This window comes from Micromonospora peucetia (assembly GCF_900091625.1).
In the GTDB taxonomy this organism is placed as follows: Bacteria; Actinomycetota; Actinomycetes; order Mycobacteriales; family Micromonosporaceae; genus Micromonospora; species Micromonospora peucetia.
Map to the genome: position 1 here is coordinate 3932532 of NZ_FMIC01000002.1, position 57671 is coordinate 3990202.

Here is a 57671-nt window from a genome sequence, read left to right on the forward strand (position 1 = left end):
TCGGGTGAGCAGGCCCGCCACGGCGGAGGCGCCGAACGCCCAGGTGCACAGCGACAGCGTGTCCCGGCGCGCCGTGCCGTGGGCGCCCAACACGTAGTAGACGGCGAGGAAGACCGCGGCGCCGAGGCCGGCGAGCACGCCGAGGCCGTCCAGCTTCAGCTCGCCCCACACCTCGGCCACGCAGCCGAGGCCGACCAGGCTCAACATCAGGCCGGCCCAGAGCCGCGGGCGTACCCGGTGGCGCTGGCCGAACCGGGCCCAGAGGGCGACCAGCAGCGGGGCGGTGTACTCGAACAGCAGCCCGATCCCGACCGGCAGCCGGGAGATGGCGACGAAGTAGAGCATCGGCACGGCGAAGAACCCGGCCAGCCCGTACCCGATCAGCAGCGGCAGTTGGCCGGGGGTGACCCGGAGCCGGCGGGCCCCCGGGCGCAGCACCAGGCTCAGGACCAGCAGCCCGGTGAAGGCGCCGGCGGCGCGCAGCAGGGTGAGCTGTGGGACGTCCAGGCCGGCGCGGAGCACCAGCTTGGAGACCGTGCCGTTGACGGCGAAGAGCACGGCCGAGGCGAGCACCATGGCGACCCCGAGGGTGGGGCGTGGGGTTGTCACGAGCGGAGGCTACCGCCGCCCAGGTCAGGGGCTGAAGGCACACCAGTCGTTACGCCGGCTGGTACGTCGACCGACGTCCGCGCCACACGTTGCGTTTTCGTCGGGGGGAGGGTGTACTGTCAGCAGAAGTTAGAACGGGTGTTCGATTGCCTCGAACGCCCGTTCCAACAGCCCCGGGGTGGTGTTTCGCGGCGCCGACTCCGGGCAGTGCGGCTTCGCGGGCCGCACCTGGGTTCCGGGCAGTCGCGAGTCCGGGCCCGTCAGGCAGGAGCGTCGCCCGCCGCCCACGACCCCCGGGCGGCGGGCGACGAACCCGCCGGTAACGCCGGCCGGGTGTGGTGTGGGGAAGCGTCCATACCCGGCCGGCCACCCCACCGGTGCGTCTTCCTCCGCACCACTCGACCCGGCGTCCCGCCGGCGGCCCAGGGCCGTCTCCGGGGCGGCCTCGGCCACGTGGAGGAGACAGTCCCATGCCGACCAACCCGGCTCAGGCACCGATGGTGCCGGCGCACGTGCTGCCGCACCGCACCCCCGCCCAGCTTCTTGCGGTGGCCCGGCATGGGCTGGCCGAGGCCGCCCAGACCCGTCCCGACGGCCTTCGTTACGCGGCCGCCCACCTGGCCGCGCTCCGGGCAGCGGCGGCCGTGCTCGCCGCCCGGGCGCGTCCCGCCCCCACCCGCCGCAACCGGGTCACCAGCGTCTGGATCCTGCTCTCCGGCGTCGCCCCCGAGCTCGACGAGTGGGCCCGGTTCTTTGCCCTCGGCGCCGGCAAGCGGGCTGCCGCCGAGGCCGGCATCCCACGGGTCGTGACCGCCAGGGAGGCCGACGACCTGCTGCGTTCCGCCGAGCAGTTCGTCACGGTGGTGGAGACCGCACTCGGTGTGGTTCACCAACCGGCGCTCGACGGCCTTGCGGCCTGACCCGGTGCCGTCGCCCAGCCAGGTGGTGCCCGGGCGCCACGCGCACGTCTGATCCGACAGCACGACAGGGGGTAGGTCCGATGGCGGGCCGGATGGTGGTCGGCTCCGCCGCGCTGGCCGGTCTGGTGCGCCTGGCGAGCGCGCCGGATCCGGCGGGTGGTCACCGGGTGTTGCCGGTGGCCCCGGAGCTGACCGGGCTGCTGCCCAGCCGAGGGCTGCGGCGGGGCAGCACGATCGCGGTCGCCACCGGCCAACCCCGGCGCAACGGCGGCACCTCGCTGGTCCTGGCGCTGCTCGCCGAGGCGTCCCGGGCCGGCTCGTGGTGCGCCGTGGTCGGGGTCCCGACGTTCGGGGCGGGCGCTGCCGCCGAGTCGGGCATCGCCCTGGACCGGCTCGCCCTGGTGCCCCACCCGGGCCCGGAGTGGGCCACCGTCATCGCCGCGCTGATCGACGGGGTGGACGTCGTGGTCACCGCCGTGCCGACGGCGGTCTCCGCCTCGGTCGCCAACCGGCTGGCCGCCCGGGCCCGGCAGCGGGGCAGCGTCCTCGTCCCCTACGGGCGGTGGGATGGCGCGGACGTGACCCTCCAGGTGGTCCGGGGTGCCTGGGAAGGGCTCGGGCAGGGGCGGGGCCGGCTGCGCCGCCGCGAGGTCACCGTCTCCGCGCGCGGACGTGGGGCCGCGGCCCGCCCCAAGGAGATCAAGGTCTGGCTGCCCGGGGACGGGCTCACCCGGGTCATTCCCCGCTCCGCTCCCGCCGCCGTCGCCCCCGCATCCCCCGGTCCGTCCCGTCGTGGCGCGCTCACCCTGGTCGGTCCGAGGTGACCGGCGCGCCCGTGCGGACCCTGCTGCTCTGGTGTCCGGACTGGCCGGTCCTCGCAGCGGAGATCGTCGACGGGGTGCCCGCCACCGACCCGGTCGCCGTGCTGCACGCCAACCGGGTGGTCGCCTGCTCCGAGCGGGCCCGCGCCGAGGGGGTGCGTCGAGGGCTGCGCAAACGGGAGGCGCAGGGGCGCTGCCCGCAGCTCACCGCCGTCGAGCACGACCCCGGGCGGGACGCCCGGGCGTTCGAGCCGGTGGTCGCCGCCGTCGAGGAACTGGTCGCCGGCGTCGAGGTGGTACGCCCCGGCGCGTGCGCGGTGGCGGCCCGGGGGCCGAGCCGCTACCTCGGAGGCGAGGAGGCAGCCGCCGAGCGGATCGTCGAACACGTCGCCCAGGCCTGTGCGGTGGAGAGTCAGGTCGGCATCGCCGACGGGGTCTTCGCCGCCGGGCTGGCCGCCCGCGACGGACGGGTCGTTCCGCCCGGCGGGACACCGGGGTTCCTCGCCGACCTACCGGTCGAGGCGCTCGGTCGTCCGGTCCTGACCGACCTGCTGCGCCGGCTCGGCGTACGCACCCTGGGCGACTTCGCCGCGCTGCCCACCGGCGACGTACTGGCCCGGTTCGGCTTCGACGGCGCGCTGGCCCACCGACTGGCCGCCGGGCGGGACCACCGTCCGCTCGCCGTCCGGCAACCCCCGGTCGACCTCGCGGTCACCGCCGACCACGACGAGCCGCTCGACCGGGTCGACGCGGCGGCCTTCGCCGGCCGGGCGCTCGCCGAACGGCTACACGACCGGCTCGCCGCGTACGGGCTGGCCTGCACCCGTCTCGGCATCGAGGCGGTCACCGCGCACGGCCAGGAACTGCACCGGGTCTGGCGGCACGACGGGCTGCTCACCGCCGCGGCCATCGCCGACCGGGTGCGCTGGCAGCTCGACGGCTGGCTGTCCGGCAGCGCCGGCCGGGCCGGCACCCGACCGACCCGACCGACGGCGGGCATCATCCGGCTGCGGCTGGTTCCGGACGGAGTGATCGCGCAGGCCGGCCTGCAACCCGGCCTGTGGGGGGAGACCGGCGAGGAACGGGAGCGGGCGCACCGGGCGTTGAGCCGGGTGCAGGGCATCCTCGGTCCAGAGGCGGTGGTCACCGCGGTGCTCGGCGGCGGGCGCTCGCCGGCCGACCAGGTACGCCTGGTGCCGTGGGGCGACGAACGCCTTCCGGGCCGGCCCGTCCCGCCGCCGTGGCCCGGCCGGCTGCCGCCGCCCGCGCCGGCCGTGGTGCTGCCGGACCCGCTCGCCGCAGCCGTGCACGACGCCGTCGGCGAGCCGGTCGCGGTCAGCGCGCGGCTCCAGGTCAGCGCCGAGCCGGCCCGGCTGACCGTGGGCGCCGCCCGGCCGGTCGAGATCGTCGGCTGGGCCGGTCCGTGGCCGGTCGACGAGCGCTGGTGGGCACCGACCGAGGCCCGTCGTCGGGCCCGGTTCCAGGTCTGCCTGGCCGACGGTACGGCCCTGCTGCTCGCCGTCGAGGCCGGGCGGTGGCTGGTGGAGGCGATCTATGACTGAGCGCGCGGTCACCGGTCAACGCCCGCTCGGTCGGCTCGGTCGGGCCGGTCGGTCCGGTCGGGCCGGGTGGGGCATCGTCCTGCTGGTGGGGGACGAGGCCCGGCTGGTTGGCCGACCGACGCTGTCGAGCTGCCCCATTCACGGGACCACCGGCCACCGGCCCCCGGATCTTGGAGAGTTGCGGCCCCTCCCGGGGCCGAAATCTTCCAAGATCTCTCCGGCTCTCAGCTTGGAAGGGCTCGGATGAGCTTCCACAACCCGGAGCTGCCCTGGTCGGAGTTGGAGCGCGTGCTCTCCGGCCGGAGACCCGGAACCGGTCGATCGGGCACCGGCATGTCGGGCACGGGCACGCCGGGTGCGGGCGTGTCGGGTGCGGGCGTGTCGGAGGTGGGCCGAGCGGGCGCGGGTGTGTCTGGGGAGGGGCGGGGCGGCGGGAAGGGCGGCCGGGTGCGCGACGAGCGGCTCCTGCACGTGGTCGACCCGCTGGCCATGGACGCCGACGGCGGCGACTCTCCCGCCTGGAGCCGCAGGCGGGAGCACTACCGGCCGCCCGAGGTGGCTCGCCCCGATGACCCGGTCCCGTACGCCGAGCTGCACGCGCACACCAACTTCAGCTTCCTCGACGGCGCCAGCCACCCGGAGGAACTGGCCGAGGAGGCGGCCCGGCTGGGCCTCACCGCGCTCGCCGTCACCGACCACGACGGTTTCTACGGGGTGGTGCGCTTCGCCGAGGCGGCCCGCGCGCTGCACCTTCCGACGATCTTCGGCGCCGAGCTCTCCCTGGATCTGCCCGGCCCGCAGAACGGCGAACCCGACCCGCTCGGCCGGCACCTGCTGCTCCTCGCCCACGGCCACGAGGGGTACGCCCGGCTGGCGACGACCATTGCCCGTGCCCAGCTGCGCGGCGGGGAGAAGGGCCGCCCGGTCTACGGCGGGCTGGAGGAGGTCGCCGCCGCACTGCGCGACCACGTGCTGGTGCTCACCGGCTGCCGCAAGGGGCACGTGCCGGGGGCGCTGCTCACCGAGGGGGTGGACGCGGCGTCCCGCGAACTGGATCGGCTGACCGCCCTGTTCGGCGCGGAGACGGTGGCGGTGGAGCTGACCGACCACGGGCACCCGGTCGACGCCGACCGCAACGACGCGCTCGCCGAGCTGGCGGCGACGGCCGGCCTGCCCACGGTGGCCACCAACAACGTGCACTACGCCACCCCGGGCCGGCGGCGGCTGGCCACCACCGTCGCGGCCGTCCGGGCCCGGCGCAGCCTGGACGAGATCGACGGCTGGCTGCCCGCGGCCGGCACCGCCCACCTGCGCGGCGGCGCCGAGATGGCGGCCCGGTTCGCCGCCTACCCCGGGGCGGTGGCCCGGGCCGCCGAGTTCGGCGCCGAACTCGCCTTCGACCTCCAACTGGTCGCGCCCCGGCTGCCGGCGTACCCGGTGCCGCCCGGGCACACCGAGATGAGCTGGCTGCGCCACCTGACCGCGCAGGGGGCACAGGAGCGCTACGGCCCGCCCGAGGCACACCCGAGGGCGTACGCGCAGCTCGACCACGAGCTGAACATGATCGAGGAGTTGGGCTTCCCCGGCTACTTCCTGGTGGTCTACGACATCGTCGCCTTCTGCCGCGAGCAGGACATCTACTGCCAGGGTCGGGGCTCGGCGGCCAACTCGGCGGTCTGCTACGCGCTGCGGATCACCAACGTGGACGCCGTCCGGCACCGGCTGCTCTTCGAGCGCTTCCTCGCTCCGGAGCGCGACGGCCCGCCGGACATCGACGTGGACATCGAGTCCGACCGCCGGGAGGAGGTGATCCAGCACGTCTACACCCGCTACGGCCGGGAGCACGCCGCCCAGGTCGCCAACGTCATCTCGTACCGGCCCCGCTCGGCGGTGCGGGACGTGGCCAGGGCGTTCGGGTTCTCGCCCGGCCAGCAGGACGCCTGGAGCAAGCAGATCGACCGCTGGGGGGCCGTGGCACCCGTCGACGTGGCGGACATCCCCGAGCAGGTGGTCGCGTACGCCAACGAGTTGCAGACCTTTCCCCGGCACCTGGGCATCCACTCCGGCGGCATGGTGATCTGCGACCGGCCGGTGATCGAGGTGTGCCCGGTGGAGTGGGGGCGGATGCCGGGCCGCAGCGTGCTCCAGTGGGACAAGGACGACTGCGCCGCCGTCGGCCTGGTCAAGTTCGACCTGCTCGGGCTCGGCATGCTCTCCGCGCTGCACTACGGCTACGACATGATCGGGACGAGCCTGGACCTCGGCGACATGACGCTGGACGACCCCGAGGTCTACGACATGCTCTGCCGGGCCGACTCGGTCGGGGTGTTCCAGGTGGAGAGCCGCGCCCAGATGGCCACCCTGCCCCGGCTGAAGCCCCGCGAGTTCTACGACCTGGTGGTCGAGGTGGCGCTGATCCGGCCCGGCCCGATCCAGGGCGGCTCGGTGCACCCGTACATCCGGCGCCGCAACGGCCAGGAGCCGGTGACCTACCCGCACCCGCTGATGCGCAACGCGCTGGAGAAGACCCTCGGTGTGCCGCTGTTCCAGGAGCAGCTGATGCAGCTCGCCATCGACCTGGCCGGCTTCGACGCCGCCGGGGCCGACCAGTTGCGCCGGGCGATGGGCGCCAAGCGCTCCGCCGAGCGGATGGCCAGCATCGCCGACCGGCTCTACGCGGGCATGGCCGAGCGGGGCATCACCGGCGAGCTGGCCGACGACGTCTACCACAAGCTCTCCGCGTTCGCCAGCTACGGCTTCCCGGAGAGCCACGCGATGAGCTTCGCCTACCTGGTCTACGCCAGCTCCTGGCTCAAGCGCTACCACCCGGGGCCGTTCCTGGCGGCGTTGCTCAACGCCCAGCCGATGGGCTTCTACTCGCCGCAGACCCTGGTCGACGACGCCCGCCGGCACGGGGTGCGGGTGCGTCGGCCGGACATCAACGCCAGTGGGGCGAAGGCGGTGCTGGAGTCCACCCCGCGGACCCGTTGGGGCAGCGCGCCGGGGGAGCCGCCGCACGCCTGGGGGCTGGACGGGCCGGCCGTGCGGCTCGGGCTCTCCGCCGTGCGTACCCTCGGCGACGGGGTGGCCGAGCGGATCGTGGCGGAACGGGTGGCGCGTGGGCCGTACCGCGACATGCCGGACCTGGCCCGGCGGGTGGGTCTCACCGCCGCGCAGTTGGAGGCGCTGGCCACCGCGGACGCCTTCGCCTGTTTCGGGCTGTCCCGGCGGCAGGCCCTCTGGGCCGCCGGCGCGGCGGCCCAGGACCGGCCGGGCCGACTGCCGGGCACGGTGACCGGCACAGCCGCGCCCACCCTGCCCGGGATGGAGGCGGTGGACCGGCTGGTCGCCGACGTCTGGGCGACCGGGCTGTCGCCGGAGAGCCACCCGGCCCGCTTCATCCGCCCCCGGCTGGATGCCATCGGCGCGGTGCCGATCGCCCGGCTCGGCCGGGTGGAGCCGGGGCAGCGTGTCCGGGTCGGTGGGATCGTCACCCACCGGCAGCGGCCCGCGACCGCCGGCGGGGTCACCTTCCTCAACCTGGAGGACGAGACGGGGATGCTCAATGTCACCTGCTCCCCGGGCCTGTGGCAGCGCTACCGTCGAGTGGCCCGCACCAGCGCCGCACTGGTGGTGCGGGGCCGGTTGCAGCGGCACGAGGGAGTGATCAACCTCACTGCCGACCGGCTGGACGCGATCGAACCGCCGGTCAGCCCGGCCTCGCGCGACTTTCGCTGACGCGAGTGATCCACATTACGGTTTTCCGCGCCCGGCGGAGGGACAATCCAGCTCGCGCAGGCAGAGTGGCCCGCGCGAGCACGAGGGGGACGAACGATCAATGGGTAACAACGAGCACAGCGGCGGGGTGGCGAACTCCCGGCGGACCCGGCTCAACGCCGGTTGGACCCCGAGCCACCACATCGAGCCGCGCGAGTACGAGATCGTCGAGGGCCCGGTGGCCAACGCCCTGCGGTCGCGGGCCGAGGACGACGCCGTCGCTGGCGAGTCCTGACCTCCCACCCGGGCGCGTCCGCGGAGTTGGCCGGGCGTGTCCGCACCTCCCCACCCGGGCGCGTCCGCGCGGAGCCGGCCGGGTCGCCGCAGGTGCGGCTCGGTGGGGCTGGACCGGGTGACTAGGCTCGACCAGGTGGAGCAGACCCCAGGCCGGCTCGCCGGGCCGCCGCTGACCCCCCGTACCGCCGTGATCTGGTCGGTGCTGCGCGCCGAGCTGGAGCGTCGCGCCGGCACCGCGCTGACCGTGCTCGACGTCGGCGGCGGCACAGGCGGCTTCGCCGTGCCGCTCGCCCAGGCCGGGCACCGGGTCACCGTGGTCGACGCCAGTCCCGACGCGCTCGCCGCGCTGACCCGCCGGGCCGCGGAGGCCGGCGTGGCCGAGCGGGTCCGGGCCGTGCAGGGCGACGGCGACGCGCTCGCCGGCCTGGTCGAGCCGGGCAGTGCCGACCTGGTGCTCTGTCATGCCGTGCTGGAGGTTGTCGACGATCCGGCGGCGGTGGTGGCGGCGCTGGTCGCCGCGCTGCGCCCGGGCGGCGCGGCGAGCGTGCTGGTCGCCGGCCGGTCCGCCGCGGTGCTCGGCCGGGCGATGAACGGGCACCTGGACGTCGCCGCCGTGCTGGCGGCCGATCCGGTCGGCGCCGCCGGCGCCCGGGACACACTGCGCCGGCGCTACGACGCCGACGGCGCCGCCGCGCTGCTCGGCGCCGCCGGGCTCGTGGTCGAGGAGATCCACGGCGTACGCGTGCTCGCCGACCTCCTCCCCGCCGCCGTCGCCGACGGCCAGCCGGCCGCCCTGGTCGAGTTGGAGCGGGCGCTCGCCGCGCAGGCGCCCTGGCGGGACCTCGCCGCCCAACTGCACCTCTTCGCCCGCCGCCCGTGACCGACCCGCTGGAGATCGTCGGGCCGCGCTACGGCGACAGCAGTCTCGCCGACATCCTGCCCGCCGCGCTCGCGGTGCTCGGTGTGCCCGGCGCCACCGACGCGCTCGGGCTGGGCGCCGCGCTGCCGGGGGTACGCCGGATCGCGGTGCTGCTCGTCGACGGTCTCGGCTGGCACCAGATCCCGACCGCCGCGCCGTACGCGCCGACCCTGGCGGGGCTCGCCGCGACCGCCGGCCGGCCGCTGACCTCCGGCTTCCCGTCGACCACGCCGACCAGCCTGGTGACGCTGGGCACCGGTGTCGCACCCGGCGTGCACGGCGTGCTCGGTTTCACCGTGCGGGTGCCCGGGACCGACCGGGTGCTCAACCACATCGAGTGGACGGCCGACCCGGCGCCGCTGCGCTGGCAACCGGTCCGTACCCAGCTGGAACGGGCCCGGGCCGCCGGGGTCGCGGTGACGGTGGTGAGTCGACCGGAGTTCGGCGGCAGTGGTCTGACACTGGCCGCCAACCGGGGCGGCGACTACCGCGGCGCGGCCGGCGTCGACGCGCTCGCCGAGCGGATGCTCGCCGCCCTGGCCGCCGGGCCGGGGCCCACGCTGGTCTCCGGCTACCACCCCGACCTGGACCGGCACGGCCACCTCACGGGCGTCGACTCGGCACCCTGGCGGATCGCCGCGGCCGAGGTGGACCGGCTGCTCGCCCGGCTCGTCGACGGGCTGCCACGCGACGCCGCGCTGCTGGTCACCGCCGACCACGGCCAGCTCGACGTGCCGGCCGGGGACCGCTTCGACCTGGACACCGACCCCCGGCTGCGGGCCGGGCTGGAGGTGGTCGCCGGGGAACCCCGGGTCCGCTACCTGCACGTCACCCCGGGCGCCCTGGACGACGTCGTGGCCGCCTGGTCGACGGTGCTCGGGGCGGCGGCCCGGGTCCGTACCCGCGACGAGGTGGTGGCCGCCGGCTGGTTCGGCCCGGTGGCGGAGGAGCATCTGTCGCGCATCGGCGACGTGGTGGTGATCTGCAACGCCACGTACGCGGTGACGGCCTCCCGGTCGGAGCCGCCCGCGGTGTCCCGGCTGGTGGGGTACCACGGGGCGGACACGGCGGCCGAGATGACCATTCCGCTGCTGGTCGTACGCGGCTGACCGGACCGGTGTCCCGCCTGCCGCGCGGGGCGGTCGCTGGCCCGCCGGGCGATCGGGCTCAGCGGTTCGCGGAGCGCGCCGCCGTGCTCACCGGCCGCTCCCGGTGAGCCCCTCGATGGCCTGCACGAGATCGTCGGCGGTGGGGGCGGACCGGGGGTCGAGCACCCACTGGAGCACGGCGCCGTTGATGAGGGCCAGGGCGAGCGAACCGTAGCGTCGCGCCTGATCCTCCGAGACCTCCGCGGGCGCGAGGTCCAGCACCAGCGCGGCGAGTTCCCGCCGGCTGGCGGTGTAGCTGGCCACGAGCTGGTCCCGCACCTCGGGGGCGAACTCCGCCTGAGCGTAGGCCTGCACGCTCGCCACCAGGATGGACCGTTGCTCGTGGGCGACCTCGAGCACGCCGTCGAGGAAGCGCCGGAGGCGGGCCAGTGGCGCGTCCCCGGGCTCGGCGACGACGGCCTCGGCGATCGCGTCGCCCCAGGCGTCGAAGGTTTCCAGGAGGGCGGCGTTCAGCAGGGCGTCCTTGCTGCCGAAGTGGTAGCCGATGGAGCCGAGGTGGGCGCCGGTCGTCGCCACGATGTCCCGGGCCGTGGTGTGGGCGTAGCCCTTTTCCACCAGGCACCGCTTCGCCCCCGCCAGGAGTTCCTCTCGCTGTCCCACGGGAGGAGTCTAGCCGCTCTTGGACAGGCGTCTTGTACATCCGTCTTGTACAAGCGTCTTGTACGTGCGTACATTCGCCGCATGACCACCTCTGTTCCTCTCCGTGCCGGTGGCCGGGAGTGGCTCGGCCTCGTCGCGCTCGTCATTCCCGCCCTGCTCGCCTCCATGGACCTCTCCGTCCTGTTCATGGCCGCGCCCCGGATCAGCGCCGAGCTCGCGCCGAGTGCCGGCCAGTACCTGTGGATCATGGACATCTACGGCTTCGTGATGGCCGGTCTCCTGGTGACCATGGGCAGCCTCGGCGACCGCGTGGGACGCCGCAGGCTCCTGCTCGTCGGGGCTGCCGCGTTCGGTGCGGCATCCCTGCTGGCGGCGTTCGCCACCACCCCGGTGCTGCTCATCGCCGCGCGGGCCCTGCTCGGCATCGGCGGGGCGACCCTCGCGCCCTCGACGCTCTCGCTCATCCGCGGCATGTTCGCCGACGACAACCAGCGTCGTACCGCGATCGGGATCTGGACGGCCGCCTTCACCGGCGGCATCGCGATCGGCCCCATCGTCGGCGGCCTCCTGCTGGAGCGGTTCTGGTGGGGCTCGGTGTTCGTCATCAACGTCCCCGTCATGCTCCTGCTGCTCGTCGTCGGCCCGTTCCTGCTGCGCGAGTCGAAGGACCCGAACCCGGGCCGGTTCGACCCGCTCAGCTCCGTGCTCTCCCTGGCCGCCGTCCTGCCGGTCATCTACGCCGTCAAGCACTTCGCCGAGAAGGGGGCCAACCCGTTGTCGCCGGCCACCCTCCTCGTCGGTCTCGCCGTGGGCGCCCTCTTCGTACGCCGGCAGCGCCGCAGCGAACATCCGATGATCGACGTACGGCTCTTCTCGACGAGTTCCTTCTCCGCCGCCATCGGCGCGAACACGGCCATCACCTTCGCGAGCGCGGGCATGGGCCTGCTCGCGGTCACCTTCATGCAGACGGTGCTCGGCCTCAGCCCGTTCGACGCCGCGCTCTGGATGCTCCCGACCATCGTGGGAAGCGTCATCGGGGTCGCCCTCGCGTCCGCGCTCGCCCCGCGCACCCGGCCGGCCGTCCTCGTCGCCACGGGCCTCGCCCTCGCCGCGGGCGGATTCCTGCTGGTCAGCGCCATGCGGGTCGACGCGCCGGTCTGGTGGCTGATCGCGAGCTACGGGCTGCTCACCCTCGGCGTCGGGATGACCAGCACGCTGGCGACGTCGCTCGTGCTCACCACGGCGCCGCCCGAGCGGGCGGGATCCGCCTCCGCGATCTCCGAGACGAGCACCGAGTTCGGCGGCGCCCTCGGCATCGCCGTGCTGGGCAGCATCTCCGCCGCCACCTACCGGGCGGAGATGGACACCGCGGTACCGGCCGGCCTCGACGACGAACTCGCCCACACCGCCACCGACACCGTCGGCGGCGCCCTCGCCGTGGCTGGCCAGGTCCCGGCCGAGGCGGCCGGCGTACTGCTCGACCGGGCGTTTGCCGCATTCACCGAGGGCTTCACGGTCACCGCCGTCATCGGCGCGGCGATCCTCCTGCTCGGCGCGCTCGTCAGCGCCGTCGCCCTGCGGCGGGTGCCCGCCGCAGGGCCGCCCTCCGGCTCGCACTGACCGCGCGGTCCGCCCGGGAGCGCCCGGACGGGATCTTCGAGCGTGGCCGCGTTCGCGCCGAAGGACGGGGCCGCCCGGGAGCGCCGGGACGGGACTGCCAGGTCGGGATCGCCCTCCCGCGCCGGCCCGTCCGGTGGCCGTCGTCGCCCCGGGCGGCCCCGTCCGGATGGAATGTCGCAGGTCCGGGCTAGCCTGCGGGAATGGGCCGCAGCCAGTCGTTGCCCCGGGGCGACGATCCCCGGTTCGGGCCGGACGCCGACGATTCCGGCTGCCCGATCCTGCACGTCGACATGGACGCCTTCTTCGCCTCGGTCGAGGTCCGCCGCCAGCCGGAGCTGCGCGGTCGGCCCGTCGTGGTCGGCGGGACCGGCCCGCGCGGGGTGGTGAGCTCGGCCAGCTACGAGGCCCGGCGCTACGGCGTGCGTAGCGCCATGCCCACCGCCCGGGCCCGGGCGCTCTGCCCGCACGCGGTCTACCTGCCGCCGGATTTCCCGCAATACTCGGCGGCCTCCCGGGCGGTCATGCAGATCTTCCGGGACGTGACCCCGCTGGTCGAGCCGCTCTCCCTGGACGAGGCGTTCCTCGACGTGGCCGGGGCCCGACGGCTGTTCGGTCCGCCGGCCGCCATCGCCCGGCACATCCGCGAGCGGGTCGTCGGGGAGCAGGGCCTGACCTGTTCGGTCGGGGTCGCCCCGAGCAAGTTCGTGGCCAAGCTCGGCTCGACCCGCGCCAAGCCCGACGGCCTGCTCGTCGTCCCGGCCCCCCGGGTGCTCGACTTCCTGCACCCGCTGCCGGTGTCGGCGCTGTGGGGGGTGGGGGAGCGGTCCACCGAGACGCTGCGGCGCCTCGGCCTGGCCACCATCGGCGACCTCGCCGAGGCGCCGGTCGGCATGCTGCGCAAGGCGCTCGGTGCGGCGTCCGCCGCCGGGCTGCACGAGCTGGCCTGGGGGCGGGACCCGCGCCGGGTCAGTCCCGAGCAGGTGGAGAAGTCGATCGGCGCCGAGGTGACCTTCGACGCCGACGTGGTTGATCCCCTGGAGATCCGCCGGGCGTTGCTCGCCCTCTCCGAGAAGGTCGGCATCCGGTTGCGCCGGGCCGGGCAGGTCGGGCGGACCGTGTCGCTGAAGGTGCGGATGGGCGACTTCCGCACCGTCAGCCGGTCCCGCACCGCGGGCGTGCCGACCGACGTCGCCCGGGAGATCTTCGACACCGTCTGGGCGCTCTACACCGTGCTCGACCCGGGTGAGCCGATCCGACTGGTCGGCGTACGGGTCGAAGGGCTCGCCGCCGCACACGAGACTCCGCGACAGCTCACTCTCGGTGCGCCCGAGCGGGGCTGGCGGGAGGCGGAGGCCGCAGCCGACGCCGCGGCTGCCCGTTTCGGGCGGTCCGTCATAGGTCCGGCCAGTCTGCTGGGGGTCCGCGACGGGCGACGAAATGAAAATCCACCCCGGCCGTAGGTCGTCCCGCTTTCCGACGCGCGAGGGCCCTCGTAGACTTGCGGGTAAGCAGCCGGCTGGCTGCCACGGTCTGTCGGCCCGACCGGGCCGACCAACGTGACCGGGGAGGAGTGCCGTGCCGCTCTCGGAGCACGAGCAGCGGCTGTTCGAGCAGATCGAGCGGTCGCTTGCCGAGGACCCCAAATTCGCCTCGGCCGTGCGCGCCAGCGATCCGCGCTTCCACGCGCGGCGTCGCCTGCTCGTCGCTGCCGGCGTGATGATCGCCGGGCTGGCCCTGTTGGTCTACGGCGCGGTGATCAAGACTCCGCCGCTGGCAGTGGCGGGTTTCGTCGTCATGCTGGCCTCGGCCGCGTTCGCGGTGCAGTCGCATCGCCGGGCGCAGTCACCGGACCTGCACGTCGTGGGCGGGACGACGAGTCGTCGTCGCCCCCGCGGACGCTCGGGTCGTCGGCCCTCGATCCTGGATCGGATCGAAGACCGGTGGCGGCAGCGCCCGGAGGGGCACCGCTGAGCCCGACCCGCCGCTGAGGCGGGCCGCGCGACGACGAGTCGGCCGCCGGGACGCCCCGGCGGCCCCTGGCGATTCCGCGCGCCCGCACGCCCGCCGAGGTGGTGACCGCCCAACTCGTCGTCCTCGGGGCGTGCGTCTTCACGTTGCCCGGTGTCTCGGCGTCCGGCGTCCGGCGTCCCGCCGTCCGGCCGTCCCCCGCCCCTGCCCCTGCCAGAAGACTGGCTCGATGACCGCGAGGTGCCGCGAGACGGTCCGGCGACGGGCCGGTGGGGCGGGGTGCTGTGCCCCTACCGGCCCGTTCGTCATTCGGTCAGCGGGCCATCCGGTTGGCCAGCAGGCGACGCGGGTTCCAGCGCAGCAGCCGGTGACGGGCCCGCCCGCCCGCCGCCACCAGCCGGGACGACGCCTCGGCCGTGGCCACCCGCCAGCGCAGCAGCACCGACGGCGGCAGCACCGCCGCCACCAGGCGGGTACGCCGGTCGGCCTGGGCGGCGAGTGTGGCGCGTACGGCGCGCAGCGCCGGCAGGAGTTGCTCGCCGATCAGCGGATCGCGGGCGTAGCGGGCGCGCTCCTCGGCGCGGCCGAGCAGGCGTACCGCCGTGGTCGCCCCCGCGTCGGCGGTGAGCGACTCCCGGGACAACCGGTCGGCGGTGGCCCGGGGGGTCTCCGTCCGGTCCACCCGGACCCGGTAGTCCACCAGCGTGTCGAGTAGTTCGTCCCAGGCGGCGTGCGCGTCCGCCCGCGCCCGCTCCGCGTCCGCCAGCACCACCACCCGCCGCCCGTCCGCGGGCGTCTCCCCGGCGTCGCCGGCCGCCCCGGGGCGCACCGCCGTCGCGACCGGTGCCGCCGGGCCGCTGCGCCGCCGCCGCAGGGCCGCGCGGCGCAGTGCCGGCACGGCGAGCAGGGCAAGCAGGGCGAGCACCGTGCCGGCCGCGTACCAGGGCCAGACCGGGCCCTGCTCGACGGTGGTCTGGCCGCCGAGCGCCAGGCCTCCGTCGATGTCCTCCTCGGGGCCCTCCGGCCTCGCCGGGCCCGCCGACGGGTCGACGCCGCCGGGGGCGCTCGACGAGCCGGGAGCCGGTGCCTCCTCCTCCGGGGCGTCGGTGTTCGGCGCCCAGGTCGACCGGGTCGAGCCCTGCACGCCGTAGGCCGGGGTGGCGTCGAAGGGCACCCAGCCGACGTCGTTGAAGTAGACCTCCGTCCAGGCGTGCAGGTTCCGGTTGGTCAGGGTGTACGTGCCGTTGCTGGAGTTGCTGCCGTTGGCGAACCCGAACGCCACCCGGGCCGGGATGCCGGCGGCCCGGACCAGCCACGTCAGCGCGGCGGCGTACTGCTGGCAGAAGCCGACCTTGTTGTTGAGGAAGTCGACGATCTCCTGCCCGCTGGTGCCACCCTTGGTGCTGTACGAGTAGGTGAAGCCGTTGTCCGCCGAGAAGTGGTCGTAGATCGCGCGGACCTTGTCGTACTCGGTGGCCTTGCCCCGCACCAGCGTGGAGACCAGCTCCTCGACCTCGGGCACCGGCGGCGGCGGGGGATGCAGGCGCCGTACCGCGTGGTCGGCCGGCAGCGGCTGGGACAGCCGCAGGACCGCCGGAGTGTACGTCGAGCGTACGTAGTCGAACTCGTAGCGCTTGTCGCGCGAGTTCTCGCGGTTGGAGAAGACCACCTGAAGGCTCGGGTCGTACGCCCAGTTGCCGTTCAGGCCCTCGGTGCGCACCGGCTCGGTGTAGACCGGCAGCAGCGGCATGTTGAGGGTCTTCGTCACCTCGACCGTGGCTCGGTAGCTCCGCTGCTCGACGCCCCGCGCGGACGGTGCCGGCAGGTCGTTGACGGGCTGGCCGGTCGGGGTGCTCACCCGGAAGCCGTCCGGCGCGAGCTTGTCGGCCACCCCGAAGCGCAGGTAGAACGGGTCCTTCTCGTTCGTGGTGACCTTGACCAGGTCGGTGACCTTGGACTCGTTGAGCTGCCCGCTCAGCGCCGCGAACAGGTCGATCCTGCCGGGGGTGCCGCCCTGTCCGGGGCGGCCGTTGCCGGTGCCGTTGCCGGTGCCGGCACCCAGGGTGTCCAGCAGCCCGCCGGTCATCCCCGGTACGGCCAGCGGCAGCACCACGGCCAGCGCCACACCCACCGCCGCCAGCCGCCGGCCGGCGGCGGCCAGCGGCGAGGCCTCCCAGACGTCGACGTCCCGCCCGTCGCCGGTGAACCGCCGGCCGAACCGGCGGACCCGGTCGACGTTGTCGGTCACCAGCAGCCAGAGGAAGCCGGCGGCGCCCACGACGAACGGCACCGCCGGGACGCTGTCCACGTAGACCGCGACGGGCACCGAGTAGATCGCCAGCATCGGCAGGCCGGCCAACGCCGGCCGGCGCAGCCCGACGGCGAGCAGGTCGACCACCACGGCGACCCCGCCGATCCCGAGCACCGTGACGAACAGCAGCGGGTCGGTGTCGGGCACCTTGACGCCGTAGGAGCGCATGTCCTCCGCCGAGCTGCCGAGCAGCTCGCCGAAGTGGGTGAAGGTCGACGGGGTGGGCACGATGCCCAACAGTTCGCCGCCGCCGGGGAAGATCCAGGTCAGAGCCAGGGTCAGGCCGCCCAGCATGGCCAGCGCCTGGCCCCAGAGCGGAACCCGGGCCAGCCGGGCGAGCGCGGCCGCGGCGGCGACCACGGCCACCGCGATCGTCGCCTGGATCAGCCACGTCCAGCGTTCGAAGATGGCCGACAGCGGCGCGGCGGCGAGCAGTGTCGCCGCGGCGGCCACGAAGCCCAGGTTCCGGTGGGCGATCATGAGGGGACCCTTCCGTTCATCGCATGCCGCCGGCCACCGTCTCGGCCATGGCCGCCCGCAGCGCGAAGCCCTGCGAACCGCGGGCCGCCTGCGGCCACAGCGCGGGCAGCCCGGTGCCATGGTCGACCCCGATGACCCGCCAGCCGCTCTGCAACATGGCCAGCGCGGCGGCGCCGTGCGCGTGGTCGGCCTCTGCGCGTGCCTTCGTGGGCAGGTTGAGCCAGGTGGAGCTGTCGAGCAGGAAGCCGACGCAGGTGGCACCGTTGCCCCGCAGCCCGGCCAGCAGCTCGGCCTCGGCCGTGCTCACCGAGCCGAACAGACCGATGATCAGGCCGCCGTCCGCCCGCTGCCGGACCCGCTGCACCAGCGTGGTGAGCTCGCCGACCTTGTCGAGCCGGACCTCGGCGAGGTGGTCGAGCAGCACCCCGTCACCGGCCGCCTCGGACGCGTCCACGTCGGCGCCGGAGCCGGTGACCAGGCGCAGTTTGTAGCCGGCCTGCCGCAGGTGCACCGAGATGCTCGCGGCGGCGGAGACCGCCCACTCGAAGGAGGCCGTCGGCCCGTCGCCCCGGTGGCCGTACGCGCGGGTGTCCAGCACGACGGTGGCCCGGCTCTCCCAGGGCTGCTCCTCCCGGCGCACCATCAGCTCGCCGGTGCGCGCGGTCGACTTCCAGTGCACCCGCCGCAGGTCGTCGCCCATCCGGTACTCCCGGGTGGCGGCGTCGTCCTCGCCGTGCACCGCGACCGAGCGGGCCCGGCTGTCGCCGCTGCCGGCGTACTCGCCGGGCAGGCGCACCGAGGGCAGTGGGGTGACCTGCGGGATGACCGTCAGATGGTCGGTGCTCGGGAAGGCGCGGCTCAGCTCGCACAACCCGAACGGGTCGGTCATCCGGACCACCAGCGGGCCCACCTCGTAGCGGCCCCGCACGTCGGCCCGCACCGTGTAGGCCACCGAGCTGGCCTGGTGGGCGCCGAGCCGCTCCAGCACGACCCGGGGCCGGCTGCCCAGCGCGTACGGCAGCCGGTCCTCCAGCAACAGGGTGCCGGTGGGCAGCCGGGACAGGTTCTGCAACCGCAGCACCACCCGGGAGTTCGCCCCGACAGGCACCCGGTGTGGGTCCAGCGACCGGTTGCAGGCCAGCTTGTAGCGGCTGCGCCCGACGTAGGCCGCGGCGAGCAGCGGCAGGATGGCCAGCAGCACGGCCACCCGGAGCAGGTCCTTCTCGCCGAGGATGCCGGCCGAGATCGTTGCCGCGACCGCGGCGGCGAGGAACGAACGGCCGCGGGTGGTCAGCCCTCGCAGCCCGTCGCGCATGTCACCGCCTCCGCGGCTCGTACGTGGCTCGGCTGTTGCCCTCGCCGGTGGGGCGGGTGTCGTACGGGGAACGCCCCCGGTCGTGCGGCAGCGGCAGCCGGTGCACCAGTTCGGAGACGATCGCGTCGGTGGTGCGCCGGGCGAGCTGGGCGTCGGCGGTCGGGATGATCCGGTGCGCGAGCACCGGCACGGCCAGCACCTGCAGGTCGTCCGGGAGGACGTAGTCGCGGCTCTCCAGGGCGGCCACCGCGCGGGCGGTGCGCAGCAGCTGGAGGGTGGCCCGGGGGGAGGCGCCGAGGCGCAGGTCGGGGGCCTCGCGGGTGGCGGTGACCAGGTCGATCGCGTACTGCTTGACGGCGTCGGCGACGTGCACCTGCCGGACGTGGGAGATCAGCTGCCGCACTGTGTTGGCGTCGGAGACCGGCCGTAGCTCGTCCAGCGGGTCCGTCGCGCCGTGCCCGTCGAGCATCGCCAGCTCGGCGGTCGGGTCCGGGTAGCCCATCGCGATGCGGGCGGTGAACCGGTCGCGCTGCGCCTCGGGGAGAGGGTAGGTGCCCTCCATCTCGATCGGGTTCTGGGTCGCGATGACCATGAACGGCGTCTGGAGGTGGTAGGTGACGCCGTCGACCGTGACCTGACGCTCCTCCATGCACTCCAGCAGCGCGGACTGCGTCTTCGGCGAGGCACGGTTGATCTCGTCGCCGACGACCAGGTTGGCGAAGACCGCACCCGGACGGAATTCGAAGTCGTGCGTCTCCTGGTTGTAGACGCTGACCCCGGTGACGTCGCTGGGCAGCAGGTCGGGGGTGAACTGGATGCGGCGCACGGAGCAGTCGATCGACCGGGCCATGGCCTTGGCGAGCTTGGTCTTGCCGACCCCGGGCACGTCCTCGATGAGCAGGTGCCCCTCGGCGAGCAGGACGGCCAGGGCGAGCCGCACGGTGGCGGTCTTACCCTCGATGACCTGCTCGATGTTCGACACGATCGCTTCGCTGGCGGCGCGGAACTCGTCGTGCGGCAACAGGCCGCCCACCTCGTCCCTGGTCTGTTGTGTCACGGGCCTCCTCCTCGTCGCCGGACGGCAGCTCTGTTTAGAGCACCTGGACCCGCCGTAGGGTTCGCGACGCCGAGCCTCGTCTGCCGCATAAATCTCATTGGTCTCTCAGGCTAACCATGTTTGTCGCTGTCGCCGACCCCCGCAGGTAGACGGTCGGTTACGCACCGAATATTCGCCGGGTCGTGGGATCCGGCGGTTGCTCTCGGTGTCGGCCATGATCACGAAGGGCGGCTGCGACGGGTACGTCCGGGGTTCGGTCGTCCCGGCCCGTGGTGGCGGGCGGCGTGTGGGACCCGACGGCGGGTACACTCCCGGTCATGGTCGGTTTCTTCCTGCTTCTTACCGCGCCGTGCTGATGCGCTGACGCGCGACAGCACGGCGGCCCCTCCTGCGCGAGGGGCTTTTTTGTGCCCTAAGCCGGACGCCCCGGCGGCTGGCACCGGCGCCGGCCCTCGGGGTGGCGCGGCGCCGGCGGCGGGCAGACCCGAGCCATACCGACATGACCGCGCCGAGCGAGGTCAGCACCCAGCCCGGCCGTGGCGTGGCCGGCGGCGACGAGCGAAGCGAGGAGACGCCATGAGTGAGGCAGCACCGGCCGACATTCCCCCGTTCCGGTACACCGCGGCCCTGGCCGAGGAAATCGAACAGCGCTGGCAGGACGTCTGGGCGCGGGAGGGGACGTTCCACGCCCCGAACCCGACCGGCCCGCTGGCCGACCCCGACCACCCCCGCGCCGGGGCGGAGAAGCTGTACGTCCTGGACATGTTCCCGTACCCGTCGGGCGCGGGCCTGCACGTCGGGCATCCGCTGGGCTACATCGGCACCGACTGCTTCGCCCGCTACCAGCGGATGGCCGGGCGCAACGTGCTGCACGCGATGGGCTTCGACGCGTTCGGCCTGCCCGCCGAGCAGTACGCGGTGCAGACCGGCACCCACCCGCGCACCACCACTGTGGCCAACATCGAGCGCTACAAGGAGCAACTGCGCCGGCTGGGCCTGGCCCACGACGAGCGCCGGTCGGTGGCCACCATCGACACCGACTTCTACCGCTGGACGCAGTGGATCTTCCTGCAGGTCTTCAACTCCTGGTACGACACCGAGGCGAAGCGGGCCCGCCCGATCGCCGAGCTGATCGCCGAGTTCGAGGGCGGCAACCGGCCCACCCCCGACGGCCGGCCGTGGGCGGAACTGTCCGTCGCCGAGCGCCGGGCCGTCGTCGACGGCCACCGGCTGGCGTACGTCTCGCAGGCGCCGGTCAACTGGTGCCCGGGGCTGGGCACCGTGCTGGCCAACGAGGAGGTCACCGCCGACGGCCGCTCCGAACGGGGCAACTTCCCGGTCTTCAAGCGCAACCTGAAGCAGTGGATGATGCGGATCACCGCGTACGGCGACCGGCTGCTGGACGACCTGGACACGCTGGACTGGCCCGAGCCGATCAAGCTGATGCAGCGCAACTGGATCGGCCGCTCCACCGGTGCGCACATCGACTTCCCGGTCTCGCCCACTGATTCCGCTTCTGCCGGCGAAGCCCGCATCCGAGTTTTCACCACCCGGCCGGACACCGTCTTCGGCGCCACCTACATGGTGCTGGCCCCCGAGCACGAGCTGGTCGACGCGCTGACGCCGGCCGCCTGGCCGGCCGGGACGAAGGACGCCTGGACCGGCGGGCACGCCAACCCGCGCGCGGCCGTGGAGGCGTACCGCAAGGCGGCGGCGGCCAAGACCGACGTCGAGCGGCAGGCCGACACGAAGGAGAAGACCGGCGTCTTCGTCGGGGCGTACGCCACCAACCCGGCCACCGGGGCGCAGGTCCCGGTCTTCATCGCCGACTACGTGCTGGCCGGCTACGGCACCGGCGCGATCATGGCGGTGCCCGGCCAGGACGAGCGGGACTGGGCGTTCGCCGAGGTCTTCGAGCTGCCGATCGTGCGCACCGTGCAGCCGTCGGAAGGCTTCGACGGCAAGGCGTACACCGGGGACGGCCCGGCCATCAACAGCGCCGCGCCCGAGCGCGGCCTGGACCTGGACGGCCTGGGGGTGGTCGAGGCCAAGGCCCGGATCATCGGGTGGCTGGAGGCCAACGGGCACGGCACCGGCGCGGTGACCTACCGGCTGCGCGACTGGCTGTTCTCCCGGCAGCGCTACTGGGGCGAGCCGTTCCCCATCGTGTACGACTCCACCGGCGCCGCCATCGCGCTGCCGGAGGAGATGCTGCCGGTCGAACTGCCCGAGGTGGACGACTTCTCGCCGCGCACCTTCGATCCGCAGGACGCCGACAGCAACCCGGAGACGCCGCTGTCGCGCCGCCGCGACTGGGTCGAGGTGGAGCTGGACCTGGGCGACGGCCCGCAGCGCTACACCCGCGAGACCAACGTGATGCCGCAGTGGGCCGGCTCCTGCTGGTACGAGCTGCGCTACCTGGACCCGACGAACTCGCAGCGGTTCGTCGACGCGGAGAACGAGCGGTACTGGATGGGGCCGCGCGGCGAGGGCGACTGCGGAGGCACCGACCTGTACGTCGGCGGCGCCGAGCACGCCGTGCTGCACCTGCTGTACGCGCGCTTCTGGCACAAGGTGCTGTACGACCTGGGGCACGTCTCGTCGTTCGAGCCGTTCCGCAAGCTGTTCAACCAGGGCTACATCCAGGCGTACGCGTACACCGACGCCCGGGGCGCCTACGTGCCGGCCGAGGACGTGACGGAGCGCGACGGCGGCTTCTACCTGGGCGACACCCAGGTCAACCGCGAGTACGGCAAGATGGGCAAGTCCCTGAAGAACGTGGTCACGCCCGACGAGATGTGCGCCGCGTACGGGGCGGACACCTTCCGCGTCTACGAGATGTCGATGGGTCCGCTGGAGGTGTCCCGGCCGTGGGAGACCCGGGCGGTCGTCGGGTCGTACCGGTTCCTGCAGCGGGTCTGGCGGGCGGTCGTCGACGAGCAGACCGGCGCGCTGCGGGTCACCGACGCGCCCGCCGACGAGGCGACCCGGCGGCTGCTGCACAAGGTGATCGACGGGGTCCGGGGCGACATGGAGGCGATCCGGTTCAACACCGCCATCGCCAAGCTGATCGAACTGACCAACGGGCTGACCCGGCTGCCGGAGACCCCACGCGAGGTGGCCGAGCCGCTGGTGCTGATGGTGGCGCCGTTCGCCCCGCACGTGGCCGAGGAACTGTGGCGGCGGCTGGGGCACGACACCTCCCTGACGTACGTCGACTTCCCGACCGCCGACCCGGCGCTGCTGGTGGCGGAGACGGTGACGTACCCGGTGCAGATCAACGGCAAGGTGCGGGGCCGGGTCGAGGTCCCCGCCGACGCGTCCGAGGAGACCGTCCGCGCGGCGGCCCTGGAGGCGGTCGCGTCGTCGCTGGCCGGCAAGACCCCACGCAAGGTCATCGTGATCAAGGGCCGCATGGTCTCCGTCGTAGCCTGACCCCGGCGTAAGGAAGGGCCTTCTCCTGTCGTTCTTGGATAGGAGAAGGCCCTTCCTTACACCCCGCCCGCCCACCCCTACCCCCGCCCAACCCCACCCGTGCCCGCGATCTTGCACTTTCCGCCCCTGAAATAGGCGATGAGCGGCTTTTGTCGGGGCGGAAAGTGCAAGATCGACGCGTCGAGGTGGGGCGGGCGGGGTGGGGTGGGGTGGGCGGGGCGGGGTGGGGTGGTTACGGGTCGCGGCGGTGGATGGCGGTGATGGCGGTCAGGGTTGCGGCCAGGGACCAGGCGGCGAGGGTCAGCCAGGAGCCGGTGACGGTGGCCGGGTACGGGACGGGGTTGATGATGTCGGGATGCACCTCGATCAGTCGCAGCCAGGCGGCGAGGGGCAGGGTGTCGTACAACTCGGCGATCCACCGGTGCTCGTCGCGGTCGACCACCATCGGTAGGAGCAGGAGCACCGTGGTGGCCGCGAACACGGCTGCGGCGGCGTGCCGGGTGAGCGCGCCCAGACCCATCCCGACCAACGCGCACACGGGCACCAGCACGGCGCTCGCCACGACGGCGCGCAACACCCCCGGCTCGCCGATCGACCAGCCGGCGCCCCGGTCGGCGAGGATCGCCTGGGACACCCAGAACGCGGTCGCCGCGGTGAGCGTGCCGAAAACGAGCATGACCCCGGCCAGCACGACGGCCTTCGCCGCGACCATCGCCCGGCGGGCGGGCACCGCGGCGAACGTGGCCCGGATCAGCCCGCTCTGGTACTCGCCGACGATCGTCAGGGCGCCGAGGGTGGCCGAGGCGAGGATCAGCAACAGGTAGCCGGCCTCGGGGAAGGCGTCGCGCACCGGCCCGTAGAGGCGGAACATCTCCCGCCGCTCCTCGGGGTACGTCGGCCAGTTCCGGTGGTCGGCGAGGCTGGAGTTGACGCTGACCCCGATCACGAACAGGAAGACCAGCGGCAGCGTCCAGCGGGTCGAGCGCAGCGACCACAGTTTGATCCACTCGGCGGCCAGCAGGTCGCGGAACCGGGCCGGGTCGGCGGTCACGGTCGGTCGGCGGGTCAGTTCGGTCACGGCGGTCATCGGGTCTCCTCCCCGGCGAGGTACTCGACGCTGTCGGCGGTGAGCTCCATGAAGGCTTCCTCCAGCGAGGCGGTGTGGGTGGTCAGCTCGTGCAGCCCGATGCCGTGGGCGAGGGCGAGGTCGCCGATCCGGGCGGCCGTCAGGCCCGTCACGACGAGCGCTCCGGCGTCGGCCGGCCGGACGTCCGCACCCTCGGCTTCCAGAACGGCGGCCAGCGTCGCCGGGTCGGGCGTACGGACGGCCACGCTGGCCCGGGTGCCGCGGGCGGCGAACTCGGCGAGGCTCTGTTCGGCGATGAGTCGACCCCGGCCGATCACCACGAGGCGGTCGGCGCAGTGCTCCATCTCGCTCATCAGGTGGCTGGAGACGAAGACCGTACGTCCCTCGGCCGCCAGCCGCCGGAACAGGTCCCGTACCCACCGCACCCCTTCGGGGTCGAGGCCGTTGAACGGCTCGTCGAAGAGCAGCACGGGCGGGTCGCCGAGCAGCGCGGCAGCGATGCCGAGCCGCTGCCGCATGCCGAGCGAGAAGCCGCCGATCCGCCGCTTTGCGGCGGCGGCCAGCCCCACCTCCCGCAGCACCTCGTCGACCCGGGTGCGCGTGATGCCGTTGCTGCGGGCCAGGGCCGACAGGTGGGCCGCGGCACTTCGTCCACCGTGCACGTCACCGGCGTCGAGCAGTGCGCCGGCGTGACGAAGCCCGCGCGGCCGGTCGGCGAACCGGACCCCGTCCACCGTGACGGTGCCGCTGGTCGGCGCGGTGAGCCCGAGGATCATCCGCAGCGTGGTGGACTTGCCGGCCCCGTTGGGGCCGAGGAACCCGGTCACGTGGCCGGGGCGCACGGTCAGGGTGAGGTCGTCGACGGCCGTCGTGCGGCCGTACCGTCTCGTCAGGGACTGAAGTTCGATCACCTGCCCCACGCTGCCGGGCGGCGGCCGGCGCGGCGTCGCCCCGGCGGCCACAACCGACGGTCGGACCCCCGCCCCGGGGCGTACGCCCACGGGCCGATGCCCCGGCGGCGGCGCGCTGGCTACCGTGGACGGCATGGATGCGACCGCGCCGCCGCCGCGCCGCGCCCCGTCGAGGGTGCGGGCGGCCCTGCCCTGGGTCGGCGTCGCGCTGCTGCCGGTCGCCGTGCTCCTCGCCCCGACGATGGCGTCGAGCCGGAGCGGCGTGGGGTTCGGCGACTGGTGGTTTCCCGAGCGCTACCTGGTGCCGCTGCTGGCCGTGGTCCCGCCCGCCGGCCTGCTGCGGCGCCGTCCGGTGCTGGCCCTGACGTTGATGCTCGGCGCGGCGTGCGTTGTCACCGCGGCCGTCGGCGTCCCGGAGCCCGGCTACCTGACCGACATCTGGTACGCGCAGTTCCTGGCGATCGACCTGGTGGTGGGGCTGGTCGCGGCGAGAAGGTCCCGCCGTGTCTCGGTGCCGGTGGCCGTCGTGGCGCTCGTCGTGCAGATCGCCGCGGGCTTCGTGAACCCCTCCAGCGACCCGGTGAACCGGGCCACGTTCTCCATGCTGGCGGTCGTCACCGCGTGGACGGTCGGCAACTCCGTGCGGGCCCGGCGCGGTTACGCGGAGGCCGTCCGGGCGCACACCGCTGCCGAGGCGGTCACCGCGGAGCGGCTGCGCATCGCCCGCGAACTGCACGACATGGTCGCGCACAGCATCGGGGTGATCGCCATCCAGGCCGGCGTGGGCGCCCGGGTCATCGACACCCAACCGGCCCAGGCCCGCGCCGCGCTCGCCACCATCGAGGCGACCAGCCGCGAGACGCTGGCCGGCCTGCGGCGTACGCTCGGCGCGTTGCGCCGCCCGCAGTCGGAGTCGGCGTCGCTGGATCCGACGCCGGGGCTCGACGACCTCGACCGGCTGGTCGTGGCCGCCGCCGACGCCGGGGTACGGGTGGACCTGCGGCGCGACGGCGAGCGGCGGCCCCTCCCGGCCGACCTCGACCTCGCCGCGTTCCGGATCGTCCAGGAGGGGCTCACCAACGTGGTACGACACGCCGGCACCGACCGGTGCCTGGTCACCGTCACGCACGGCCCCGACGAGATCGCCGTGGAGGTCGTCGACGACGGCCGGGGTGGCACGGTCGGCGGCGAGGGGCACGGGCTGGTCGGCATGCGTGAACGGGTCGACCTGGCCGGTGGCCGGTTCCACGCCGGGCCGCGCCCGGAGGGCGGCTTCCGGGTGGCGGCGTGGCTGCCGGTGCCACCGGCATCGCCGACGGCGACGGAGCCGGTCGGATCGCGGGCCGGGACGGGGGACCGATGACCGTCCGGGTGCTGCTCGTCGACGACCAGCCACTGATCCGCGCCGGCCTGCGGGTGCTCATCGCCGACGCCCCCGACCTGGACGTCGTCGGTGAGGCGGGGACCGGGACCGAGGCGGTGCGGCTGGCCCGCGAGGTCGTGCCGGACGTGGTGCTGATGGACCTGCGGATGCCCGGCATGGACGGCATCCAGGCCACCCGGGCGATCACCGCGCACGGCGGATCCGCCCGGGTCCTCGTGCTCACCACCTTCGACGACGACGAGCACGTGCACGCCGCGTTGCGCGCCGGCGCGAGCGGTTTCCTGGTCAAGGACATGGCGCTGGACGACATCCTCGGCGCGGTCCGGGTGGTCGCCGCCGGGGACGCGCTGATCGCCCCCGGGGTCACCCGCCGGCTCATCGCCGAGTTCGCCCGCCGGCCCACCCCGGCCGCCCCGAGCCGGACCCTCGACGGCGTCACCGAGCGGGAACGCGAGGTGCTCACCCTGGTCGGCCGGGGCCTGTCCAACGGCGAGATCGCCGCCGAGCTGGTGATCAGCGTTGCCACCGCCAAGGCGCACGTGGCCCGGCTGTTCACCAAGCTCGGCGCCCGCGACCGGGTGCACCTCGTCATCGCCGCCTACGATGCGGGGCTGGTGTCCGCGGCGGGGTGAGGCGCGGACACCACCGGCCTCAGCTCGGGCCGGGGCGGCGTTGCCGTTCGGCACGCCACCAGCGGCGGATCAGCACGATGCTGGCGACCAGGCCGAGCGCGGCCGGGGCCGCCCCGAACCAGTTGACGTCGCCCGGGGAGGTGACCGCCGCGCCCACCGCCGCGTAGCCGAAGGCGGTCGGCGCGGAAGCGAGCACGCTGCCGGTGAGGAACGGCAGCACCCGGGCGCCGGTGGTGCCGTAGCCGTAGCTGACCAGCCCGAAGCCGGCGATCGGCAGCAGCCGTACGGTGATCACACCGAGGACGCTCTGCCGGGCGAACCAGCCGTCCAGCCGGGCCAGCCGTCCGCGTACCCGGTCGGCGACGAACTCCCGCCCGAGCAGGCGGCCGACCGCGAAGCCCAGTACCGCCGCGAGCAGTGCGGCAGCCAGCGCGTACGCGGCGCCCTCCAGCGCGCCGAAGATCGCCCCCGAGGCGAGCGTGATGAAGGTCCGGGGGACCAGTGCGACCAGCAGCAGCGCCCCGCCGCCGACCGCTGCCACGGGGGCGAACCCGCCCAGCCGGTCGGCCAGGCCGGGCAGCTCCTCCGTCTCGGGCAGGGGAACGACGAGCAGTGCCGCCCCGAAGGTGGCGAGCAGGAGCAGCAGCAGCGCGAACCGGACGACCGACGGCTGCCGTGACAGCCGCCGGACGGACTGGATCATGCCCGGGCTGCGGCCACCGCGGTGCGGCGCTCGGCGCGGAGCCGGTCCGACCAGGTGTCGTCCAGCGGCGGGAGCTGGTGCACGCCGGTGGCCCAGCGCAGCAGCAGGTCCGCCAGGGCGGGGTTGCGGGCCAGGGCCGGGCCGTGCGAATACGTGCCGAGCAGCTTGCCCCGCCACGCCCCCTCGGTGGCGCCGTCGTTGCCGACCCCGGCGGTGACCCGGGCCAGCGGGGAGACCCCGGGGCCGAGGTGGGTGCGCCCGCCGTGGTTCTCGAACCCGGTCAGCGCCGGTACGCCCAGCCGCGGGTCGATGTCGCCGGCCAGCTCGCCGACGGCGCGGGTCGGCCCCCGGTCGGAGGAGAAGTCGAGCAGTTCCAGCCCGGCGCAGAGGGTGCCCTTGGCGAAGAAGGAGGTGCCGAGGAGCTGGTAGCCGGCGCAGACACCGAACACGACCGAGCCCTGGGCGGCAGCCCGGTGCAGGCCGCCGTCGGCGAGCAGCCGCTGCGCGCCCAGCGCCTGCGGGCCGTCCTCGCCGCCGCCGATGAGGTAGATGTCGGCGGTGGAGGGGAGGCGCTGGTCGGAGCGCACCTCCAGCACCTCCACCGGGAAGCCGCGCTGCCGTGCCCGGCGGGCGAGGATCAGCGCGTTGCCGCGGTCGCCGTAGGTGGAGAGCAGGTCGGGGTAGATCCAGACGATGCGCAGGCTCTCAGTTGACACGGTCCAACTCCGCTCGGATGTCCTGGAACGCGGTGTAGTTCGCGATGACCTCCAGGCGCCCCGGGGGCACCGACCGGATGGCGTCGTCGAACGTCCGCACATGCTGGAAGGGCACGTCGTTGACCTCCAGCCGGACCGCGAGGTCGTACGCGCGGTCGCCTGTGATCAACACCTGCCGGCCCCGTAGCGGGGCGAAGTCGACGTCGAAGAGCCAGGAGGTGTCCAGCCCGTCGGGGTCCCGGGCGTTGATGGAGAGCAGTGTCGGGGCGAGGTCGGCCATGTCGAACGCCTCCAGCCAGCTGGCCGGGTTCTTCGCCAGCAGCAGCCGGATGTTGCGCCCGTCCCGGTCGACCTGCGCGTAGCGGCCCGCGACGGAGGAGACGGTGCCGAGCTGGAGCACCGCGTCGACGGGCCGGACGCCGAACTCGGCGGCGACGGCCAACGCGGTCGCGGCGTTGCCGACGTTGACCTTGCCGGGAAGCTGGAGCTTGACCTTGTGCCAGGCCCCGGTCGGGTCGACCACGCCGTCGTCCTCCACCGTCCACTGCGGCTCGGGCCGGCGCAGCGGGCAGCCGCTGCACCACCACTGGTCGCCGGAGCGCTGGATGGTGGAGCCGCACTCGGGGCAGACCCAGGAGTCGTCGTGCCAGCGCTGCCCGGCGCTGAACCAGGTGACGTGCGGCGGGGCGATGCGGTGGTCGTGGTTGGGCGGCGGGGTCGCGGCCCACACCACCATCGGGTCGTCGGCGTTGGCGACGATGCGGACGTCGGTGTGCCGGACCAGCGCGGCACGCCAGAGCTGCGCCATCATGGCGACCTCCTTGGCCCGGTCGAGCTGGTCGCGGGAGAGGTTGAGCAGCGCCACCACGTGCGGCTCGGTGGCGTCGAGCACCTGGGCGAGGTAGTGCTCGTCGACCTCCAGCACCGCATAGGGCGTGCTGCCGGCCTTGGCGAGCGCCGAGGTGTGCCCGGTCGGCATGTTGGCGCCGAACGAGTTGGTGGCGACCCGGCCGAGCACCCCGACGGCCGCGGCGGTGAGCCGGGTGGTGGTGGTCTTGCCGTTGGTGCCGGAGATCAGGGCGATGGCGCGCCCCGCCGACAGGTGGGCCAGCAGGTCGGGGTCGATCTTCAGGCCGATCCAGCCGCCGATCACGGAGCCGTCACCGCGCCCCGCGGCCCGCGACAGTGCCGCGGCGGTCCGCGACACCGAGCTGGCCACCTTTGCCCGCAGGGGCATCTTCGCGTCCGTCACCCGAGCGAGGTTACCGGACCGGCGACCCCGCCAGATCGCCGCCGACGGCGAACCGTTCGGCCGGGGTGGTCCGGCGGGGCGGTCGAACCACGCTCAGCCGGATGGAGTCGATCTATGTCGGAAAGCGGACGGGCCCGGCGGGCCGCGCGGCCCTCCACTCCGCTCCACCCCGATTGACGTGCGGTTTTGCGCGCCGAAAGGCCGCGCCGCGCGGGCGAATCTGGTTGCGGGTGGAGGGAAGTGGAGTAGAGTGGGGCGCAATGGTGAGGCCGGGAGGGCCCACCGGCCCGGGGGGTCAGCGGCGCCGCGAACGCCGCTAAAGGGCGAGGGGGTTGGGCCGATGTTCCTCGGCACCCACACCCCGCGCCTGGACGACAAAGGCCGGTTGATCCTCCCGGCGAAGTTCCGGGACGAGCTGGCGGGGGGTGTCGTGATCACGAAAGGGCAGGATCGCTGCCTCTACGCCTTTCCGATGCCCGAGTTCCAACGGATCGCGGAGCAGTTGCGCGCGCAGCCGATGACGAACAAGGCGGCCCGGGCCTACAGCCGGGTCTTCTTCGCCAGCGCCCACGACGAGGTGCCTGACAAGCAGGGCCGGGTGACGATCCCGGCCCACCTGCGGAACTATGCCGCCCTCGATCGGGATCTGGTCGTGATCGGCGCGAGCACCCGGGTGGAGATCTGGGACAAGACAGCCTGGGAGACCTACCTCGCGGAGAGCGAAGACGACTTCGCCGACATCGAGGAGGGGGTGCTGCCCGGCGGTCTGTAGGGCGTGACGGCGCCCGACGTACTGCGAGATCTCCACCCGCTTTCGAGTTCCTGGCGCCCCTTCCCCGGTGCCAGGCGCACGACCCGATCGGTAGGGCCGCGGCCTCCGGCGGGCGGGAGCGGATGGGGATCTGGCGGTACGACGGCACGGCGTCGTCCGACGACGGACGCATGAAGGACGAAGGTTCAACACCAGTGGGGGTCGACATGGGGAGCTACGCGGCACGCACGTGCCGGTGCTGCTCGAGCGGTGTCTCGAGTTGCTGGCCCCCGCGCTGGGCCGGAGCGGGCGGACGGTCCACGTCGACGCGACGCTGGGCCTGGCCGGGCACGCCGAGGCGGTGCTTGAGGCGCATCCGGAGACGGTGCTGATCGGGCTGGACCGGGACACCGAGGCGCTTGCCCACGCACGCGTCCGGCTGGCCCGTTTCGCCGACCGCGTCCACCTGGAGCATGCGGTCTACGACGAGCTGCCGGAGGTGCTCGACCGGCTGGGCTACCCGGCGATCGACGGGATCCTGTTCGACCTGGGGGTTTCCTCACTGCAACTCGACGCGCCCGACCGCGGGTTCGCCTACGCGCAGGACGCCCCGCTGGACATGCGGATGGACCAGACCCGTGGGGTGACCGCCGAGGAGGTGGTCAACACCTACACCCATCCGGACCTGGCTCGGGTGCTGCGGGTCTACGGCGAGGAGAAGTTCGCGGGCCGGATCGCCTCGGCGATCATCCGCGAGCGCGAGCGGGCCCGGATCACCTCGTCGGCGCGGCTGGCCGAACTGGTCAGGGAGTCCATCCCGGCACCCGCCCGACGAACCGGCGGACACCCGGCCAAGAGAACGTTTCAGGCTTTACGGATCGAGGTAAACAAGGAGTTGGCAGCGCTGGAGACGGCGCTGCCAGCCGCGCTCGACAAGCTCAACGTGGGCGGCCGCATGGTGGTCCTGTCCTACCACTCGCTGGAGGACCGGCTCACCAAGGCGGCGCTCAGTGACCGGGTCCGCAGCAAGGGCCCGATCGACCTCCCGGTCGAACTGCCCGGGTCCGGTCCGACGTTCCGGCTGCTCAGCCGGGGCGCCGAACTGCCCGGGGAGGCGGAGGTCGCCGCGAACCCGCGGGCCGCCTCGGTGCGGCTGCGGGCCGCGGAACGGCTCGACCCGGACGCGGCACAGCAGGGGCGTACCGACCGCGAACGGTACCGCCGGCGGGTCAAGGCGATGCACCAGCCAGGGACGGGGACTCCCGGATCCGACCCGGATCCGACAGACCCCGGGGGACGGGACAGGGACGGACGAAGAGGGGGAGGGACATGACTATTGACAAGCGCGACCGCCGGGACGTCACCGGCGGCGGGCAGCGCACACCGCGGTCGGGGGGCCGGACCGCGGCGGAGCGGACCACGCGCATCGGGACCGGCATGCCGCCGGCGGACCGGGTGAACCGGCAGGGGGAGACTCGCGCCCGGGGGGCGCGCGAGTTCCCGACCCAGGGCAGCGCCGCGCTGCGTCCGGCGGAGCGGGACGACGCCGGTACGGCGCGTGCGCCCCGGCTGCGGGTGGCGCCGCCGCCGCCGGTGAAGGTGCCGCGGGCACCGTTCGCCGCGCTGGTGCTGGTGCTGGTGGTCGGCGGGGTGCTCGGCATCCTGCTGGTCAACACGAAGATCAACGAGAACGCCTTCCGGCTGGAGAAGCTCCAGGAGCAGCAGGCCAGGCTCGACGTGGAGCAGCAGCAGCTGAACAAGCAGATCGCCGACGCGGAGGCCCCGGGCAACCTGGAGGCCCAGGCCCGCAGGCTCGGTCTGGTGGAGGCGGGCGAGCCGGCCTACATCCGGCTGCCCGACGGCAAGGTGATCGGCGTGCCGCAGCCGGCCGAGGGCCAGCCCTCGATCACCAGCCAGCAGGGCGCGGGAGGCTGACGACAGTGCCGCCGAGATCGGATGAACCGCGCCGGGACGCCACAGGCTCCCGGCGCGGTTCGTCCCGTAACACCGGTGGCCGGGGCGCCGAACCGCGCTCCGGCGAGCCGGGGGTCGGTGGCATCTCCGACGCCCGGGCGTACACCCCGCGCGGGCGCACCGTGCGCGAGCAGCGCGCCGGCGGACGCGCCGAGCGGACCCCCGACGCCGGCCCCACCGAGCAGCGCCGGACCCCGCGCAGCACCCGCTCCGGCGACCCGTTCCGCCCCGCCCTGCAGGTGCTCGACGGCGGGCGCGGGGGCGCCGGCCGGGCCGGCCGGCGGGAGGCGGCGGGCCGCCCCGGCGTCGTCCGCACCGTCACGCCGCGCACCCCACGCCACGACGACGACCCGCCGGCGCCGCGCCGCCGCACGACCCCGCGCCCCGCGCGCCGGCCGGACCGCCCGGCCGCCCGGCGGCCGTCGCGCAAGCCGCCGAAGCCGCCCCGGCTGGCCGATCCCCGGCGCCGGCTGCGGCTGGGCACCGTGCTCACCCTGACGCTGTTCGCCGTCATCGGCATCCGGCTGGTCGTCCTCCAGACCGTGGAGACCCCGGCGTACGCCGACCGCGGCGTCGCCGACCGGTTGCGCACCGTCACCCTGCCGGCGGCGCGCGGCGCCATCTACGACCGGTCCGGCGCCCCGCTGGCGCACAGCGTCGAGGCCCGCTACGTCTACGCCGACCCGACCCAGATCGAGGACCAGCAGGCCACCGCCAGGGCGCTGTCCCCGCTGCTCGGCATCCGGGCCTCCGAACTGGCCGAGAAGATGAAGCCGCGCAAGCGGGACAACGGCAAGGACTCGCAGTTCGAGTACCTCGCCCGGGGGGTGGACATCGCCCAGGCCCGGCGGATCATCGCGCTGGGGCTGCCCGGCATCTACACCCACCGCGACGAGCGGCGCGAGGTGCCCGGCGGCGACCTCGCGGCCAATCTGCTCGGCTTCACCAGCCAGGACATGGTCGGGCTGGAAGGGCTGGAGGCCCGCTACGACGACCTGCTGCGCGGCAAGGACGGCAAGCGGGTGTACGAGGTCGGGCTCGGCGACCTGACCGCCCCGATCCCCGGCGGCTACAGCGAGACGACCAGGGCCAAGCCGGGCAGTTCCCTCCAGCTCACCACCGACCGCGATTTGCAGTTCATGACGCAGCGGATGCTCAGCAAGCACATGGCCCAGAGCAAGGGCAGCACCGGCGCGGCGGTGGTGATCGAGATTCCCTCCGGCGAGGTGCTGGCCCAGGCCAGCCACCCCACCTACAACGCGGCGAAGCCGGTGCCGAGCGAGCCGACCGACCGGGAGGACGCGGCCACCAGCTTCGTGGTCGACCCCGGCTCGGTGCACAAGGCGATCACCTTCGGCGCCGCGCTCCAGGAGCGGGTGATCACCCCGGACACCACGCTGCCGATCGCCAACAGCATCAAGAAGGGCGACACCTGGTTCTCCGACACCCACCGGGCCGGCGGAAAGCGGATGAGCCTGCCCGGCATGATGGCGTACTCGTCCAACGTCGGCACCATCCAGATCGCCGACAAGCTCGGCCCGGAACGCCTGATCGACTACCAGAAGCGGTTCGGCCTCGGGGAGCCGACGCGGGTCGGCATGCCGGGCGAGGCCAGCGGACGACTGCTGCCGGCCGACAAGTGGAGCGAGTCGTCGCACGGGTCGGTGCCGATCGGGCACAGCGTCGACGCCACACCGCTGCAGATGGCCGCCGCCTACGCGACGATCGCCAACAACGGCACGTACGTGCAGCCGCGCCTGGTCAAGGAGGTGATCGGGCCGGACGGGAAGCGTACGCCGACCGAAGCACCGGTGACCCGGTCGGTGCTCAGCCCGGAGAACGCCGCCGCGCTGCGGCACATCCTGGAGGCGGTCACCACGGTCGAGGACGGCACCGGAAAGGCCGCGGCGATCCCGGAGTGGCGGGTCGCCGGCAAGACCGGCACCGGCTGGCGGCTGGTCGACGGGCGCAAGCAGCCCGGCGAGGTGGCCTCGTTCATCGGGATGGCCCCGGCCGAGAAGCCCCGCTACGTGATCGCGGTCTTCGCGCACACCCCCTCCGGCGGGGGCGGGGACATCGCGGCCCCCGCGTTCCGGGACATGATGCAGTTCACGCTGCGTCACTACGGGGTGCCGCCGAGTGGGGAGAAAGCCCCGAAGTTCACGGTCTATCCGCGCTGACCGGCCACGCCGCGACATCATCGTTGAGTGCGGACGAACCACCGGGGCGGCTGTGCGGTCGGAACCGGACGACCGGGTAGGGTCTGACGCCGTGCCCGGCAATCCTCGTCCCCGTACCGTGATCGGTGTCCGGCTCGGCGACCTCGCCGCCCGGCTCGCCGTCGAGCCCCCGGAGGGCGCCGCCGAGCTGGTGGTGACCGGGGTGACCCACGCCAGCCAGGAGGTCCGCCCCGGCGACCTGTACGCGGCCCTGCCGGGCGCCCGCCGGCACGGGGCGGAGTTCGCCGCCAGCGCGGCGGCGGCCGGCGCGGTGGCCGTCTTGACCGACCCGGCGGGTGCCCCGGCGGTGGCCGAGGCGGGCCTGCCGGCGTTGGTGGTGTCCGACCCGCGCGCGGTGCTGGGCACCCTCGCCGCGGCCGTCTACGGCGACCCGACCGAGGGCCTGACGGTGATCGGGGTGACCGGCACGGCCGGCAAGACCTCGACGGCCTACCTGGTCGAGTCCGGCCTGCGCGCCGCCGGCCACACCACCGGCCTGATCGGCACCGTGGAGACCCGCCTCGGCGACCTGGTGATCGACAGCGTGCGCACCACGCCCGAGGCCACCGACCTGCACGCCATGCTGGCCGCCGCCCGGGAACGCGGCGTCACCGCTTTGGTCATGGAGGTCTCCAGCCACGCCCTGGCGATGGGCCGGGTCGGCGGTGTCCGGTTCACCGTCGGCGGCTACACCAACTTCGGCTCCGACCACCTGGACTTCCACGCCGACTCGGCGGACTACTTCGCCGCGAAGGCGCAGCTGTTCGACGGGCGCTGCGCGGTGGAGGTGCTCAACCACGACGACCCGGCGCTGAAGCCGCTGTACGGCCCGGCCACGGTCACCTACTCGGCGGCCGGCGACCCGACCGCCACCTGGTGGGCCGGCGGGGTCGGCGGCGAGGGGTACGCGCAGCGGTTCACCGCGCACGGCCCGGGCGGGCTGGTGCTGCCGGCCGGCGTGGCGCTGCCGGGCCGGCACAACGTGGCCAACGCCCTGCTGGCAATCGCCACGCTGGTTGCCGCCGGGGTGGACCCGGAGACCGCCGCCGCCGGGGTGGCCGCCTGCGGCGGGGTTCCCGGCCGGCTGGAGCTGGTGAGCGCCCCCGGCCCGGTCCGGGGCGTGGTCGACTACGCACACAAGGCGGACGCGATCGTCGCCGCGCTGGCCGCGCTGCGCGAGTTCGGCGCCGGCCGGTTGATCTGCGTGATCGGTGCCGGAGGCGACCGGGACCGGGGCAAGCGGCCGGTGATGGGCGCCGCCGCGGCGGAGGGAGCCGACGTGGTGCTGGTGACCGACGACAACCCGCGCACCGAGGACCCGGCGGCGATCCGCGCCGAGGTGCTCACCGGTGCCCGGCGCGCCGGCACGACGGCCCGGATCGAGGAGGTGGCCGACCGGCGGACGGCGATCGACGCGGCGGTCCGGCTGGCCGGGCCGGGCGACGTGGTCGCGGTGCTCGGCAAGGGCCATGAGCGCGGGCAGGAGATCGGTGGCGAGGTGCTCCCGTTCGACGACCGCACCGAGCTGGCCGACGCGCTGCGCGCGCGCTTCGCCGACCCGGCGGGTCAGCGGTGATCGCGCTCAGCCTGGCCGAGGTCGCCTCGGCGGTCGACGGTCGGCTGGCCGGCGCGGACCCGCAGGTCCGGGTCACCGGGCCGGTCGAGTTCGACTCGCGCAAGGTGGGTCCGGGCGCGCTCTTCGTCGCCTTCCCGGGCGAGAAGGTGGACGGGCACGACTACGCCGCCGGGGCGGTGCGGGCCGGCGCCGTGGCGGTGCTCGGCACCCGGGAGGTGCCCGGCGTGCCGATGGTGCTGGTCGACGACGCGCTGGCCGCGCTGGGCCGGCTGGCCCGCGCGGTGGTCGACCGGCTGCCCGGGCTCACCGTCATCGGGTTGACCGGCTCGTCGGGCAAGACCACCACCAAGGACCTGATCGCCCAGCTCACCGCGCGGCTCGGCCCGACCGTCGCCCCGCCCGGGTCGTTCAACAACGAGCTGGGGCACCCGTACACGGCGTTGCAGGCCGGGCCGGAGACCCGCTACCTGGTGATGGAGAAGGGCGCCCGCGGGGTGGGACACGTGCGCTACCTCTGCGACGTGGTGCCGCCCCGGATCTCCGTGGTGCTCAACGTCGGGGTGGCGCACATCGGCGAGTTCGGCTCGGTGGAGACCATCGCGCTGGCCAAGGGCGAGTTGGTCGAGGCGCTGCCCGCCGACGGCCTGGCCGTGCTGAACGCCGACGACCCGCTGGTCGACGCGATGGCCGCCCGTACGGTCGCCCGGGTGATCCGCTACGGCGAGGCGGCGCACGCCGACGTGCGGGCCGAGGACGTGACGCTGGACGACCGGGGGCGGCCCGCGTACACCCTGGTCACCCCGGAGGGGACCGCGCCGGTGCGGCTCGGGTTGACCGGCCGGCACCAGGTGTCCAACTCGCTCGCCGCCGCCGCGGTGGCCCGCGAGCTGGGCATGCCGCTGGCCGAGACGGCCACCGCGCTGGGTGCGCTGGGCCTGGTCTCCACCCGCCGGATGGACGTCTTCGAGCGCGCCGACGGGATCACCGTGATCGACGACTCGTACAACGCCAACCCCGCCTCGATGGCCGTCGCGCTGCGCGCGCTGGCCGGCATCGGGCGGGAGCGGCGCACCGTCGCGGTGCTCGGCTACATGGCTGAGCTGGGCCCGTTCGAACGCGACGGGCACGCCGAGGTCGGCCGGCTAACGGCCGAACTGGGCGTCGACCGGCTGCTCGTGGTGGGCGAGCCGGCCGCGCCGATCCACGAAGGCGCGACATCGGTAGGTGACTGGGGAGGAGAGTCGGTGCTGCTCACCGATCAGGCGGCGGCCGTCGAGGTGCTGCGGAGCGAGTTACGGCCGGGAGACGTCGTCCTGGTGAAGGGCTCCCGGTACCGCACCTGGGAGGTGGCCGACGCGCTGCGCGCGGACGCCGCCGGCAAGGGTGCCAACGGGACGGCGACGGAGGGCGGCGCCGCATGAGGGCGGTCATCGTCGCCATCGGGGTGGCCTTCCTGGTGTCGCTGCTCGGCACCCCGATCGCGATCAAGGTCTTCACCAGTCTCAAGGCCGGGCAGCCGATCCGATCCCTCGGGCTCGCCAGCAACCAGGGCAAGAAGGGCACGCCGACGATGGGCGGCGTGGTGTTCATCCTCGCCACGGTCATCGCGTACGTGGCCGGTCACCTGGCCCTGACCACCCTGCCGGACGCGCAGATCGCCCAGGTCGAGCCGACGATCACCGCGCTGGTGCTGCTGGGGCTGATGGTCTTCTCCGGCGCCGTCGGTTTCATCGACGACTTCCTCAAGGTGCGCAAGCGGCACAGCGGGGGGCTCAACAAGCGCGGCAAGCTGTTCGGCCAGATCCTGGTCGGCGCGGTCTTCGGCGTGGTGGCGCTCTATTTCCCGAGCACCATGACCGACGCCTCGGGGGCGGCGACCAACACCGAGACGGTGGGCAGCACCACGCTCAGCTTCATCCGGGACATCCCGGCGCTCGACATCACCAAGATCGGCGCGGTGGTCCTCTTCATCTTCGTGGTGATGGCCGCGACCAACGGCGTCAACCTCACCGACGGCCTCGACGGCCTGGCCACCGGCGCCTCGGTGATGGTCCTGGCGGCGTACGCGCTGATCGCGTTCTGGCAGTACCGGCACTGGTGCGCCGACCCGAACTACACCCAGGACTACTGCTACGCCGTCCGGGACCCGCTGGAGATCGCGCTGATCGCCGGTGCGGCGGCCGGGGCCTGCGTCGGCTTCCTGTGGTGGAACACCTCGCCGGCACGGATCTTCATGGGCGACACCGGCGCGCTGGGCCTCGGCGGCCTGATCGCCGGCATGGCGATGTCCACCCGGACGATCCTGCTGCTGCCCATCATCGGCGGCCTCTTCGTGATCATCACGATGTCCCTGGTGATCCAGGTCATCTCGTTCCGTACCACCGGCAAGCGGGTGTTCCGGATGTCGCCGCTGCATCACCACTTCGAGCTCGCCGGCTGGAGCGAGGTCAACATCGTGGTCCGCTTCTGGATCATCGCCGGCATCGGCGTGGCCATCGCGCTCGGCCTGTTCTACAGCGAGTTCCTGGCCAACATGACCTGAGCCGGCCGGCAGGCCCTGCCGCGGGGCCCGGGCGCGCGTCGCCCGGGCCCCGCGGCGCGTCCGGAGGCGGTACGGCCCACGCGTTCCGCCGCAGGCCCGACACGCCGACCGGCCGGTTGCGCCGGTGGCGGCACCGGGAAACCGCCATGATGTCGGGGTGGGGGAGGGACGAGGCATGGAGGTCACGACAGAGGGGACGCCCGGGCGGTCACCGGGGGGCAGGCGTACCCGCGACGCGCCGGCGGCGACGCGGGGGCCAGACGACCCCGGTCCCCGGGCGTCTCGCGGGGTGGACGCCGCAGGCGGGCTGGCCGCGTTGCGCGGGCTGCTGGACCGGCCGCTGGCCTCCTACTACCTGCTGCTGTCGAGCGCCGGCCTGCTGCTGCTGATCGGCCTCACCATGGTCTTCTCGGCAACCAGCGTCCGGGACTACGCGGCCAACGGCAACGCCTCGACCTCCGTGGTGAAGCAGGCGATGTTCGCCGTGATCGGCATCGTCGTGTTCTGGGTCTGCCAGCGGCTGCCGGCGACGACCTACCGCTCCCTGGGCCGGCCGTTGCTCTTCACCGCCGTCGGCCTGCTGCTGGTGCTCAACCTGCTGCTCGTGTACGCCCGGCTGACCAAGCAGGAGTCGGCCCAGATCGGCCCGATCGAGGCCCGGCTGCTCTGGCTCTTCGTCGGCGGCATCCAGGTGCAACCCTCCGAGTTCGCGAAGTTCGCCCTGGTGCTCTGGGGAGCCCACGTGATCGCCCGCAAGGGCGCGGCGCTGGGCTGGTGGCGCGAGCTGGCCACCCCGCTCTTCCCCGTGGTCGGCCTGCTCTTCGTGCTGGTCGGCTACAACGACCTGGGCACCATGCTCTGCCTGCTGGCCCTGGTGGTGGGGCTGCTCTGGGCGGCCGGGGTGCGCAAGCGGGTCTTCGCCGCACTCTCCGCGGTGGGCCTGCTCGGCATCGGCCTGCTGGTCGCGGTGGCCTCGCTCGGCGCCGGCTCGGGCGAGACGGGCGCGAAGAACTACCGGCTGGCCCGGCTGACCGCCTTCATCAGCCCACCGCCGCCGGACCAGTGCAAACTGGAGGACTGCTACCAGATCGCCCAGGCCCGGTACGCGATCGAGAACGGCGGGTGGTTCGGCGTCGGCCTCGGCAAGAGCATCGCCAAGTGGGAGTGGCTGCCAGCGGCGGAGAACGACTTCATCTTCGCGGTGGTCGCCGAGGAACTGGGCGTCGTCGGGTGTGTGGTGGTGGTGGCGCTCTTCGCCGTGCTGGCGTACACCGGCCTGCGGATCGCCCGCCGGGTCGAGGACCCGTTCCGCCGGCTCGCCGCCGCGGCGGCGACCACCTGGCTGGTCGGCCAGGCGGTGATCAACATCGGTGGGGTGGTCGGCCTGCTGCCGCTGACCGGTGTGCCGCTGCCGTTCATCTCCGACGGCGGAAGCGCCCTGGTCGTCACCCTCGCCGCGATCGGGATGCTCGCCTCCTTCGCCCGCGCCGAACCCGACGCGGCCAGAGCGCTGCATGCCCGTCCGCCGGCCCGATGGGTCCGACTACTCTGGGCCCCGTTGCCGCCGCTTCCGGGGCGACGCCGCCGTCCGGCGGCGCCTCCGGCTGCCCGAGGGTCCGTACCCCGGTCGCGGGAGCGGCGGCCGGACGACCAGGCCGCACCGCGCGGCGTCCGGCTGGCCCGGACTCGCCGCGGGTCGGCTGACGAGAGGAGACGTTGATGGGTCCGCTGCGTTCGGTGGTGCTCGCGGGAGGTGGCACCGGGGGACACATCTACCCGTTGCTCGCCTTCGCCGACTGCCTGCGCCGACACGACCCCGGCGTCCGGATCACCTGCCTGGGCACACCGAGGGGCCTGGAGAACGAGTTGATCCCGCCGCAGGGCTACGACCTGCGTCAGATCCCGGCCTACCAGCTGCCCCGGTCGGTGAACATGAACCTGGTCAGGACGCCCGGCCGGATGTGGACCGCGGCCCGCGCCGCGGGCAAGGTCATCGACGAGGTGCGGGCCGACGTGGTGGTCGGCTTCGGCGGGTACGTCTCCGTGCCGGCCTACCTCGCCGCCTGGCGCCGCGAGCTGCCGATCGTGATCCACGAGGTGAACGTGCCGCCGGGGGTGGCCAACCGGCTGGGGATGAGGTTCACCAAACACGTGGCGGTCGGCTTCCCGCACCAGCCCGTCCAGGCCGAGGCACTGCGCGACGCCCGGGTGGTCGGCGTGCCGCTGCGCCGGGGCATCGCCGGGCTGGACCGGGTCGCCATGCGCAACCGGGCGCGGGCCCACTTCGGGCTCCGTCCCGACCTGCCGGTGCTCTTCGTCGCCGGTGGCTCGCAGGGCGCCCGCTCGATCAACCTCGCCGTCGCCGGGGCGGCCAAGGAGCTGGCCCGCAACGGGGTGCAGGTGCTGCACGTGATCGGCGCCCGCAACGAGCCGGTGCCGGTCCCCACGGACCTGCCGGTCCCGTACGTGACGCTGCCGTACCTGTCCGAGATGGAGGCCGGCTACGCCGCGGCGGACCTGATGCTCGGCCGGGGCGGGGCGATGACCTGCGCGGAGGTGGCGGCGATCGGACTGCCCACCATCTACGTGCCGTACCCGCACAGCAACCAGGAGCAGAAGCGCAACGCGCTGCCCGTGGTGGAGGCCGGCGGCGGGCTGCTCGTCGACGACGCCGAGCTGACCCCGGACTGGGTCGAGCGGACCGTCATCCCGCTGATCCGCGACCCGCACCGGCTGCACACGATGGGTGCCGCCGCAGCCGGGTACGGGCGCCGCGACGGCGACGAGGCGCTGCTCAACTTCGTCTACGAGGCGGTGGCCCGGTGAGCGCGAGGAGTGAGCTTGCGAGCCCCGCAGTCGCGAACGACGGTGGCCCGGTGACCGGGCGCACCGCGACGGGAAGGTACTCGGCATGAACACCGCACAGTTCACCCCGGCCGGCACGCTCACCGCCGAGGACCTCGGCACGATCCACCTGATCGGGGTCGGCGGGGTCGGCATGAGCGGGCTGGCCCGGCTCTTCCTCACCCGGGGCATCCGGGTCTCCGGCAGTGAGCTGCGGGAGTGGCCCTCCCTGGCCGGAATGCGCGCCCTCGGCGGCACCATCCACATGAGCCACGAGGCGTCCAACCTCGACGGCGTCGACACCGTCGTCTATTCCTCGGCGATCCCGCAGGACCATCTGGAGATGGTGGAGGCGCGCCGGCGGGGCCTGCGCGTGCTGCACCGCTCCGAGGCCCTGGCCGCCGCGATGACTGGCCGCCGGACGGTGGCGGTCGCCGGCACCCACGGCAAGACCACCACCACGTCGATGGTCACCATGGTGCTCCAGCAGGCCGGGCAGGATCCGTCCTTCGTGATCGGCGGGGAGATCTCGGAGGTGGGCTCGGGCGCCCACCACGGCACCGGCGAGTACTTCGTGGTCGAGGCGGACGAGAGCGACCGTTCCTTCCTGATCTACCGTCCGTACGTGTCGATCATCACCAACGTCGAGGCCGACCACCTGAACACCTATGGCGACCTCGCCACGCTGGAGGCGGCCTTCGCCGAGTTCGCCCGGCTCACCGACCCGGACGGATTCATCATCACCTGTGCCGACGACCCGGGCGGGCGACGGCTGGCCGAGACGCTGCGCGCGGAGGGGCGTCGGGTGCACACCTACGGCGAGGCGGCCGACGCCGACCTGCGGCTGACCGACATCGCCTCGTCGGCCCGGGGCGTGCGTTACCTGGCGGGCATCGACGGGCGGTCGCTCGGCGAGTTCCGGCTGCCGGTGCCGGGGCGGCACATGGGGCTCAACAGCGCCTCGGCCGTGCTGGCCGAGTACCTTCTGGGCCTGCCGCTGGAGGCGGCGGAGGGCGCGCTCGCGGCGTTCCCCGGCGTGCGGCGGCGCTTCGAGCGCAAGGGCGTCGCGGACGACGTGCTGGTCTACGACGAGTACGCCTACCACCCGACCTCGATGACGCTGGCTTTGCAGACGCTGCGCGAGGTGGCCGGGGACGGCCGACTGATCGTGGTCTTCCAGCCCTACCGGCTCTACCGCACCCGCGACCTTCAGGCGGAGATCGCCGAGGCACTGGCCATCGCCGACGAGCTGGTGCTGCTGGAGGTCTTCGGCCCGGGCGAACTGCGCGAGCCGGGGGAGGGTTCGGCGGCGCTGGTCGAGGCGGTGTCGCTGCCGGCGGAGCGGAAGGTCTTCGTGGACTCGTGGGAGGCCGCGCCGGTGGAGGTGGCCCGGCGGGCCCGCCCCGGCGACGTCGTGGTGACCATGGGCGCCCCGCCGATCTCGCTGATGGGCGACCAGTTGCTGGACGTGCTGTCGACGCGTACCGCCGATCCGGCGACGCCGGCGGGCACGACGCCCGGCGGTGACGCGGGCGGTGCGACGACCATCGGCGGCACCGTCCCCGGCGTCGGCGGTGCGGGCGGCGCGGTCCCGGACGGCGCGGCGCCCGCGGCCGGATGAGTCCCGGTCCGGCGCGGGGGCGCACCACCGGCGCGGACGGCGGCGGCCGGCGCGGGCCGGTGCGCCGGTGGCAGCTGGTCCGGGCCGGCAGCGACGCCGTTCCGGCTTCGACCCGCCGGTTCATGGCCCGGGCCCGGCAGCGTCGGATGCGCGCGGCGCTGCCGTGGGCGGTCGCGGCGGGTGCGCTCGGCGTGGCCGGGCTGATCGCCTGGACCATGCTCGGCACCGGCCTGTTCGGGGTGCGTGAGGTCCGCGTCGAGGGCGCCGAACTGGTCACCGCGGTGCAGGTCCGCGACGCGGCTGCGGTGCCCGACGACGCCCCGCTGGCCCGGGTGGACCTGGCCGCCACCGCGCGCCGGGTCGGCGGGCTGCCGGCGGTCCAGCGGGCGGTGGTGACCCGGGACTGGCCGGACACGCTGGTGGTGCGGGTGACCGAGCGCACCGGCGTGGCGGCGGTGCCGCGCGGGGAGCAGTTCGTGGTGATCGACCGCGCGGGCGTGGTCTTCCGGACCGTGCCACGGCCCCCCGACGGCCTGCCGGTGGTCCGTCTCGCCGAGCCGGGACCGGGCGACGGGTCGACCCGGGCGGCGCTGGAGGTGCTCGGCGCGCTCACCCCGCCGCTGCGCGCCGAACTGGTGGACGTGACCGTCGAGGGGCTGGCCCGGATCACGCTGCGGCTGCGCGGCGGCCGGGTGGTGGTCTGGGGGGACGCGACCCGGGGCGCGGACAAGGCCCGGGTGGCCAGCGCCCTGCTCGGCCGCAAGGCCGACACCATCGACGTCAGTGCGCCGGATGTGGTGACCCTGCGGTGACCGGGGGCTCGGCCCGTGACGTGACCCGCCCCGCTCCGGCGGCGACACGCCGAGCGGGTCCTTGGCTCATCGCGTGAGGGCGCTTACGTTGCCCCGAAGGGGATCAGTGGTTGACATAACTGTAAGCCTCTAGTAGAGGGTGAGGGTTCTACCCTGATCCTCGCTGGTGACAGCTTTCGTCGGCTGCTGGTCTGGCCAGGCCTTACCCGGTCGGCCCATGCCAATCTCGAAGGGAAAGGACCGGAGATGACACCTCCGCACAACTACCTGGCGGTCATCAAGGTCGTCGGCATCGGTGGCGGCGGCGTCAACGCCGTCAACCGGATGATCGAGGTTGGGCTCAAGGGCGTCGAGTTCATCGCGATCAACACCGACGCGCAGGCGCTGCTCATGAGCGACGCCGACGTGAAGCTCGACGTCGGCCGTGAGCTGACCCGTGGGCTCGGCGCCGGCGCCAACCCCGACGTCGGCAAGAACGCCGCCGAGGACCACCGCGACGAGATCGAGGAGGTGCTCAAGGGCGCCGACATGGTCTTCGTGACCTGCGGCGAGGGCGGCGGCACCGGCACCGGCGGGGCGCCCGTGGTGGCGAACATCGCCCGCAAGCTTGGCGCGCTGACCATCGGCGTGGTCACCCGGCCGTTCTCGTTCGAGGGCAAGCGCCGCCAGGTGCAGGCGGAATCCGGAATAGACGAACTGCGCAACCAGTGCGACACGCTGATCGTCATCCCCAACGACCGGCTGCTGGCGCTGGGCGACCGCAACATCAGCATGATGGACGCGTTCCGCACCGCCGACCAGGTGCTGCTCTCCGGTGTCCAGGGCATCACCGACCTGATCACCACGCCGGGTCTGATCAACCTGGACTTCGCCGACGTCAAGAGCGTGATGAGCGGTGCGGGCAGCGCGCTCATGGGCATCGGCAGCGCGCGCGGCGAGAACCGTGCCGTCGAGGCGGCCGAGGCGGCCATCTCCAGCCCGCTGCTGGAGCAGAGCATGGACGGCGCGCGCGGCGTGCTGCTCTCCATCGCCGGCGGGTCGGACCTGGGCCTGTTCGAGATCAACGACGCGGCCCAGCTGGTCACCGACGCGGCCCACCCGGACGCCAACATCATCTTCGGCGCCGTCATCGACGACGCCCTCGGCGACGAGGTGCGGGTCACCGTCATCGCGGCGGGCTTCGACGGGGGCACGCCGGCGTACAAGGCTGCCGAGCAGCCCCGTAAGAGCAACCAGAACCAGCCGTCGCAGTCGAGCACCCCGGTCGCGCCGCCGGCCACCATGCCGGCCCCGCAGCAGTCGCCCCGCCGGGTCCTCTTCGACGACGTCGACGTGCCCGACTTCCTCAAGAACGGTTCCTGAGCCGCGCCGATGAACGACAGCCCAGCCACGGTGCGCCCGGACCGGCGCGCCGAGATCGCGGCCGGCCTGGCCGGCGTACGGTCCCGGGTCGCGGACGCCTGTGCCGCCGCGGGACGGGACGACTCCGAGGTCACCATGATCGCGGTGACCAAGACCTACCCGGCCGGGGACGTGGTGGCCCTGGCCGGGCTCGGCGTCGTCGACATGGGGGAGAACCGCGACCAGGAGGCGTCCGTCAAGGCGGCCGAGGTGGCCGCGGCCGGGGTGACTCCCCGGTGGCACTTCATCGGGCAGTTGCAGCGCAACAAGGCCCGGTCGGTGGTCCGCTACGCCGACGTCGTGCACTCGGTCGACAGTGTCCGGCTGGCCCGGGCGTTGGACGCGGCGTCGGCGGCGACGCGGGACCGGCCGCTGGAGGCGCTCATCCAGGTGAGCATCGACTCCGACGCGGCCCGGGGCGGTGCACTGCCGGGCTCGGCCGACCCGGGTGCCGGGCTCGACGCGGTGGCCGAGGCGGTGGCCGGTGCGGAGGCCCTGCGGCTGACCGGCCTGATGGCGGTGGCGCCGTTGGGCTGGGAGCCGGAGCGGGCGTTCGCCCGGCTGGCCGAGGTGGTCGCCGCGTTCCGCGCGGTCCATCCGGGAGCCACCGCGCTCTCCGCCGGGATGAGCGGCGACCTGGAAATCGCGATCCGGTACGGCGCGACACATGTCCGCGTCGGCAGCGCGTTGCTCGGAATGCGTCCCACGCTGCGGTAGCCTGACTGCGAGAAGCAAATTACAACTGTGTTGTTTGAGGGAGCGGCGTCCCGTTGTCGGGGGTCGTGGCGCGCGACGCGAATCGCGTGCCAGGGGATTGCCGTTCCACTCCGGTGGGCAGAAGTTGTCCACTCGCGACAAGCGACACGGCACGGGGGCGCGTGCCGCACGGCGGACGGGAAGGGCGCGGGATGGGTGCACTGCGCAAGGCGGGGGTCTGGCTCGGTCTGGTCGAAGAGGACGACGAGCGGGCCTACGACGACGGTGGCTACGACAAGGGTGGCTACCGCGATTCGCGTTACCGGCAGAGCCGGTACTCGGAGGAGTTCGCCGACGAGGACGAGGACGACTCCGAGGAGCCGCCGGCGCCCCGGTCCCGGCTCGGTGACCGCGGCCGGCTCTCCGAGCGTGCCGCCGCCCGGACGGCCGACGCCGAGCGGGGCGACACCGAGCGCCCGGAGCGGGTCGAGCGGTCGAGTGTCCGCTCCATCACCCGGCCGTCCGCCGGTGACACCTCGGGCGCGCTGAGCTACCACACCCGCGACAACCTGGCCCTGGCGCCGCAGGCGCAGCCCAGGGAGCGTGCGGTGCTCGCCGAGGAGGAGCAGCGCTACCAGATCACCACGCTGCACCCCACCACCTACCGCGAGGCACGCACCATCGGTGAGCACTTCCGCGACGGCGTGCCGGTGATCATCAACCTCACCGAGATGGACGAGGCGGACGCGCGCCGACTTGTCGACTTCGCCGCCGGCCTCGCGTTCGGGCTGCGGGGTACGATCGAGCGCGTGACCAATCGGGTGTTCCTGCTCTCACCGGCCAACGTCCAGGTCACCGCGGAGGACAAGGCCAAGATCGCCGAGGGCGGCTTCTTCAGCCTGAGCTAGCCCCGCCCGACCCGAGGGACGTCGCCTGCCGTGTTGTCGATCGTGCTGCAAGTGCTGTATCTGGTGCTCTACTTCTTCCTGCTCTTCCTGTTGGCCCGTTTCGTCCTGAGCGCCGTTCTCCAGTACGGCCGCCGCTGGCAGCCGGGGCGCGGGGCGGCGGTCGGGCTGGAAATCGTGTGGAGCGTCACTGATCCCCCTCTCAACGCGTTGAGGCGTGTGATCCCTCCGTTGCGAATTGGTACCGTGAGCATCGACCTGGCCTCACTTGTGCTCCTGGTTATCCTGTTCGTGCTGATGGAGTTCGTGTTGAGGCGGTCGATCATCGGCACCGTCTGATGACCGACGCGCTTTCGCGGCCGCAACTGACCCGAGGAGTTTCGATGCCGCTGACCCCGGCCGACGTCCACAACGTCGCCTTCAAAAAGCCGCCGATCGGCAAGCGGGGGTACGACGAGGAGGAGGTCGACGCTTTCCTGGACGAGGTCGAGCGTGAGCTTGCCCGTCTCATCGAGGAGAACAACGAGCTGCGTGCCCAGGTGGAGCGTGGCGGCCGTGGTGGCGCCCCCGCCGGCCCCGGCGGCGACGTCCGTCTCGCGGCGGAGCTCAACGACGTCAAGGCCCAGCTCGACCGGGTGCAGCGCGACAAGGCGGCGGCCGAGCAGGCGGCCCGTGCGATGCAGGCCGAGCTGGAGCAGGTCCGTTCCGCCGGTGGCCCGGCGGTTGGCGCCGACGGCGAGCAGCAGGCGCTGCGGGTGCTGATGATGGCCCAGCGGACGGCCGACGACCACGTGTCGGACGCTCGTCGCGAGGCCGACCAGTTGCTCACCGAGGCCCGTTCCAAGGCCGAGGAGGTCACCCGCGAGGCCCGCGCCAAGGCCGACGCCCTGGAGCGCGACGCCCGCCAGCGGCACCAGGAGGCCATGGGCGGCCTGGACGCCAAGCGCACCGCCCTGCAGAAGCACATCGAGGAGCTCAAGCAGTTCGAGCGCGAATACCGCACCCGGCTCAAGGCCTACCTGGAGAGCCAGCTGCGTGACCTCGACGGCCGCGGCCAGGGCCTGGATGTCGAGATGACCCGTGGTGGTGAGGGCACCCGGGCCGTCGGCGGCAACGGGCTGGCCACCGCCGGTCTCGCCGGCTCCTACAGCGCCACTCGCTCCGGAGCCCTCGAAACCGGTCGCTGATCCACAGGTCGGCGGCCGTCGTCCCCATGACGGTCGCCGACCTAGCCTCATCAGCACGACGCGGTGGGGGTGAGCCGTGATAGTCGCCAGTCTCCTGCTCATCCTCGCTGCGGTGGTGCTGCTGGTGCTCGGCCTGGCCGGTGGCTCCAGCGTTTTCCTGACCATCTCCATCGCGGCCAGCCTGTTGGCCGCCGTCGCGCTGGTCGCGGGCGCCCGCCAGGCGGCTGCGGACCGGGCGGCGGATCCGGACAGGCCGGGGTGGCGATTCCGTCAGGCGACCCGTCCGGCCGGGCCGGCCTCCACCGGCGGACCGCCGGCGGAGCCGGAGATCCCCGTCCAGCACGTTCCTTCCACGGTCGACGTCGACGGCACCGGGTGGCGGCAACCACCCGGGCCGCCGGTGACCGACGGCGACGTACCGGCCGCCACACCAGGGGCCGGCCCGGCCGTGTCGTACGACAGCGCGCCGCCCGTGCAGGACGTCACGCCGATCGAGGCCGCCCGGGTGGCCCGCCTCGACGCCGAGGTGCGGGTGGTCGACGGGCGGCCCCACTACCACCTGGCCGACTGCGGCTATCTCACCGCGCGGGAGCACGAGCCGCTGCCGGTGGCCGAGGCCGTCGAACTCGGCTTCACCCCGTGCGCCCGCTGTGCGCCCGACACCGCGCTGCTCGGCGACGCCGGTCAGATCTGAGCGGCGGGACGGGTTCCCATGAACGACACGCTGACCGTCGCGGTCCGGGTGAAGCCCGGCTCGGCGCGGGCCCGCGTCGGCGGCTGCTTCGACGGGCCACACGGGCCCGCCCTCGTGATCGCGGTGAACGCCCCGGCCGTGGACGGGCGGGCCACCGAGGCGGCCCGGCGGGCGCTGGCCGGCGCGCTGGGCGTACGGCCGGCCGTGGTCTCGCTGCGGGCCGGCGCGGCCAGCCGCGACAAGCTCTTCCTGGTCGAGGGCCCCGCCTCGGAGTTGACCGAGGCGCTGCGCCGGCTGCGCGACGGGGCCGCCGGGTGACGGACGCCGAGGCCGGAAGGCGGTGACGCCGGGGCTGGATCTCGCGCTCCTGCTCGGTGCGGGTGTCCTGCTGGTCGCGGTCGGCGCGGTCCGTTTCTCCACCCGGCTCGGTGTGCCGAGCCTCCTGGTCTACCTGGCCCTCGGGGTGGCGATCGGGGAGGCGGGGCTGGGCATCCGCTTCGACGACGCCGAGCTGACCCGGACCCTGGGCTTCTGCGCGCTCATCGTGATCATCGCTGAGGGCGGGCTGACTGCCCGGTGGAGCACCCTGCGCCCGGTACTCGGGCTGGCCGCGCTGCTCTCCACCGTCGGCGTGGTGGTCAGCATCCTGGTCGTCGGTCTCCTCGTACACCTGTTGCTGGGGTTGGACTGGCGGCTGGCCCTGCTCTATGGCGCGGTGCTCGCCTCCACCGACGCGGCGGCGGTCTTCGCCACGCTGCGCCGGCTGCGGCTGCCGCCCCGACTGGTGGCCACCCTGGAGGCGGAGTCGGGGATGAACGACGCCCCGGTCGTGCTGCTGGTGGTGCTGCTGTCCCGGGAGGGGATCACCCATCCGTGGTGGTACGAGATCTCCCTGGTGAGCTACGAGCTGGGCGTCGGCGCGGCGGTCGGCTTCGCGGCCGGCGTCGGCGGCCGGTGGGCACTACGCCGGGCCGCGTTGCCGTCGGCGGGGCTCTACCCGATCGCGGCGGTCGGGCTGACCGTGTTCGCCTACGCCGCCGGTGCGGTGCTGCACGCCTCGGGCTTCCTCGCCGTCTACGTGGCGGGGGTGGTCCTCGGCAACGCCCGGCTGCCGCACCGGCAGGCGATCCTCGGCTTCGCCGACGGCCTGGCCTGGCTGGCCCAGATCGGGCTCTTCGTGCTGCTCGGGTTGCTCGTCTCGCCGGGTCGGCTGGGTGCGGCGGTGTTGCCGGCCGTGGTCGCCGGGCTGGCGCTGGTGCTGCTGGCCCGGCCGCTGTCGGTGGCGGCGTCCGCGCTGCCGTTCCGGTTCGACCTGCGCGAGCAGGCGTTCCTGTCCTGGGCGGGGCTGCGCGGGGCGGTGCCGATCGTGCTCGCCACCATCCCGCTGTCGGAGCGGGTGCCCGGCGCCGACCGGCTCTTCGACTCGGTCTTCGTGCTGGTGGTGATCTTCACGCTGTTGCAGACCGGGACCCTCGGTCCGGTGGCCCGCCGGCTACGGGTGACCGCGCCGGCCGAGGCGACCGAGATCCGGGTGGAGACGGCGCCGTTGGAGCGGATGGGCGCGGACCTGCTCCAGTTGGAGGTGCCGCCCGATTCCCGGCTGGCCGGGGTGCACGTCGACGAGTTGCGGCTGCCGTCGGGCGCCTCGGTGACGTTGGTGCTGCGCGACGGGACGGGTGTGGTGCCCGGCCCGGACTTCCGGCTCAAGACCGGCGACAGCCTGTTGATCGTGGCCACCGCCGGGGTGCGTGACGAGACGGAGCGGCGGCTGCGGGCCGTCAGTCGCCGGGGCCGGCTGGCCCGCTGGTTTGGCGAGTACGGCCAGGGTCCCGCCGGGTGATCTGCTAGCGTTCCTTTTGCCCCGGTTAGGGATGACTCGGGGGCGAACGTCGGTGCGTCGGTGCGGCACGTTGTCGTGCGCCTGTACGTTCCGTATTCTTGCGAATCTCCGGAGTGCGCGGCCCCGTCGCCGCGCGCCTCTTTTGTACCTGGGGGCGCCGATGTCGGCGGCCCCTGTCCAGGTGCCGCGGACCACCGCGGTTCCGTGGCCGAGGGAGCGACGATGGCGAAGCCAGCCGACACCAGGACCGCCGGCCGGAAGCCGGTGGCGAAGGCCACCCGCAGCGCGGCGGAGACCGAGAAGATCCGGGCGGCCCTGGCGGCGCGGCGTGACGAGTTGCGCGCCGAGTACGATCAGACGCTGAGCGAGATCACCGAGCTGCAGCGCGACCGGCTGACCGACTCGGCCGGGGACGACCAGGCCGACACCGGGACCAAGACGTTCGAGCGTGAGCAGGAGATCTCACTCGCCAACAGCATCCTGGAACGGATCACGCAGGTCGAGCGGGCGTTGGAACGACTCGACGAGGGTGGCTACGGCTGGTGCGAGCGGTGCGGCAACCCCATCCCGGTGGAGCGGCTCGCCGCCTTCCCGTCGGCCACGCTCTGCGTGACGTGCAAGCAGCTGGAGGAGCGGCGCTGAGGCCCGCTCCCCGGCGGCCATGGGAGGCGGCGCGTGAGCGCCGCCGCGAGCGTCGATGGGGAGCAGATGTCCGAAGCACCGCCCGCCGGGCCCGGCAGCGCTGAGCCGGGTGCCGGCAGCGTCGAGCCGAGGGCCGGCACGTCCCACCGCCGGGCCGTCGCCATCCTGTTCGGCATTGCGCTGACCGCGCTCGTGGCCGACCTGGTCACCAAGCACCTCGCCCTGAGCGCCCTGGAGGACCGGGAGCCGGTCAGGCTGCTCGGCGGCGCGGTCTACCTCAGCCTGATCCGCAACAGCGGCGCGGCGTGGGGCCTCGGTTCCGACTACACCTGGATGTTCACGCCGATCATCCTCGGGGTGGTCGGCTGGATCCTCTGGATGACGCTGCGCCTGCGCTCGCTGCCCTGGGCGATCTCGCTGGGCCTGGTGCTGGGTGGTGCGCTGGGCAACTTCGCCGACCGGATCTTTCGCGCCCCGGGCTGGTTCGTCGGGCACGTGGTGGACATGATCAGTGTCTTCGCCCCGTACGGCCGGGTGTTCCCGGTGTTCAACCTGGCCGACAGCGCCCTGGTCTGTGGCGTGTTGCTCGCCCTCCTGCTGGAACTGACCGGCCGGCAGCGCGACGGCAGCCGGATCGGCAAGGACGAGACCACCGACGAGGCGGCGCGAGTCGACGCCGGGCAGCGGGGGCGGGCATGACCGCCGCCTTCGCCGCCGGCGGCGACCACCGTTCCCTGCCCGTGCCCGACGGCCTCGACGGCACCCGCCTCGACCAGGCCGTGTCCCGGCTGTTCGGGCTCTCCCGCACCGCCGCCGCGGCCCTGGTCGACGCCGGAGACGCGCTGGTCGACGGGGTGGTCCGGGCCAACTCCTACAAGGTCAAGGCCGGCACCTGGCTGGAGGTGACCCTGCCCGCGCCGACCGCCCCGCCCACCGTGGTGCCGCAGGCGGTCCCCGGGCTGCGGGTGGTGTACGCCGACGACGACATCGTGGTGGTGGACAAGCCGGTCGGCGTCGCGGCCCACCCGAGCCCCGGCTGGACCGGCCCGACGGTGATCGGCGCGCTGGCCGCCATCGGGCACCGCATCTCGACCAGCGGCGCCGCCGAGCGGCAGGGCGTGGTGCACCGGCTCGACGTGGGCACCACGGGCATCATGGTGGTGGCCAAGAGCGAGCAGGCGTACACCGCGCTGAAGCGGGCGTTCAAGTACCGCGAGGTGGAGAAGCGCTACCACGCGGTGGTGCAGGGGCACCTCGACCCGCTGCGCGGCACCGTGGACGCCCCGATCGACCGGCACCCCACCCACGACTACCGCTGGGCGGTGGTCTCCGGCGGCAAGCCGAGCATCACCCACTACGACACCGTGGAGGCGTTCCCGTCGGCGAGCCTGGTCGACGTCCGGCTGGAGACCGGGCGCACCCACCAGATCCGGGTGCACTTCTCCACGCTGCGCCACCCGTGCGTGGGCGACCTCACCTACGGCGCCGACCCGACCCTGTCGGCCCGGCTCGGCCTGACCAGACAGTGGCTGCACGCCCGGTCGTTGAGCTTCCTGCACCCCCGTACGGGGGACGAGGTGCACTTCGTCAGCGACTACCCTGACGACCTGGACCGCGCGCTCGAGATCCTGCGCGACTGAGCGTCGTCCCGTCCGAGACGATCCGACGAGAGGGCCCCGCCCGTGCGCGCCGGCGACCTGCTGCGGCAGTTGGAGCAGCGACTGCTGCCCCGGCTGACAGGTGGGGTGGCCCGGCTCGGCGCGGGTCGGGCCCGGGTGCTCATCTCGGCCGCCCTGGTCTGCTGCGCCGTCGTGCTGCTCACCGCCGTGTGGGCCGGCGATGACCGGCCGTCCGGTGACCGGACGGTCGGCGAGGTGACCCGGGTCGGGGTGGCCGAGGGGGAGTCGATCCCCGGCTACGTCCGCGCCGCCGCAGCCGACCTGGCCGCGTTGCCGACCACTCCGGGATCCGGTGACGGCACGTACGCCCTTGTCTCCCTCTCCTCCTACCTGACCCCGCAGCGGGTGGCGGCGGTCCTCGGCGACGTGCCGGTGGCCACCGTCTTCGGTCGGGTGCCACTGGCCGACCGGCAGACCGAGATCGTCCGCATTCCCGCGCAGCGGCTGCCCGACGACCTGGTCGCGCAGCTGGCCGACCTCGCCGCGCGCAAGGACCGGGAGGCCGCCGACCAACGGGCCCGGGCCGCCACGCTGACCGGCGGCGGGCCCCAGGAGCACGAGCTGCGCCAGGTGTACGCCAGCGGCGCCGAGGTGGCGGCGGCGGAGGCGGTCGCGTACCGCTCCGGCTGTGCCTGCGTCTACGCGGCGGTGGTGCGCGCCGGGCCGGTGGCGCTGCGGGGCGTGGCAGCCCGTGCCGGTGTGCGCGCGGTCGACCCGGCGCCCGAGGTCAGCCGCCTCGACCGGACGGTCTTCACGCCGCCGCTGCCCGAGCAGCGGGAGGTCGTCCGCCCGCCGGCCGACGGCGGCCTCTCCCCGGCAACGACCCCGCAGGGCCGCGACCCGGGATCGCCCGGCGCGTCGGCGCCGCCCCCGGCGGTGGGCGAAACGTCGGAACCCGCACCGGGCGTGACGGATCCGTCACCGGATCCGGCCGGGCCGGCGTCCGGCGGGACGCCGCTGGCGGCCCCGGCGACCTTGGTGGACGCTGGCGACGGCCGCAAACCGGGGCCCGTGCCGTGAGGAAAGGAAGAACCAGAGGTGCGTAGAGGGGTGTGGTCCGAATAGGGTTTCGTTCGTAGCCTGTCAGGCGGGCATCGATGGCGCTGGGAGGGCGAGCCGTGGAGGGCAGCGAGACCGGCTGGGGGCGGCCGGCCGAACCAGCACCGCGGTGGCGGGCGCTGCTCGACCGGGCCCGGCACGGCGGCCGCACGGCTGAGCAGGCCGAAGCCGACCGGCACGCCGATCCGCCGCCGCTCCCGCCGGAGCCGCTGCCCCGCCGTTCGTCGGGCAACGGCTACGCCGGGCGGGTGCCGGCCATCGGGCGGGCCCCCGATCCGCCGTACGTGCCGGAGCCCGGCCCGCCGTCCTACGGCCAGGATTTCGGCCACCCGGTCGACGCGGGCTACCGCGCTGAGGCCAGCTACCGGGTCGAGCCGGCCTACCGGGTGGACCCGAACGAGCCCGCCTACCGGGTGGACCCGGTCGAGCCGTCCTACCGTTCGGAACCGGTCGAGCCGTCCTACCGTTCGGAGCCGGTTGAGCCGTCCTACCGTTCGGACCCGGTTGAGCCGTCCTATCGGGCGGAGCCGGGGTATCCGGCCGAGGCGGCGTACCGGGTGCCGGCCCAGCCTCCGCCGCCCCGCGTCGAGTCCGAGCCGCGCCACGGCCCGGGGCCGGTCGAGTCGCGTTACGCGCTGCTGGACAACGGCTTCCGGTCCGGTCCGCCCCCGGTCGAGTCCCGGTACGCGGTGCTCGACAACGGCTACCGCTCCCAGCGCGCCCACCAGGCGCCGCCCGCACCGCCCCCACCGGCCGCGCAGCCTCCACCGGCCGCGCCGGTGATTCCCGAGCGGGGCTACCCGGCCCGCGTCGAGTGGCGCCCCCGCGACACGGAGAGCGAGTTGGAGCGCGCCGCCGGAGTGCTCCGCCGCGACCTGGGCACCCCCCGGGTGCTCGCGTTCGCCAACCCGAAGGGTGGCGTGCACAAGACCACCGCCACGGTGCTGGCCGCGGCGACCGTCGGCAGCGTACGCGGGCGTGGCGTGCTGGCCTGGGACGACAACGAACTGCGCGGCACGCTCGGGCTGCGCGCCGGCAGCGCCCGGCACGCCCGGACGATCCGGCACCTGGTCAGCGATCTCGCGCACGTCGAGATCAAGGAGGGCCCCGAGCTGCTGGAGCACCTGGACGACTACCTGCGGCACGCCTCCGACGGCTCGTACGACGTGCTGGCCGGCGAGGAGAGCCCGCGGTTCGCCCAGCGGCTCGACCAGTTCACCGTCCGGCGGGTGCTGGACCTGCTGCGGCGTACCCACGACGTGGTCTGCGTGGACACCGGCAACAACGTGGAGAGTGCCAACTGGCGCACCGTCATGCAGGCGGCCGACCAGCTCGTGGTGACCACCGTGCCGCGCGAGGACGCCGCGTTCAGCGCCGACTGGATGCTGGACCTGCTGCACGAGGTGGGCATGGGGGAGTTGGCCGACAACGCGATCACCCTGATCTCCTGCCCCACGCCCGGCCGCTCGTCGTTGCAGGACGACCTGGAGCGGCACTTCGCCACCCGCACCCGGGCTGTCGCCGTGGTGCCGTACGACCCGGCGCTGGAGACCGGCTCCTCGATCGAGTACCCCCAGCTCCAGCAGGAGACCCGGCAGGCGTGGCTGAAGGCCGCCGCGGTGATGCTGGAGCCGTTCGCCCGGTGAGCGGGTGTGCCGCCACCGGCCGCCCACGCCGCCCCCGGGCCTGAGAGGATCACCGGGTGAGTGCGGACACCCCCGAACCCGACCGGCCCGGCCACCGGCCCGACGAGCCGGGGGCACCGGCCGCCTGGGCGGAACCCGACCCGCCGGCCCCTGGCGCTCCCGCCGACCCGTACGCCGCCCGCGAGCCCGCCCCGCCGTACGACGCCCCGCCGTACGACACCGGGCCGTACGACGCCGCTACCGGTGCCCCGTCGTACGGCGGCGCGGGAGAGCACTTCCCCGGCGGGACCGGCCTGGAGTACGCCGCCGGCTATCCGCTCGCGCAGCCGGTGGAGCCGGACCTGCCGCGCGGGCGGGCGGTGCGACTCGCCCTGCTGGCGGTGCTCGCCGCCACAGTGCTCGGGGTGCCGCTCGGGCTGCTCTGGGCCGCGCTCGCGCCGGACACACCGGTGGTCAAGGTCGCCGACGGGGCCATCTACGCCGAGCCGCAGCCGGAGCAGCCGATCGCCGCCGACGGCTGGTTCAGCCTGCTGGGGCTGGGCTTCGGGGTGCTCGTCGCGCTCGCGCTGTGGTTCCTGCTGCGTCGGGTACGGGGGCCGGTCGGCCTGTTCGCCGCCGTGTTCGGCACGTTCGGCGCGGCGCTGGTCGCCTGGCAGGTCGGCCGGCGGATGGGGCTGGCCGGCTACGAGCGGCTGCTGGAGAGCGCCCCCGTCGGGCAGGCCTTGAGCAAACCGGCCGACCTGCGGGCCGGCGGGATCGACTGGGTGTTCGCCGTGCTGCCGCTGCCGCACGGCAACTTGCTGCTGCCCGCGTTCGGCGCGGCCGTGACGTACACCCTGCTGGCCGGTTGGTCCCGCTGGCCGTCGCTGCGCCCGGAGCGCGAGCCGGGCCCGGTCGAGTTCAGTTGGGGGTCGGCGGGGACGCCAGCTCCGCCAGCGGCACCGGAACCGCCCGCACCTGGCGCAGCAGCGCCGCCTCACGGTTGAGCAGGCGCAGCTCGGCGCGGAGCCGGGCGGCGGTGTCGTCGATGGCGAGCAGCCGTTGCCGGTCGGCCACGGTCAGCACGGCCGTCGCGGCCACCAGGTGCGACAGCACCGTAGGGTCCTCCGGCAGTTGCTCGGAGAGCTCCTCCTCATCGGCGCGGATCAGGCCCAGGTACTGCCGGAAGACCGAGATCACCCGGGCGGCGAGCAGGTCGGCGGCCTCGTCGGGCCCGTTCGGCTCGGGCAGCCACTCCACGTCGGCGGTGAGGTAGGGCTCGGCGTCACGGTCGACGTCGGCGATCCGGAACCTGCGCTTGCCCACCGTGACGATGTCGAAGCCCCCGTCCGGGCGCTCGGTGACCTGTCGCAGCTCGGCGGTGCAGCCCACCTCGTGCAGGGTGACGTCGCCGCCCGGCAGCGGCTGGCCGTCCGGCCCGGTCGGGGCGACCTCCCAGCCGGCCCGGATGGCCACCACGCCGAACTCGCGCGGGGCGTCCTCGGGCAGCGCGACCAGGTGCCGGACCAGGGCGCGGTAGCGCTCCTCGAATATGTGCAGCGGCAGCACCAGACCGGGAAAAAGGACCATTCCGAGCGGGAACACCGGCAGCCGCGCAGTCACGCGTCGAGCGTAGCCCGATCCCGGCGCGGCGGCGTGTCCCGGCTCACCGTCCCGGCGTACGGGCGGTGCCGGCCGTCGTCCGTACCGGCGGCCTAGACTCGCAAGGGTGTTGAACCGGATCGACCTGCGCGGCGGCGTCCGTGACCCACGCCGCCTGCTGCCCCGTGCCCAGCTCGACGTCTCTGTGGCCGTCGAGCGGATCCGCCCGCTCGTGGAGGCGGTCCGGGAGCATGGTTACCCGGCGATCCGGGAGGCCAGTGAGCGGTTCGACGGGGTCTCGCCCGAGGTGCTGCGGGTGCCCGCCGAGACGATCGCCGAGGCGGAGGGCACTCTCGACCCGGAGGTCCGCGCCGCGCTGCTGGAGTCGATCACCCGGACCCGGAGGGTGCACGCCGACCAGCGGCGCACCGACCACACCACCCAGGTGGTGCCGGGCGGCACGGTGACCGAGCGCTGGGTGCCGGTCGACCGGGTCGGCCTCTACGTCCCCGGCGGC

49 protein-coding genes and 1 pseudogene (2 of these 50 cut by a window edge) are annotated in these 57671 nt (G+C 74.0%); 39 read left to right on the plus strand and 11 right to left on the minus strand.

Annotation, left to right across the window (positions count from 1 at the left end; genetic code table 11):
• Positions 1 to 609 carry the 5' portion of an EamA family transporter gene (locus GA0070608_RS18380; protein ID WP_218107523.1) on the minus strand. It extends 423 nt beyond the left edge of the window, so the window shows 609 of its 1032 coding nt (coding positions 1-609); its start codon is at positions 607 to 609; the stop codon falls past the left edge of the window.
• Between the two features lie 470 nt (positions 610 to 1079).
• On the opposite strand from GA0070608_RS18380, the gene GA0070608_RS18385 reads away from it, so the two are divergent.
• From GA0070608_RS18385 to GA0070608_RS18410, 7 genes are all read left to right on the plus strand, one after another.
• Positions 1080 to 1529 carry an SAV_6107 family HEPN domain-containing protein gene (locus GA0070608_RS18385; RefSeq protein WP_091629672.1) on the plus strand — a complete coding sequence of 150 codons (450 nt, stop codon included), beginning with the start codon at positions 1080 to 1082 and terminating at the stop codon, positions 1527 to 1529.
• Positions 1530 to 1609: 80 nt separating this feature from the next.
• On the plus strand, positions 1610 to 2353 hold the full coding sequence (locus GA0070608_RS18390) for a hypothetical protein (RefSeq protein WP_091629674.1): 744 nt from the start codon (positions 1610 to 1612) through the stop codon (positions 2351 to 2353).
• Positions 2350 to 3912: a DNA polymerase Y family protein gene (locus GA0070608_RS18395; protein ID WP_091629676.1), complete on the plus strand. Its 1563-nt coding sequence runs from the start codon at positions 2350 to 2352 to the stop codon at positions 3910 to 3912. The genes GA0070608_RS18390 and GA0070608_RS18395 overlap by 4 nt, the downstream gene beginning before the upstream one ends.
• A gap of 243 nt (positions 3913 to 4155) precedes the next feature.
• On the plus strand, positions 4156 to 7650 hold the full coding sequence (locus tag GA0070608_RS18400) for an error-prone DNA polymerase (protein ID WP_091629679.1): 3495 nt from the start codon (positions 4156 to 4158) through the stop codon (positions 7648 to 7650).
• Between the two features lie 100 nt (positions 7651 to 7750).
• On the plus strand, positions 7751 to 7924 hold the full coding sequence (locus GA0070608_RS32710; protein ID WP_176733755.1) for a hypothetical protein: 174 nt from the start codon (positions 7751 to 7753) through the stop codon (positions 7922 to 7924).
• A 117-nt stretch (positions 7925 to 8041) separates the two neighbouring features.
• Entirely contained in the window at positions 8042 to 8806 is a 765-nt protein-coding gene (locus GA0070608_RS18405; protein WP_091635454.1) for a methyltransferase domain-containing protein, read from the plus strand.
• Complete coding sequence (locus GA0070608_RS18410) at positions 8803 to 9954, plus strand: alkaline phosphatase family protein (RefSeq protein ID WP_342672627.1); 1152 nt, start codon at positions 8803 to 8805, stop codon at positions 9952 to 9954. Before GA0070608_RS18405 ends, GA0070608_RS18410 begins: the two co-directional genes overlap by 4 nt.
• Before the next feature lie 87 nt (positions 9955 to 10041).
• On the opposite strand, the gene GA0070608_RS18415 is transcribed toward GA0070608_RS18410, so the two are convergent.
• Positions 10042 to 10614 (minus strand): TetR/AcrR family transcriptional regulator, encoded by a 573-nt coding sequence (locus GA0070608_RS18415; RefSeq protein ID WP_091629684.1) that lies wholly within the window; start codon positions 10612 to 10614, stop codon positions 10042 to 10044.
• 81 nt (positions 10615 to 10695) lie between these two features.
• On the opposite strand from GA0070608_RS18415, the gene GA0070608_RS18420 reads away from it, so the two are divergent.
• The 3 genes from GA0070608_RS18420 to GA0070608_RS18430 all read left to right on the plus strand — a co-directional run bounded on the left by GA0070608_RS18420 (position 10696) and on the right by GA0070608_RS18430 (position 14205).
• Positions 10696 to 12234: an MFS transporter gene (locus tag GA0070608_RS18420; RefSeq protein ID WP_091629687.1), complete on the plus strand. Its 1539-nt coding sequence runs from the start codon at positions 10696 to 10698 to the stop codon at positions 12232 to 12234.
• Positions 12235 to 12434: 200 nt separating this feature from the next.
• Positions 12435 to 13694, plus strand: coding sequence for a DNA polymerase IV (locus GA0070608_RS18425; protein ID WP_091629689.1), 1260 nt, complete (start codon positions 12435 to 12437; stop codon positions 13692 to 13694).
• Positions 13695 to 13809: 115 nt separating this feature from the next.
• Positions 13810 to 14205, plus strand: a complete 396-nt coding sequence (locus GA0070608_RS18430; protein WP_091629691.1) for a DUF3040 domain-containing protein — start codon at positions 13810 to 13812, stop codon at positions 14203 to 14205.
• Between the two features lie 310 nt (positions 14206 to 14515).
• Here GA0070608_RS18430 and GA0070608_RS18435 read toward each other — a convergent pair whose 3' ends face one another.
• Genes GA0070608_RS18435 through GA0070608_RS18445 form a run of 3 tightly spaced genes read right to left on the minus strand, consistent with a single transcriptional unit; the run spans position 14516 to position 19365 of the window.
• A complete protein-coding gene (locus GA0070608_RS18435; RefSeq protein WP_091629693.1) occupies positions 14516 to 16993 on the minus strand; it encodes a transglutaminase TgpA family protein in 2478 nt (825 codons plus the stop codon).
• 16 nt (positions 16994 to 17009) lie between these two features.
• Positions 17010 to 18308: a DUF58 domain-containing protein gene (locus GA0070608_RS18440; RefSeq protein WP_091629695.1), complete on the minus strand. Its 1299-nt coding sequence runs from the start codon at positions 18306 to 18308 to the stop codon at positions 17010 to 17012.
• A gap of 1 nt (position 18309) precedes the next feature.
• Positions 18310 to 19365 carry an AAA family ATPase gene (locus tag GA0070608_RS18445; RefSeq protein ID WP_091629698.1) on the minus strand — a complete coding sequence of 352 codons (1056 nt, stop codon included), beginning with the start codon at positions 19363 to 19365 and terminating at the stop codon, positions 18310 to 18312.
• Between the two features lie 576 nt (positions 19366 to 19941).
• On the opposite strand from GA0070608_RS18445, the gene leuS reads away from it, so the two are divergent.
• Complete coding sequence (gene leuS, locus GA0070608_RS18450) at positions 19942 to 22800, plus strand: leucine--tRNA ligase (protein ID WP_091629700.1); 2859 nt, start codon at positions 19942 to 19944, stop codon at positions 22798 to 22800.
• Positions 22801 to 23032: 232 nt separating this feature from the next.
• Here the strand turns inward: leuS and GA0070608_RS18455 are convergent, their stop codons facing one another.
• Together GA0070608_RS18455 and GA0070608_RS18460 are read right to left on the minus strand one after the other, a co-directional pair.
• Positions 23033 to 23887 carry an ABC transporter permease subunit gene (locus GA0070608_RS18455; RefSeq protein ID WP_091629702.1) on the minus strand — a complete coding sequence of 285 codons (855 nt, stop codon included), beginning with the start codon at positions 23885 to 23887 and terminating at the stop codon, positions 23033 to 23035.
• On the minus strand, positions 23884 to 24798 hold the full coding sequence (locus GA0070608_RS18460) for an ATP-binding cassette domain-containing protein (protein ID WP_176733756.1): 915 nt from the start codon (positions 24796 to 24798) through the stop codon (positions 23884 to 23886). The genes GA0070608_RS18455 and GA0070608_RS18460 overlap by 4 nt, the downstream gene beginning before the upstream one ends.
• Before the next feature lie 133 nt (positions 24799 to 24931).
• On the opposite strand from GA0070608_RS18460, the gene GA0070608_RS18465 reads away from it, so the two are divergent.
• On the plus strand, positions 24932 to 26161 hold the full coding sequence (locus tag GA0070608_RS18465; protein ID WP_091629705.1) for a sensor histidine kinase: 1230 nt from the start codon (positions 24932 to 24934) through the stop codon (positions 26159 to 26161).
• Entirely contained in the window at positions 26158 to 26814 is a 657-nt protein-coding gene (locus GA0070608_RS18470; RefSeq protein ID WP_091635459.1) for a response regulator, read from the plus strand. The genes GA0070608_RS18465 and GA0070608_RS18470 overlap by 4 nt, the downstream gene beginning before the upstream one ends.
• Positions 26815 to 26833: 19 nt before the next feature.
• Here GA0070608_RS18470 and GA0070608_RS18475 read toward each other — a convergent pair whose 3' ends face one another.
• From GA0070608_RS18475 to GA0070608_RS18485, 3 genes are read right to left on the minus strand one after another with little or no spacing between them, the layout of a single operon-like run.
• Positions 26834 to 27613: a TVP38/TMEM64 family protein gene (locus GA0070608_RS18475; protein ID WP_425413252.1), complete on the minus strand. Its 780-nt coding sequence runs from the start codon at positions 27611 to 27613 to the stop codon at positions 26834 to 26836.
• A complete protein-coding gene (locus tag GA0070608_RS18480) occupies positions 27514 to 28233 on the minus strand; it encodes a type 1 glutamine amidotransferase (RefSeq protein ID WP_091629710.1) in 720 nt (239 codons plus the stop codon). Before GA0070608_RS18480 ends, GA0070608_RS18475 begins: the two co-directional genes overlap by 100 nt.
• Positions 28223 to 29470: a Mur ligase family protein gene (locus GA0070608_RS18485; RefSeq protein ID WP_091635464.1), complete on the minus strand. Its 1248-nt coding sequence runs from the start codon at positions 29468 to 29470 to the stop codon at positions 28223 to 28225. Before GA0070608_RS18485 ends, GA0070608_RS18480 begins: the two co-directional genes overlap by 11 nt.
• A 355-nt stretch (positions 29471 to 29825) precedes the next feature.
• Between GA0070608_RS18485 and mraZ the strand changes: the two genes are divergently transcribed.
• The 25 genes and pseudogenes from mraZ to GA0070608_RS18610 all read left to right on the plus strand — a co-directional run bounded on the left by mraZ (position 29826) and on the right by GA0070608_RS18610 (position 56559).
• Positions 29826 to 30257, plus strand: a complete 432-nt coding sequence (gene mraZ / locus GA0070608_RS18490; RefSeq protein ID WP_091629712.1) for a division/cell wall cluster transcriptional repressor MraZ — start codon at positions 29826 to 29828, stop codon at positions 30255 to 30257.
• Positions 30258 to 30486: 229 nt separating this feature from the next.
• Positions 30487 to 31576: pseudogene (gene rsmH / locus GA0070608_RS18495) on the plus strand (16S rRNA (cytosine(1402)-N(4))-methyltransferase RsmH).
• Positions 31566 to 32171 (plus strand): cell division protein FtsL, encoded by a 606-nt coding sequence (gene ftsL / locus GA0070608_RS18500; RefSeq protein WP_091629714.1) that lies wholly within the window; start codon positions 31566 to 31568, stop codon positions 32169 to 32171. Before rsmH ends, ftsL begins: the two are co-directional and overlap by 11 nt.
• Before the next feature lie 5 nt (positions 32172 to 32176).
• Entirely contained in the window at positions 32177 to 34390 is a 2214-nt protein-coding gene (locus tag GA0070608_RS18505) for a peptidoglycan D,D-transpeptidase FtsI family protein (RefSeq protein WP_091629716.1), read from the plus strand.
• Positions 34391 to 34442: 52 nt separating this feature from the next.
• Entirely contained in the window at positions 34443 to 36005 is a 1563-nt protein-coding gene (locus tag GA0070608_RS18510) for a UDP-N-acetylmuramoyl-L-alanyl-D-glutamate--2,6-diaminopimelate ligase (protein WP_091629718.1), read from the plus strand.
• Complete coding sequence (locus tag GA0070608_RS18515) at positions 36002 to 37426, plus strand: UDP-N-acetylmuramoyl-tripeptide--D-alanyl-D-alanine ligase (RefSeq protein WP_091629720.1); 1425 nt, start codon at positions 36002 to 36004, stop codon at positions 37424 to 37426. Before GA0070608_RS18510 ends, GA0070608_RS18515 begins: the two co-directional genes overlap by 4 nt.
• On the plus strand, positions 37423 to 38547 hold the full coding sequence (gene mraY, locus GA0070608_RS18520; protein WP_091629722.1) for a phospho-N-acetylmuramoyl-pentapeptide-transferase: 1125 nt from the start codon (positions 37423 to 37425) through the stop codon (positions 38545 to 38547). Before GA0070608_RS18515 ends, mraY begins: the two co-directional genes overlap by 4 nt.
• Positions 38548 to 38854: 307 nt before the next feature.
• Positions 38855 to 40267, plus strand: a complete 1413-nt coding sequence (locus GA0070608_RS18525) for an FtsW/RodA/SpoVE family cell cycle protein (RefSeq protein WP_245716123.1) — start codon at positions 38855 to 38857, stop codon at positions 40265 to 40267.
• Entirely contained in the window at positions 40267 to 41373 is a 1107-nt protein-coding gene (gene murG, locus GA0070608_RS18530) for an undecaprenyldiphospho-muramoylpentapeptide beta-N-acetylglucosaminyltransferase (protein ID WP_091629728.1), read from the plus strand. Before GA0070608_RS18525 ends, murG begins: the two co-directional genes overlap by 1 nt.
• Positions 41374 to 41458: 85 nt before the next feature.
• Positions 41459 to 43012: a UDP-N-acetylmuramate--L-alanine ligase gene (murC, locus tag GA0070608_RS18535; protein ID WP_091629731.1), complete on the plus strand. Its 1554-nt coding sequence runs from the start codon at positions 41459 to 41461 to the stop codon at positions 43010 to 43012.
• The gene (locus tag GA0070608_RS18540) at positions 43009 to 43824 is read left to right on the plus strand and encodes a cell division protein FtsQ/DivIB (RefSeq protein WP_091629734.1); all 816 of its coding nucleotides are present in this window, start codon (positions 43009 to 43011) and stop codon (positions 43822 to 43824) included. The genes murC and GA0070608_RS18540 overlap by 4 nt, the downstream gene beginning before the upstream one ends.
• 246 nt (positions 43825 to 44070) lie before the next feature.
• A complete protein-coding gene (gene ftsZ / locus GA0070608_RS18545; protein ID WP_091629736.1) occupies positions 44071 to 45186 on the plus strand; it encodes a cell division protein FtsZ in 1116 nt (371 codons plus the stop codon).
• Between the two features lie 9 nt (positions 45187 to 45195).
• The gene (locus GA0070608_RS18550; RefSeq protein ID WP_091629738.1) at positions 45196 to 45942 is read left to right on the plus strand and encodes a YggS family pyridoxal phosphate-dependent enzyme; all 747 of its coding nucleotides are present in this window, start codon (positions 45196 to 45198) and stop codon (positions 45940 to 45942) included.
• 191 nt (positions 45943 to 46133) lie between these two features.
• Positions 46134 to 46829 (plus strand): cell division protein SepF, encoded by a 696-nt coding sequence (locus GA0070608_RS18555; protein WP_091629740.1) that lies wholly within the window; start codon positions 46134 to 46136, stop codon positions 46827 to 46829.
• Between the two features lie 30 nt (positions 46830 to 46859).
• Complete coding sequence (locus tag GA0070608_RS18560; RefSeq protein WP_091629743.1) at positions 46860 to 47165, plus strand: YggT family protein; 306 nt, start codon at positions 46860 to 46862, stop codon at positions 47163 to 47165.
• A gap of 44 nt (positions 47166 to 47209) precedes the next feature.
• Entirely contained in the window at positions 47210 to 48013 is an 804-nt protein-coding gene (locus tag GA0070608_RS18565; protein WP_091629746.1) for a DivIVA domain-containing protein, read from the plus strand.
• A gap of 76 nt (positions 48014 to 48089) precedes the next feature.
• Positions 48090 to 48707, plus strand: a complete 618-nt coding sequence (locus GA0070608_RS18570; RefSeq protein ID WP_091629748.1) for a hypothetical protein — start codon at positions 48090 to 48092, stop codon at positions 48705 to 48707.
• 18 nt (positions 48708 to 48725) lie between these two features.
• Positions 48726 to 49025 carry a DUF167 domain-containing protein gene (locus tag GA0070608_RS18575; RefSeq protein ID WP_091629751.1) on the plus strand — a complete coding sequence of 100 codons (300 nt, stop codon included), beginning with the start codon at positions 48726 to 48728 and terminating at the stop codon, positions 49023 to 49025.
• A gap of 22 nt (positions 49026 to 49047) precedes the next feature.
• A complete protein-coding gene (locus GA0070608_RS18580; protein ID WP_091629754.1) occupies positions 49048 to 50547 on the plus strand; it encodes a potassium/proton antiporter in 1500 nt (499 codons plus the stop codon).
• A gap of 222 nt (positions 50548 to 50769) precedes the next feature.
• Complete coding sequence (locus tag GA0070608_RS18585) at positions 50770 to 51189, plus strand: TraR/DksA family transcriptional regulator (RefSeq protein WP_007463005.1); 420 nt, start codon at positions 50770 to 50772, stop codon at positions 51187 to 51189.
• A 66-nt stretch (positions 51190 to 51255) separates the two neighbouring features.
• A complete protein-coding gene (gene lspA, locus GA0070608_RS18590; RefSeq protein ID WP_091635467.1) occupies positions 51256 to 51888 on the plus strand; it encodes a signal peptidase II in 633 nt (210 codons plus the stop codon).
• Entirely contained in the window at positions 51885 to 52829 is a 945-nt protein-coding gene (locus GA0070608_RS18595) for an RluA family pseudouridine synthase (RefSeq protein WP_091629756.1), read from the plus strand. The genes lspA and GA0070608_RS18595 overlap by 4 nt, the downstream gene beginning before the upstream one ends.
• Before the next feature lie 42 nt (positions 52830 to 52871).
• Complete coding sequence (locus GA0070608_RS18600) at positions 52872 to 53888, plus strand: hypothetical protein (protein ID WP_091629759.1); 1017 nt, start codon at positions 52872 to 52874, stop codon at positions 53886 to 53888.
• Between the two features lie 77 nt (positions 53889 to 53965).
• Positions 53966 to 55573: a MinD/ParA family ATP-binding protein gene (locus tag GA0070608_RS18605; protein ID WP_091629762.1), complete on the plus strand. Its 1608-nt coding sequence runs from the start codon at positions 53966 to 53968 to the stop codon at positions 55571 to 55573.
• A 56-nt stretch (positions 55574 to 55629) separates the two neighbouring features.
• Positions 55630 to 56559 carry a DUF2567 domain-containing protein gene (locus GA0070608_RS18610; protein WP_342672629.1) on the plus strand — a complete coding sequence of 310 codons (930 nt, stop codon included), beginning with the start codon at positions 55630 to 55632 and terminating at the stop codon, positions 56557 to 56559.
• Here GA0070608_RS18610 and GA0070608_RS18615 read toward each other — a convergent pair.
• Complete coding sequence (locus tag GA0070608_RS18615; protein WP_091629765.1) at positions 56474 to 57175, minus strand: LON peptidase substrate-binding domain-containing protein; 702 nt, start codon at positions 57173 to 57175, stop codon at positions 56474 to 56476. The genes GA0070608_RS18610 and GA0070608_RS18615 overlap by 86 nt on opposite strands.
• Before the next feature lie 106 nt (positions 57176 to 57281).
• On the opposite strand from GA0070608_RS18615, the gene hisD reads away from it, so the two are divergent.
• On the plus strand, positions 57282 to 57671 hold the 5' end (the start) of the coding sequence (gene hisD / locus GA0070608_RS18620) for a histidinol dehydrogenase (protein WP_091629767.1). Its footprint extends 933 nt past the window's final position; the window shows 390 of its 1323 coding nt (coding positions 1-390); its start codon is at positions 57282 to 57284; its stop codon lies off the right edge, out of view.

What these genes read in the sequence shown, in the direction of transcription:
- GA0070608_RS18390 (WP_091629674.1), top strand. Translation starts at nt 1,610, where the DNA reads ATGGCGGGCCGGATGGTGGTCGGCTCCGCCGCGCTGGCCGGTCTGGTG.
- murG (WP_091629728.1), top strand. Translation starts at nt 40,267, where the DNA reads ATGGGTCCGCTGCGTTCGGTGGTGCTCGCGGGAGGTGGCACCGGGGGA.
- GA0070608_RS32710 (WP_176733755.1), top strand. Translation starts at nt 7,751, where the DNA reads ATGGGTAACAACGAGCACAGCGGCGGGGTGGCGAACTCCCGGCGGACC.
- lspA (WP_091635467.1), top strand. Translation starts at nt 51,256, where the DNA reads ATGTCCGAAGCACCGCCCGCCGGGCCCGGCAGCGCTGAGCCGGGTGCC.
- GA0070608_RS18435 (WP_091629693.1), bottom strand. Translation starts at nt 16,993, where the DNA reads ATGATCGCCCACCGGAACCTGGGCTTCGTGGCCGCCGCGGCGACACTG.
- GA0070608_RS18595 (WP_091629756.1), top strand. Translation starts at nt 51,885, where the DNA reads ATGACCGCCGCCTTCGCCGCCGGCGGCGACCACCGTTCCCTGCCCGTG.
- GA0070608_RS18485 (WP_091635464.1), bottom strand. Translation starts at nt 29,470, where the DNA reads ATGCCCCTGCGGGCAAAGGTGGCCAGCTCGGTGTCGCGGACCGCCGCG.
- GA0070608_RS18585 (WP_007463005.1), top strand. Translation starts at nt 50,770, where the DNA reads ATGGCGAAGCCAGCCGACACCAGGACCGCCGGCCGGAAGCCGGTGGCG.
- GA0070608_RS18470 (WP_091635459.1), top strand. Translation starts at nt 26,158, where the DNA reads ATGACCGTCCGGGTGCTGCTCGTCGACGACCAGCCACTGATCCGCGCC.
- GA0070608_RS18385 (WP_091629672.1), top strand. Translation starts at nt 1,080, where the DNA reads ATGCCGACCAACCCGGCTCAGGCACCGATGGTGCCGGCGCACGTGCTG.
- GA0070608_RS18465 (WP_091629705.1), top strand. Translation starts at nt 24,932, where the DNA reads ATGGATGCGACCGCGCCGCCGCCGCGCCGCGCCCCGTCGAGGGTGCGG.
- ftsZ (WP_091629736.1), top strand. Translation starts at nt 44,071, where the DNA reads ATGACACCTCCGCACAACTACCTGGCGGTCATCAAGGTCGTCGGCATC.
- leuS (WP_091629700.1), top strand. Translation starts at nt 19,942, where the DNA reads ATGAGTGAGGCAGCACCGGCCGACATTCCCCCGTTCCGGTACACCGCG.
- mraZ (WP_091629712.1), top strand. Translation starts at nt 29,826, where the DNA reads ATGTTCCTCGGCACCCACACCCCGCGCCTGGACGACAAAGGCCGGTTG.
- ftsL (WP_091629714.1), top strand. Translation starts at nt 31,566, where the DNA reads ATGACTATTGACAAGCGCGACCGCCGGGACGTCACCGGCGGCGGGCAG.
- GA0070608_RS18555 (WP_091629740.1), top strand. Translation starts at nt 46,134, where the DNA reads ATGGGTGCACTGCGCAAGGCGGGGGTCTGGCTCGGTCTGGTCGAAGAG.
- GA0070608_RS18605 (WP_091629762.1), top strand. Translation starts at nt 53,966, where the DNA reads ATGGCGCTGGGAGGGCGAGCCGTGGAGGGCAGCGAGACCGGCTGGGGG.
- GA0070608_RS18575 (WP_091629751.1), top strand. Translation starts at nt 48,726, where the DNA reads ATGAACGACACGCTGACCGTCGCGGTCCGGGTGAAGCCCGGCTCGGCG.
- murC (WP_091629731.1), top strand. Translation starts at nt 41,459, where the DNA reads ATGAACACCGCACAGTTCACCCCGGCCGGCACGCTCACCGCCGAGGAC.
- GA0070608_RS18425 (WP_091629689.1), top strand. Translation starts at nt 12,435, where the DNA reads ATGGGCCGCAGCCAGTCGTTGCCCCGGGGCGACGATCCCCGGTTCGGG.
- GA0070608_RS18440 (WP_091629695.1), bottom strand. Translation starts at nt 18,308, where the DNA reads ATGCGCGACGGGCTGCGAGGGCTGACCACCCGCGGCCGTTCGTTCCTC.
- GA0070608_RS18400 (WP_091629679.1), top strand. Translation starts at nt 4,156, where the DNA reads ATGAGCTTCCACAACCCGGAGCTGCCCTGGTCGGAGTTGGAGCGCGTG.
- GA0070608_RS18420 (WP_091629687.1), top strand. Translation starts at nt 10,696, where the DNA reads ATGACCACCTCTGTTCCTCTCCGTGCCGGTGGCCGGGAGTGGCTCGGC.
- GA0070608_RS18565 (WP_091629746.1), top strand. Translation starts at nt 47,210, where the DNA reads ATGCCGCTGACCCCGGCCGACGTCCACAACGTCGCCTTCAAAAAGCCG.
- mraY (WP_091629722.1), top strand. Translation starts at nt 37,423, where the DNA reads ATGAGGGCGGTCATCGTCGCCATCGGGGTGGCCTTCCTGGTGTCGCTG.
- GA0070608_RS18550 (WP_091629738.1), top strand. Translation starts at nt 45,196, where the DNA reads ATGAACGACAGCCCAGCCACGGTGCGCCCGGACCGGCGCGCCGAGATC.
- GA0070608_RS18540 (WP_091629734.1), top strand. Translation starts at nt 43,009, where the DNA reads ATGAGTCCCGGTCCGGCGCGGGGGCGCACCACCGGCGCGGACGGCGGC.
- GA0070608_RS18455 (WP_091629702.1), bottom strand. Translation starts at nt 23,887, where the DNA reads ATGACCGCCGTGACCGAACTGACCCGCCGACCGACCGTGACCGCCGAC.